The following is a 57,671-nucleotide window of genomic DNA, read 5'->3' on the forward strand; positions in this document are numbered from 1 at the left end:
CTCAGACCATGGATCCATCAGTACAACTGGCACCGACCTCATGCTAGCCTCAATCAAGCTCCACCCATCAGCAGATCCGGCCTCAAAGACAACAACCTGTTGAGACACCACATTTAGCCGCTGAGGTCGACTATCGGAAACTTAACCTCAGCGGCTAAAGCCGCCGTCTGTGTGGGTTCTCTTACGGGACGGCTGAAGCCGTCCCCTTAAGCAAAGCATCGCACCTGCGGTGCGAAACGGTTGCGCGCCGCGCAACGGCTGGAGCATAAGCGAAAGACCTGCTTTTTAGCTTTGGATGGCAACCGCTCTTCAATATTTATGGCGCGAACTTTAGATTCAGGACCATCGATGCCTCGGCCCCTTCCCCGATAATCTCTCAGTTGACCGGCCCGTCCGCAGGAAAGTTCTCGAAGGTCTCTTCGGCAAAGGCATCCGTTCCTGATTGAAGGAGTATGTGCCATATCCGGCTGTATTGCTCCTTCATCTTCCCCCGCATTACCGGATCGGCAAGAGCGCTCTCCTTGGCCTGATGAATCTCCCGTGAGGTCGCGCCTTTTGAGATTGCCAGCTTTTCACAAGCGCCCGACTCGATTGCCAGCTTCTCGATCTCGCCGGCCAGCCGTTGCAGCAGCTCCTGAAACAGCAGGAATTTGGCATTGGTGTCGTTTCCCATGATTGCCCCGCCTCCTCAACTGGCTGTTACACAAAATACAGGCGATACCGATTCGTGGATGGAATAAAGGACACCCGCAGCCAGATCCATTCCCACCCTGGGACTGGCGGTCTTTGATCGCAGATCTCAGGCCCTAAAATAGAAACCATGTTCACAGGCCTGATTGAGACATTGGGGACGATCCAGTCCGTCACCCCCACCGAAGGCGCTACCCGTATCACGCTGCAGGCTCCGGTCTCGCTGACCTCGCGCTTAAAGGAAGGTGACAGCGTCGCCGTCTCCGGCGTTTGTTTGACAGCCCTCGATATCGCCGAAGGCGTCTTCTCCGCCGACCTGGCAACAGAGACCATCGCGCGCACCTCGCTGTCACGTCTTGCGCCGGGCCATATCGTGAACCTCGAGCTGCCGACACCGGCAGGAACTCCACTTGGCGGACACATCGTGCAAGGCCATGTCGATGCCACCGGCACGCTGCTGGAGCTTACGCCCCTGCATCCTGCCACACCGGAGCACTCCGACTGGCGGCTGCGCATCCGTGTACCAGTCGCGCTGACACGCTTCATCGTGGAGAAAGGCTCCATCACCGTCGAAGGCATCTCTCTTACGGTCGCTGCCATTGAGGTGGATGTCGTTACCGTCGCCATCATTCCCCACACCTACGGTGCGACCAATCTGCATGCGCTCAAGCCAGGCTCCGAGGTGAACCTCGAAACCGATGTCCTGGCTCGCTACGCCGAACAGATGCGATTACAGTCCCTGGCCGCGACGGGAACGCTGACAGAGGCCGGGCTGATTGCTCGGGGCTATTAATCAGCTAATCAGCTTTCAGCTTCCCTCTTAGCTGCTGTACCATTCGCGTATCCCATTTTTGTCGCACTTTGATTCCCATCTGCCATGCGTACCTGCATTGTTTGTACCGCTGAGTTGCCGGATACACCTGGACCTTGCCCTGTCTGCAAGTCCGAGCCGGTCTATCGAACAGCAATTGCCTTAGCAGAATCGGGCCCCGGCACCAATGGAGCGACTGCTCACGGAGCAACTCCTTATGGCGTAACGCCTAGTGGCGCAACGCCTAATGGCGCAACGCCGACGCCTTCTTCCGGCACATCGAGCTCTTCAGCAGACGAAGCGACGTTGCTTTCTGTTCCCAGCCAATACCTGACACCCGCAGACGAAATGGATACGGGCATCTGGGCAGAAGAGACCCTGGTCACGGACGACGCGACACCTACGCCTCCACTGCCGACACCGACCCCTCTCAGCAGCCTCCCGGGTGTAGTCGCACCGCCTTCTCCTACGCCCGTGCCCGCATCCATGGGTGAGGTATCTACGGGTGGAACGCCGACCCCGAGCGACCTGCCCATCAGCCATAGCCATAACAGCGGCACGCCGATCACCGCCAGGTCTTCAAGCGCCACAGGCGGCTCGACCCCCTCCAGCAGCCAGACATCCCTTGAAGAGCAGGAACTGGTTCCAGGTACTTTGCTGGTCGGACGCTATCGCGTCGTATCTCCTCTTGGCCGGGGCGGCATGGGCCGCGTCTATCGTGCTGAGGACCTGAAGCTCGGGCAGACAGTCGCGTTGAAGTTTCTGCCCCCGGCGATGTCGAACGATCCAGCCTGGCTGGCCCGCTTCTTTGCCGAGGTTCGCACCGCGCGCGAGGTAACCCACTCCAACGTCTGCCGCGTGCACGATATCGTCGAGATTCCGAATCCCCACGGACACTCGGTTCACTTCCTGACGATGGAATACGTGGACGGCGAGAACCTTTCCGCTCTCCTCAAACGCTTCGGCCGCCTGCCAACGCAAAAGGCCATCGAGATGGCCGCGCAGATCACGGCGGGGCTGGCGGCAGCGCACTCCAAGGGAGTGCTGCATCGCGACCTGAAGCCGGCCAACATCATGGTCGACGGACGCGGCCACGCCAAGATCACCGACTTCGGCCTCGCCATAGTTGCCGGAGAGGGCCGTCTGAACGAAGTCGCGGGCACTCCCGGCTACATGGCTCCGGAGCTCTTCACAGGGGGACAAGCTTCGGGACGGTCGGATCTGTTCGCTCTCGGCATCGTTCTCTACGAACTCTTTGCGGGACGCCAGCCGTGGAGTACCAAAAACTACAAGGAGCGCCAGCAGGCCGCACCCTCGCCGCTGCGGCGTTATGCTCCAAAGGTTCCCACCGACATCGAGCGGGTGATCATGCAGTGCCTCTCCACTGCAGTCACTGACCGGCCCATCTCCGCCGCGTACATGATGCAGGAGTTCCCTGCCGTGGATCTGGTCGCTTCCGCCATGGCACAGGGTGAGACGATCTCGATCGACGCACTCACCTCAGCCGCGAATGAGTCAGAGCTGCCGCTGTTGCGTGCCTGGACACTGGTTGGAATTACGCTGCTCGGCTTTGTGAGCTGCTTTCTGTTCGCTCCGAAAGCTACAACGCTCGGCGTCGCGCCGCCCGCTCTGTCGTACGACGAGATGCTGCACCGCTCTCAGGAGCTGTTGCGCGAGCTGCATATCCCCGACCGGGCCAGAAATACCGCAGCCTGGCTGCAGACCAATGGAAGCATCGCCGAGTACTGGCAGACCGATCCAAAGAAGATGGCCTCAGCCAGTGAAGGTCCACTCATTCTTACCTATAGGACCTACCGCGACTCCCTGCTTCCAATACAGCTGAGCCCAAGAAACCTGCCGACGCAGACCGATCCGGCGGCGAACCGTCCGGGGATGGTCTCGATTGACGTCGACTCCAACGGCCGCCTGATCCGGTTGGTCAACATGCCCGCTCAGGAAGAGCTGAACGCGCAACACGAAGCCAGGCCCACGGACTGGAATGCTGCCTTCGCCGCCGCCGGGCTCGATCCGAAGCTGATGCATGAGGTCACGCCCACCATTACGCCGCCCGTCGCCATGCACGAGCAGCGGGAGTGGGTCGGTACCTACCCCGGCCATCCGGAGACAGAGGTAAGTTTCACCGCGAGCTCCTGGTACGGCAAGTTCACCTATCTCCGCGTGATGCCGCCCTGGAACAAGCCGCTCTCGGTCGCAAAGGGTCTTATCGCCGCGACGTGGAGCCAGATCTTCCTCTATCTCGCCTTCTTCGCCACCGCTATTCCGCTGGTGCGTCGCAACCTCGCTATGCGTCGTGGCGATACACGGGGCGCTTACACGCTGGCCTCCGGAGTCTTCCTGCTCTTTGTCGCCGCTGCCTTCTGCGGATTCAAACCGACCGGCAGTCCGGATGCAACGTTCTCGTGGCTGCTTACCAAGCTGTCCTATGGACTGCTCACGGCCAGCATCGCATGGCTGGGCTATGTCGCCATGGAACCGTTCGCCCGCCGCCGGGTTCCACGTTTGCTGATCAGCATGGCTCTGCTGCTCAAGCGCCAGTTCACCTCCCTGACGGTGACACGCGACATCCTGCTGGGCACCAGTCTTGGCGTTGCCTGCGCCGGCGTCGAGTTCGCTCTCACCGCATTGCTCAAGCCCTGGATCCATTCCATCGAACTGTGGGAGGCTGAGCCACTGCTTCTTGGCGGTCCGATTCCCTGGCTCAATACGGTCCTGATCCTTGCCGGCACAGTGATGGTGAACACCGTGCTCGCCATTCCGGTCTTCGTCGCATTACGAGCCGTTCTGAAAAAGACCTACGTCGCCGCGGCGATACTTGCCGTCATCATGCTGCTGGCTCACGTGTCGGCCCACGGAGACTGGTGGAGCCTGCTGGTGGAAGCAGTATGGGCCGCCATGCTGGCTTATCTCATCTCGCATGTGGGAGCGCTCGCGGCCGCAGTCTTTGTCTTTACTTCCAAGCTGCTGGAACAGCTTCCGTGGACCGTCGATCCGGAGCACTGGCTGGCTCCGCCGATGTATACCGGGGTTGTCGTGATCACTGTGTTGATGATCTGGAGCTTCTATCACGCCATCGGCGACCAGAAGGCCTTCGGCTTTATCAAGCTCGACGACTAGGATTTTTTTGTCATTTCGCAGCGAAGCAGAGAAATCTGCTTCTCTACCGATACTCTTCTGAGTTGCTAGGGCGTATCGAGAAATTCGGTTTATCTGGCACAGCATGACCGAAACTGGTGGGAGCAGCGAGGTCCCCAACCAGCTTTGCTGGATGGGGTGTTCAGCGGGCTGAAGCCCGCTGATAAAGGCTTTTAAATAGACGCGCTTTAGCCCTGGGCCTCCTCTGTCCATAAGGAAAGAGCCCAGGGCTGAAGCCCATCTCTATATCGAGCCGATAGACCGTGGGCTGAAGGCCCACGGCTCCCACCGATTCGAGCTTCGCTCGAACATCCCATCCATTGCGATGCAATAGAGCCGGTGCATGGGTATCTCGATCTGTCGATACCCTCTACGACTCAAACCGATAGAGGATTGCCTCGCCTACCGCTTTGTATCCGATCTTGCGGTAGATCGAATTTGACGTAGGATTGCCCAGGTCCGTGTAAAGGATGCAGCGGTAACCGGCGTCGGTGAGAAGCGAGGTGACTGCATGGACACAAGCGCCGGCATATCCGCAGCCTCGATGCGTCTTGGGCGTGTACACCGCCGAGAGACGAACGACTCCTGCAATCGGCTTACTACTGACGGCCATCGACACTATGCCTCCGATGTCCCACAGCCAGAGCCTCTCTGCTGCGATAGCAGCGTCGATAAAGCTCTCAGCATCCACGGAGTGCATATGCGTCTCGGTATAGAACTTCTGCAGCCAGCTCACTGCCAGCTCCCGGTCGCCGTGATCGCCCTTTCGGAGCTGCCCATCCACTGGAGTCATTTCCTTGAGCCCGTCCAGCTCGTAGATGCGGAACCCTTGTATAGGGACCGCTCCTGACCGGCGCCGCTCCGTCCACCTGCCTGCGAAGCTTGCGGCTGTTGCGACTTCACCGTTCACTCCCGGCAGAACGATTCCTCCGTCGGTGATCGCGTCGACAAGAGCACCGGCTACCTCCGCTTCCATCGGCACGACGAGAGCCGGAAATGTCAGAGGAGACTGAAGCGCGAGACCAACAACGTGAGAATCGCGAAACGCTACCCAGTAGCGGCCCGGCTCAGGCTGAGCCAACCTGGTATCCACAATCGTCAGGACCAGATTATGAAGCACAGCACGCGACAAGAGAAACTCTTCGGCAACGGCAAGGAATGACCGTGGATCTTCATAGAAGCGAACGCTGATACCCATGCCATCCAGCTTATCGTCCGCCAGTGTGAGTCCTTCTCCCGGAATCGCATGACGCGTCCGCCACGCGTGAGCTACGCGTGCGTGACGTCGGCCAAGGCTTCCCTGTGCATGCACTAGAGGAAAGGAAGGGAACGGAATGGAAGAGAACCACGCGTCATTCACGAGTGAATCGTCAGGCACGCGTGAACGACGCCCGATTGACGCGTAAGCGACGCGTGGTGTTCTTGCTCACCGAACCTCAGCAACGAAAAGGCGCAGCCCGAAGGCTGCGCCTTTGTCTCGCTCTCACCACCTGGACCACGCACCGCGTAAGCGATCTGCGCCAGAAGAGCGATACCTGATTACAGTGAGTTCATGTTGTGCAGGAACTCGCTATTGTTGCGGGTCTTGCCGAGTTTGTCGGTGAGCAGTTCCATCGCTTCCACCGGGCTGAGCGGATTGAGGACCTTGCGCAGGATCCAGATACGCTGCAGATCTTCCTTCGCGATGAGCAGCTCTTCCTTACGCGTACCGGAGCGCTGGATGTCGATCGCCGGGAAGACGCGCTTGTCGACCAGCTTGCGCTCCAGAATCACTTCGGAGTTGCCGGTTCCCTTGAACTCTTCGAAGATCACTTCATCCATACGCGAGCCGGTATCGACCAGAGCCGTGGCGATGATAGTCAGGCTGCCGCCCTCTTCGATGTTGCGGGCCGCGCCGAAGAAGCGCTTCGGGCGCTGCAGGGCGTTGGAGTCCACACCGCCGGAGAGTACCTTGCCGCTGGGCGGAACGATGGTGTTATAGGCGCGTGCCAGACGGGTGATGGAATCGAGCAGGATCACGACGTCGCGCTTGTGCTCTACCAGGCGCTTCGCCTTCTCGATCACCATCTCGGCGACCTGGACGTGGCGGGCAGCGGGCTCATCGAAGGTCGAGGAGATCACCTCACCTTTGACCGAACGCTGCATGTCGGTGACTTCTTCCGGGCGCTCGTCGATCAGCAGAACGATCAGCACGATCTCTGGGTGGTTGGCAGTGATCGAGTTCGCGATCGACTGCAGCAGCATGGTCTTACCGGTACGCGGAGGAGCGACAATCAGGCCACGCTGGCCCTTGCCCATCGGCGTCAGCAGATCCATCACACGGCCGGAGATGTTGTCGCGCACCGTCTCCATCTTCACGCGTTCCTGCGGATAGAGCGGGGTCAAATTGTCGAACAGTATCTTCGAGCGGGTCTCTTCCGGAGACTCGAAGTTGATGGCCTCAATCTTGACCAGGGCAAAGTACTTTTCGCCCTCATGCGGAGGGCGGACGTTACCACTGATGGTGTCGCCGGTCTTGAGGTCAAACTTCCGGATCTGTGAAGGAGAGACGTAAATGTCATCCGGGCCGGGCAGGTAGTTGTAATCGGGAGAACGGAGAAATCCATAGCCGTCAGGCAGAATTTCAAGCACGCCTTCGGCGAAGATATGGCCTTCCTTCTCGCTTTGAGCCTGAAGAATCTTGAAGATAAGATCCTGCTTACGCAGTCCGCTGGTCCCAGGAATCTCAAGGCTGCGCGCAAGCTTGCCCAGCTCCTGGATATTCATTTCTTTGAGTTCTGAAATCGTCATTGTTGCCTTTGTACGTAAATTGGGGAATGTCTTGCTGCGGGCGGGGATGTCCACTGCGGAACTACTGACTGCGATTTGCTGAAGGGGATGTTGCAGAAGAGGTATTACGGTGGCACTACGAACCAAATGCAAGGAAGCGGCAAATGCCGCGGGGCCGATTAGGCCGCGCGGCGATTGTGCACGCGATCAGAGTGAGCCAGGCTGGCGGAGCCATGGACCGGCGACTCTGAGCGAAAACGACCGAGAACTTCGTTCGTGGTGTCCTGAACACGGGTGTTGGGCTTATGGAGCTTACGCGTTGCCTTGGAAGCGAGCTGGCAAAGCTGGTAACGGTTCTTGACGTGCGTAAGTGCCCCAAAGATAAGATCTGAGCGCATACCTATTCCTCTCTATACCGGGGTGCAGTCCTCACCCGGCGCTGCTATCGACCGCAGGCTTCATTAGCTGCAAATCGTGTTTCTGTTCAATAGACGATGCGCCAGTACTTCAGGATGCACCTATCTTTTGTCCATTCAGGCGCGCGCAAATCTGCGCTCTGTCTACATCCACATCTGCCTTTGTGGAGATGGCGCCGTGACAGATCCCCAGAGGAACCTCCAAACGGAACTGACGCCATGAGTCGGGGTTCTATCGCCCCGTGCTTACATTTGAACTCGACTGGGTCACGCCTGGCCTGACGGGAAACCCTTGACCACCGTAGCGAACCGGAAATCCAGCCCGTCAACCGCGACCTTCCAGAAGGTAACGCCTAATGACCGGCGAGGTCAATACTTTTTTCGGGATTCGAGAGAATTCTCTCCTTCCAAAAATGGGAGATCTTTAATCCCATAAAATACAATAATTTACAAAGCGAGTGCCCCGAAAACAGGGCAACCTCAAGACCAGTATTGCCGGTCGAGTGTGCGATATTGGATCGCCTCGGCGATGTGTGGCACACCGATCTGTGCTTCACCAGACAGATCGGCAATTGTCCGGGCGACCTTGAGAATGCGGTCATGCGCACGCGCGCTAAGTCCCTGCTGCTGCATGGCGCGCTCCAGAAGACGTTCAGCGTCCGAGGCAAGCTCGCAGTGCAGGCGAATCTGCTGCGTTGACATCTGGGCATTCGCGAAAATCCTGCGGCCGCGTTTGGCACCTTCGGGCGCCAGAGCAAAGCGTTCATGTTGCCGCCGGCGCGCCTCGAGCACCCGAGCCCGGATCTCCTTTGAACCTTCCGCCGCCGCTCCCGACCGCAGCTCCTTATATTGCACCGCCGGAACCTCGATGTGGATGTCGATGCGGTCCAGTAGCGGGCCGGAGACCTTGGAGACATACCGCTGGATCATCGGAGGCGTGCACATACATTCGCGGCTCTTGTCATTGAAGTAGCCGCAGGGGCATGGATTCATCGCAGCAATCAACATGAACCGTGCCGGAAAGCTCAAACTCATGGAAGCCCGCGAGATGGTCACCGTGCCATCCTCGAGCGGTTGGCGCATCACCTCCAGCACATTCCGCGGGAACTCCGGCAGTTCGTCCAGGAAGAGAACGCCGTTATGCGCCAGTGATACCTCTCCCGGACGTGGCACAGCTCCACCGCCGATCAGACCGGCATCACTGACGGTGTGGTGAGGAGAACGGAAGGGGCGATGTGTCACCAGACCCGTCTCGGCATTCAACACGCCTGCAACCGAATGGATCTTGGTTGTCTCCAGTGCTTCTTCAAACATCAACGGAGCCAGGACCGACGGGAATCGCTTTGCCAGCATCGTCTTGCCGCTGCCCGGAGGCCCGATCATCAGCACGTTGTGGCCACCGGCGGCGGCAACTTCCAAAGCGCGCTTAGCCGTATGCTGACCGCGAACGTCGGAGAAGTCCGGCACCGCCTCCTGAATCTCATCCAGCAGCGTGCTCCTATCCAGTTGTATCGGAGCGATGGTCTCCTGACCGGTGGCAATGCCGTTGATCAGTTCCCTTACCTCAATCAGGCTCCGCACCGGATACACCATGAGACCATCAACGACGGCAGCCTCGCGCGCATTCACGGTTGGCACCACCAGCCGCTTCACGCCTTTTTGTCGTGCAGCAACAGCTACGGGAAGAATGCCCTGCACGGCACGGACCGTACCATCTAGTCCAAGCTCTCCTAGAAAGAGAAACTCCGTAAGATCCAGCGGCTGCAATGCGCCATACGCGCCGAGGATACCGAGAGCGATCGGTAGATCAAAACCCGAACCTTCCTTGCGAATATCTGCGGGAGCGAGGTTGATGGTGATGCGCACGGGAGGCATGTCGAAGCCGGAGTTGCGGATAGCGCTGCGTACACGATCACGACTTTCTTTCACGGCTGCATCGGGCAGGCCGACGGTCGAGAAGCTCTCCGCATCTCGGACCACTGTGGAAAAGTCAACCTCGACATCAATCAAATGAGCGTCGATACCGTAAACGGCAGCACTACGAGTCTTAAAGAGCATGTAAACCTGTGTTTCGCCAAGGCAGTAAATTCTTCCGACTATAGCATCCAACCAAATAGTAAAACGCTGCAGGACTCTCCCCGCTGCAAGCGCCGGAAAGACAAACATGAAGGCATACACTTCTCCTTTGCGTCGGTCGCTGCATCTTCTTGCCTGGGTCGGCGGACTGATCGTCTTATTTCTCTGTATTCACGCGGTTGCGCCTGCGGAGATGCGACGTTCCGCAGAGGATGCAACTCCCGAACCGCCGAAGGCAACGCCCTCCCAGATCAATACGGATGCATGGAACATTCTGAACAGAGAGGCCTCCGAAAAGAAGACCGATACGCTCGTGATCGTCGTCGCTGCGCTTGGCGATCTTGGCGGAGAACCGAAGGCACAGAAGATGCTGCTGGAGGCGATCGGCAGCTCCGACCAGGACATACGCATGGCTGCGATCGCCGCCATGGGACAGACCAAGAATCCCATGTTCGTACCAACGTTGCGTAAACTGCTGGACGATCCCAAACCACAGATCGCGTTTGCCGCCGCGACCACGCTGTGGAGCATGGGAGACCACTCTGGACAAGATCTTCTTGTCGCTGTCGTTGAAGGCGATCGCAAAGGAAATGCGGGCGTACTAGGCGGAGCGATCCATCAGGCCAATAAAGACTTGCACTCCCCTACTGAACTCGCAAAGATGACGGCCCCCTTCGTCCTTGGGCCTTTCGGTATCGGCATCGCGGCTTACAACTACCTGCACAAGGCAGGCGGAGACAGCCCGCGTGTGATTGCGACTGAACTGATCGCACAGGACAAGACTCTGGAGGTCCGCAAAGAACTGGTTGATGCACTTGAAGATAAAGATCAGGAAGTACGGTTGACTGCGGCGCGCATGCTTGGCGACTTTCAGGATCCGGATCTCGCGGAGAATCTCATCCCTATGTTTCTCGACAGCAAACCGGCGGTACGGATCACGGCTGCGGCAGCAGCCATTCGCCTGACGTCAGTACGTACTTCCGCGCCGATTGCTCCGAAGCACAAGAGCAAGACGGTAAAGCGCTAGGGCGTGTCATCGATGTACTCTGAAAGGCAGAGCCGGCGGCTCTGCCTTTCTGCATTGGAACGGCCGGCCAGTGAACGACCGTGAATACTTCTCTCTTTGAGCTCTTCAAGATCGGCATCGGCCCCTCGTCATCACACACAGTCGGTCCCATGCGTGCGGCGCTGCAATTCACGCAACATCTGCGGCAGGCCGGTCTGCTCTCGCAAACCAGCCGGGTCTCTGTGGAGCTCTTCGGTTCCCTGGCGCTTACTGGACATGGACACGGCAGCGATAAAGCGATCGTGCTCGGCCTCTCGGGCGAAGCTCCAGATCAGGTAACACCCGAGACCATCGAGCGGGTCCTTACTGACTGGCAGACAGATGGCCGCATCCAACTGGCGGCGGACCATGCCGTGACGCTGCGTGAAGGAGAGGAGCTTCTTTTTCGTCGCGACCAGATGTATCCCGATCCAGCAGTTCCCTCTCATCCGAATGGCATGCGGTTCACGGCATTTGGTGAGGACGGCAATACGCTGCATCAGGAGACGATCTTTTCGATCGGCGGTGGCTTCGTGGTGCAGGCAGAGGATTTCGGACGGCAAAGTGCTGTCGCAGCGCGTAATGTACCGTATCCGTTTCACTCGGCGGCTGAACTGCTGCAGATTACCGCGCAACATAGTCTGACGATTGCCCAAGCCGTGATGGCAAACGAGGTTGCACTCGCCGGCAGTGAAGCGGTGGTGCGGGAAGGTATTCTCGCCATCTGGAAGGTGATGCAGGAGTGCACGGAGAAAGGCATCACGACGGAAGGCATTCTTCCTGGCGGTCTTAATGTGCGGCGGCGCGCTCCCAGACTCGCGACCCGTCTGCGCGCTGAGGGCAGTAAAGATCCGCTGGCTCCAATGGACTGGGTCACGGTCTATGCCATGGCGGTCAATGAAGAAAATGCCGCGGGCGGGCGCGTGGTCACCGCACCGACAAACGGAGCGGCGGGTATTATCCCTGCGGTCGCACACTACTACCTGAACTTCATTCCGGATGCGGACGTCGAAGGTATTCTGCGTTACTTCCTCACATCAGCCGCTATCGGTGTGTTGTACAAGGAGAACGCATCCATCTCCGGCGCCGAAGTGGGATGCCAGGGCGAAGTAGGTGTTGCCTGCAGCATGGCGGCAGGCGGACTCGTCGCCGCCTTGCATGGCAGCAACGACCAGGTGGAACACGCCGCGGAGATCGCCATGGAGCACAATCTCGGCATGACATGCGATCCCATTGGCGGCCTCGTACAGATTCCATGCATTGAACGCAATGCGATGGGAGCCGTAAAGGCAGTGAATGCTTCACGCATGGCAATGCATGAAACAGAGGGCCACAAAGTATCACTCGATCAGGTGATCAAGACGATGTATCAGACAGGTCTCGACATGCAATCGCGCTATAAAGAGACCTCTCTCGCAGGTCTTGCATTGAATGTCATCGAATGTTGAGACACCTTCTCGTTCCCGTCGTGACAAACTTCATTGCAACTTTCTTCACTTTTCTCTTGACACAGTTTTTTCAGACTTCTATACATTCCCTAGTTGCAACTCAGCACCGCTGACTGCAGCAGGGAGAATAGAGAGGCGACAAGAACGGCGAAAAAGAAGACCGCCGGGAGTCAGCTTCCCAACCTAAGGCAACAAACAAGGCAACACATGTGGGGAGCGCGACAGCGCTCCCCACAGTGTTTAAGCTGGATGTGATGACACGACGCCGCTGGATTGCCGATCGATGGAATGACGAACGAACCTCTGCTTCCCTGCTTGGAGACCAAGCGCAACACCTCGCACGAGTGTTGCGCGCCGAGGTCGGTCAGACCTTTGACGTCGTTGCAGGTGGCTTTCTGCATCGCGCTACTGTAACGATTGTCGGCGAAGACGAGGTTCGTTTCGATCTGCACGAAGAGCAGGAGATCGACCACGCGCTTCCGGTACATCTGCTGCTGGCGGTCTTCAAGTTCGACCGCATGGAGTGGGCGATCGAAAAAGCGACGGAGCTCGGTGTCGAACGCATGACTCCCATCCTGGCTCGACGCACAGAGAAACACCTGGCGCAAGCTGCGGCCAAGCGCGTCGAGCGCTGGCGCCGTATCGCGCTTGAAGCGAGTAAGCAGTCGCGCCGCGCATCCGTGCCGGAGATCAGCGATCCCGTAACGTTGAAGTCCGCTCTGGGTAAGGAAACCTCCGCGGTCAGAATCCTGCTCTCGGAGACTGAACAGCAAACCACTATCGCGTCCGCACTTCTGAAAGACGAGGTGACCGCGCTCGCTATCGGTCCCGAAGGTGGATGGACGCCTGAGGAGATGGCGCTCTTCCAGCAACATACCTGGACGCCGGTGACCATCGGCCCCAGAATTCTGCGGGCAGAGACAGCTGCAATTGCGGCGCTGGCGATCGCCGGAGCTTTCCTATAGGGCAAAGATGAAGGCGCGACCTCTGGTCGCGCCTGAAAGCTGATCGAAAGATTCCCGATCGCTAGCTGAACATATCCTTCATCTTGTCGAAGATGCCCCGTCCATGTGGTTCATTTTCAATCGACATGCTCTCGCTGAGCTGCTCCAGAAGTTCACGCTGCTGTTTGCTGAGCTTGGTCGGTGTCTGCACCCGGATCTCCACCAGCAGATCGCCTTTGCCGCCGGCATTGAGATGAGGCACACCCTTGCCCTTGAGTTTGATAACCTTGCCACTCTGCGTGCCCTCAGGAATCTTGATGGTTGCCGGACCTTCGAGCGTCGGAACTTCCAGCTCCGCGCCGAGAGCCGCCTGTGGGAACGAGACGGGCATGGAGCAGTGCAGGTCATCGCCATCACGCTCGAAGAACGCATGTGCCTTCACCGTAAGTACAACGTACAGATCGCCTGATGGTCCGCCGAAACGTCCCGCCTCACCTTCACCGCCATACCGGATGCGCGTGCCGTCCTCGACGCCTGCAGGGACCTTCACCAGGATGACGTGATCGCGCTGCACACGGCTTTCGCCGCGGCAGGTCGGACACGGATCCACAATCAGTGTTCCGGTGCCCTGGCACGAGGTGCAGGTACGCGCGATGGAGAAGAACCCCTGCTGCATCCGCACCTGTCCACGACCGCCGCAGTGCGGGCACGTGATGGGCTGCTTGCCTTTCGCCGCGCCGCTGCCGTGGCAGTCTTCGCAGACTTCCATGCGGCGGATCTTGATCTCCTGCTCTTTGCCGAAGGCGGCATCCTCGAACTCGATCTTGAGGTCGTAGCGAAGATCGCGTCCACGCTGCTCTCGCGTTGGGCGGCTGCCGCCACGCCCTCCACCGAACATCTCGCCAAAGAGGTCTCCAAAGATATCGCCGAGATCCTGCGCATCGCCGAACGGGCTGCCGGTGAATCCGCCGCCAGCACCCGCACCGCTGACACCGGCATGACCGAAGCGGTCATAGGCAGCACGCTTATTCGGGTCGCTGAGCACCTGGTATGCCTCGCTGCAGGCCTTGAAGCGTTCTTCCGCATCCGCATTGTCTGGGTTGCGGTCGGGGTGATATTTCAGCGCCATCTTGCGATAGGCCGCTTTCAGTTCTGCATCTGTTGCTGTCCGCGATACTTCCAGGACTTCGTAGTAATCAATCTTCACGTTGGCCGTCGCACTCATCCGTACTGCATCCCTGCAAGATTGTTAGAGCAATTCTCCTAATACTGTAGCTCTGGATAAATCTGCGAATGCCGTTTTCTTTACCGGAAAACGGCGCAAACAGCCCAGACTCCGCTCCACGCCTTTAGGAGACTTGCTCTAGTCGTTTACCTGCGCATGGTTAACGGCGATCTTTACCATCGCCGGGCGCAGCAGTTTATCTTTGATGCGGTATCCGCGCCGCACTTCCTCAAGTACCTGATGATCGGGATACTCGGAAGTTTCAATCGATCCCAAAGCCTCATGGAAGCGAGGGTCAAACTGCGCTCCGACGGTCTCAACCGGGGTAACGCCCAGCGCCTTCAACGCCTCTTCCATCTGCTTCAGAATCAACTCGACACCGGAACGAAGCTGCTCCGCGCTTCCCTGCGACTTCAGCGCAAGCTGGAAGTTATCCAGCACCGGCAGAAAATGTTCCACGGCGTTCGAGACGGCATAGTCGCGGAACTCCGAACGCTCTTTGGCTTCACGCTTGCGGAAATTATCGAACTCCGCCTGCAGCCGCGCAAGGCGATCTACGAGGCTGTCACGCTCAGCCTTCAATGTCTCCAGCTCGGCCGCCATAGCGGCTTCGGTTCCTTCCACCGGAGCAGCAACTGCCTGCTCCTGCATCTCAGTTTCTTGACTCATATTCCTGAAAATCCTTCTCATCTATTCTCTCGCATCAGGGCAACTCTGTGGTGCCGCCGGTGTGGAGCATCCGGTTGAAGAGATGTGCGACGTAGCTGACGGCACCCATCGTCTGGTCGTAACGCATTCGTTGGGGTCCGATGACAGCCAGCGCTCCCCGGGTTTCCCCGGCTACCGATGCAGGAGCGGCTACCAGGACCAGCCCCTCCATTCCGGGAGCATGCTCTTCGAGATCGAAGACGACGCGAACGCTCTTCTGCTGCGCGTCGATATAGGCATTCAACAGATCGATCAACCGTTGTTTGGTCTCGAGCGCCTGCATCATGGCGCGCAGGCGATCTCTGTCCGCATGGCTGGCCACCAGATTGGCGACGCCGTCCACGTATACGGTCTGTATCACCGCCTCTCCGGAAGGCAGTGCCTGCCCCCAGAGTTCTTTCACGCGCTCGAGAAGCTGGTGGTATTCGCTGCGCTCGCTTTCAATGCGCAGTGCCAGCTCTTCTCGAATGGCATCGAGCGTCCATCCGCGAAAGTTTTCATTCAGATAGCTCGCCGCGATCTCCAGGTCGGTGACGGCAAGATCGTGACTTAAGGTCAGCATACGATCGCGCACGACGCCCGGCCGGGTTACGACGACCGCCATCACCCGGCCGGTTCCCAGCCGGGAGAAATAGATGTGTTCCAACTGGTCGCTGATGCGCGCGCTGGCAAATGCAATACCGACACCACTGGTGAGCGCTGCAAGAACCCGGCTGGTGCGTTCCAGAAAGTTCTGGGGATTGTCAGCTCCCTGCAACTGCTGATCGATCGCAAAACGCGACTGCTCCAGCAAGGTCGCTTGGTCAGAACGGATGCGCTCGACATAGACACGGAAACCAGAGGCAGTAGGAATGCGCCCAGCAGATGTATGCGGCTGCTCCAACAGGCCCTCATCCGAGAGGTCGGCCATCAGATTGCGGATGGTTGCGGAGCTCAGCCCTGCGATCTCGCCGATGGCATTTCGCACAACGGCCTGGGACGATACGGGTTCGCCCGATGAAACATACTCTTCCACGATGGCCGTAAGTACGGCCAGCTTGCGCAGAGAGAGGTTTGCAGTCACACCCTGCCCCATATCTCTATTGTGAACCATTCCGGAGAGATAGCTCCACCGGAAAAAACTGGTCCCGGTGATTCACTCTCTGTAAAGCCTTTACATGCTGTGGTTTGAAGCTCGTTCTTGATTGAGCCGATAAAACCGTGGGCTAACAGCCTGGCTTCAGCCCACGGTTTTAACCAGCCTGTAAGCTGGCCGGCCCCGATGCTTCCACCGGTTCGAGCTTCGCTCGAATGGTTCACCCCAGCGAACAAGTTCGCTGGGGACCCCGAATGTCCCACATAAGCTTCGCGTATGTGGGGCCCCAGAGCATGGGCTATTCCGTATTCGTCGATATGCCTTAGGTGATCTCCAGCACGTCGTCGGATTTGGCGCTGACCTCGGCGGCGCGTGCGATGACATTCCGGGCGATCTCATAGAAGCCCTTCGCACGTTCGGAAGTCTCGCCTCCGAGAGCCACGGGAAGACCACGGTCTCCGCCGGAGCGAATCTCGGGATCGAGGTCGACGCTGCCGAGGAACGGCAGACCGAACTGCCGTGCTGTCTGCTCCGTGCCACCGGCGCCGAAGATATCCAGCATGCTGCCATCGGGCATCCGCATCTGGCTCATGTTCTCTACCAAGCCGAGTACTTCCACGTTCACCTGGTGGAACATCTCCAATGCCTTACGCGCGTCCTGAAGCGCCACGCTGGAGCCGGTGGAAACCACGACAGCGCCGGTGAGAGGCACGGTCTGTACCAGTGAGATCACAACATCGCCGGTTCCCGGAGGCAGATCGACCACCAGGTAATCCAGCTCTCCCCACTCGACCTGCTGCAGGAACTGACGGATGATCTGGTGCAGCATCGGTCCGCGCATCACCATCGGCTTGTCGCCGGGTGAGATGAGACCGATGGAGATGAACTTGACGCCGTGCGCCTGGATAGGCTCAATGCGGTTCTCACCAACTACGTTTGGCTGACGCTGTGTCCCGAGCATGATAGGTACGTTCGGGCCATAGATATCGGCATCCACCAGGCCGACACGATACCCAAGCTTCGCAAGCGCGATGGCCAGGTTGACACTGGTTGTGGTTTTTCCTACTCCGCCCTTACCGCTGCCGATGGCAATGACGTTGGCAATTCCAGGTAATCTTTGCGGGCCCTGAGGCGCGCCATGTCCCATGTGTCCCATATGGTTGACTCCCAAATCTCTTTCGGTTGCGGCGGTTAGAGCAATTCTCCTAAAGGTGTAGAGCAGAGTCTTAGCAGTTCGCGCCGTTTTCCTTCGAAGAAAACGGCATTCACCGATTTGTCCAACACTACAGTATTAGGAGAATTGCTCTAGAGATACCAGCCGGTTTCAAGACTTTTGCGGACGCGCTTCTTTCGCTCGGTTTCGCCACTGCGCGCCTCGCGCCGCTTCAGTGCATCCTCATAGCGGCGTTTCTGATGCTCCGTCTCAGGAAGGATGCAGTCCACCGCGACCGGATTGCCCTTCTCATCCACGGCCACATAGGTGAGATACGCCGAGGAGACATGGCGCAGCTCGCCACTCTTCGGATCTTCCACCATCGCCTTCACCCCAACCTCCATGGAGGTGCGGAAGGCACGATTAACGCTCGCCTTCAGAATCAGCACCTCGCCCACGTGAACCGGTGCGACGAAATCGAGCGAGTCCATACTGGCGGTAACAACCGTTGTCGCTCGCGCGTGCCGGTAGGCGGCAACTGCGCCTACCAGATCGATAAACTGCATCAAACGTCCGCCGAAGAGGTTGCCGAGCCCATTTGCGTCGGCGGGAAAGATTACTTCGCTGCGCTCGGCCTGACTCTCGACGACCGTACGCTGTCGCTTCTCTTGCATACCAATAGTTTACCGCCGTAGCCGTTTCGTTTGTCTTTGACCCAGTGCGCCAGGAACCTGTCATCAAATTGCTGACGGGCAGGAGCTTGATGACACGCTCTAGCTCGCTAAACTATCGGTATGGACAAGATTGCCGCACTGACCGAGATTCTCACCCAGGACCCCGCTAACCCCTTTGCCCGCTATGGACTCGCCATGGAGCACCTGGGCAAGGGTGATACGGAGACTGCCCTCCGTGAATTTCAGACATTGCGCGAGCATCAGCCGGACTATGTTCCCGGACATCAGATGGCGGCACAGACATTGATCAAGCTGGGCCGCTACAGCGAAGCGCGTGAGCGGTTGGAAGCCGGCCTGGCGGCAGCGGAGAAGACCGGCAATGGACATGCGCTTTCAGAGCTCTCCGGTTTGTTGGCCGATCTTCCCTAAGACATAGTTACTACGGCGCTTTCGTCTATCGCGAACAGCAAAACCTCCGGTAGCATGGTGGCCATGCTTGCTGCCCAACTGCCTGTAATGTCTCCTGTGGTGACGTGGACGGATGTCGCGTTGCGCCTGGGACTGGCTGCTCTGGCTTCCGCTGGAATCGGTTTCAATCGCGATGAGCGCTCGCACCCCGCAGGCCTTCGCACCATCATGCTGGTCTGCCTTGCGGCCACTCTCGCCGCGATGCAGGCGAATCTGGTACTGCCGACGGTGGGCAAGGCGCTCAACTCCTTTGTCCAGATTGATCCGATGCGATTGCCGCTGGGCGTGTTGACCGGCATCGGCTTCATCGGCGCTGGCGCAATTGTCCGCCGCGATAACTTCATCACCGGTCTCACGACTGCAGCCACCATCTGGATCGTCACGATCCTTGGCATCCTGTTCGGCCTCGGTCAGCTCGTCCTGGCGAGCATCGGTTCTGTCCTGGCGCTCATCATCCTTTGGCTGCTGCGGTACATCGATGACGTACTTCCACGAAAGCGCCGCGGGACCTTAGCGGTATCGATGACGTACACGCCCACCATCGAGACCGAAGTGATGTTCCTGCTGGCCTCAACAGGATTCGTCGCTGACCGCTGGCATGTGACGCACGATGAGGTCAACGGAATCACAACGTTGCAATGCGACGTCACCTGGAAGACCAGGGGAGGACACCAGCCGCATACGCCACGGCCGTTCACGGAACTGCGTGCTCTTCCGGGGATTCGAACCTTCTCCTGGGAAGAGTAAGACTGCTCCGATGCAGGAAGCCTATACTTAAGGCATGCCGGTACCGACGAATCTGCCCCTGACCCTTGGAGCTTTGAAGAAGAGCGAATGGACTGCGGAACGCGTAAACCGCTCCGTCAAGGACGAGCTGCGCGAAAATCTGATCGCGCGTCTGCGCTCCCGGGAGACCATCTTTCCCGGCATCGTCGGGTATGAGGACACCGTCGTTCCGCAGATTGTGAATGCCGTGTTGTCGCGGCATAACTTTATCCTTCTCGGTCTGCGCGGCCAGGCCAAGAGCCGTATCCTGCGCGCGCTGACCGGCCTGCTGGATCCAGTCATCCCCTATGTCGCCGGCTCAGAGCTGCGCGACAATCCGTATAAGCCGCTGAGCAAGTTCTCGCGCGACCTGATCGCGGAACAGGGTGACGAGACGGCCATCGCCTGGCTCACACCCGACGAACGCTATGTTGAGAAGCTGGCGACTCCTGATGTCACCGTAGCCGATCTGGTTGGCGACCTCGATCCCATCAAAGCAGCACGCGGCGGGCAGGAGCTCTCTTCCGAACTGACCATGCACTACGGTCTTCTTCCTCGCGCCAATCGCGGCCTGTTCATCATCAATGAGCTACCTGACCTTGCCGGAAAGATCCAGGTGGCGCTTTTCAACATCATGCAGGAGGGCGACGTGCAGATTAAGGGCTATCCTGTCCGTCTGCAGTTGGATGTCGCCATTGCCTTCTCCGCCAATCCCGAGGACTATACCGCGCGCGGCAAAATTGTGACGCCGCTCAAGGACCGCATCGGCTCAGAGATCCGTACGCACTATCCCGAGTCGCTGGAAGAGGCCATCACGATCACCACACAGGAGGCTTGGGCTGCCCGCCCCAACGCCGAGATCGAGATTCCGCAGTACGTCCGCGAAGTCGTTGAGCTGATCGCCTTCCTTGCCCGTGAGGACAAGAAGGTGGACAAGCGCTCCGGCGTTTCACAGCGCCTGCCAATCTCGACGATGGAGCTTGTTCTGTCGAACGCCGAGCGACGTGCGCTGATGCATGATGAGACTCTGGCTGTGCCTCGGATCGGCGATATCTACACGGCGATGCCGGGCATCACCGGCAAGATCGAGCTGGAGTACGAAGGCGAGATGCGCGGCGCTGACGTGATTGTCCACGACATCATTCGCCAGGCGGTACAGCGCAGCTTCGATAAGTACTTCGCCGGCATCAACACGCAGCAGATTGAGGAGTGGTTCAACCTCGGCGGCACTGTTCAGTTGAACGATCAGCAGCCCGCATCCGCATCGCTGAAAGAACTGAAGCAGATTCAAGGGCTGATGGACAAGCTGGAGCCACTGGGTATCACCTCGAAGTCTTCTCCGGAGCTCGCTGTCTCGGCGGCGGAGTTTCTGCTGGAAGGTATGACGGCACACCGCCGCATCAGCCGGAGCGAAGAACGCAGCTTCTCTGCCGGAGAGAAGGCGCGTCGCACTGAGCAGGCTGCCAACTTCCATGAGACCGTACGCGAACGTGAGAAAGAACGCGCCGAGTGGGAAGCTAAGAACCGGACGCGGCGCGGCTTCAACTAGTTAGATGGAATTCAACGGGAAAGACGATTATCTCGCACGTTGGATTCACGGGATCTCAGCTATCGTTCTGGGGCTTGCCGGTGTGATTCTGCTCCGTTTCTTCGGGAATGAAGATCGTTTTAGTTCACGCCTCAATGTGGCCGGCTTTTTCGCTCTTCTCCTTGCGATGCGGTGTGCGTGGTACGCCATCTCTGGAAGAGGCAACCCTAATAACGATTAGGGCCTGGTGCGCGGGGGAAAAGTAATTTCGAATTTCAAAATTACTCTTTCTTATAGGACCTTTCACTCCACTACATTCGCGCTTATGGTTCAGGTCATGAACATCAGTGCCACGCAGCTTGTCTTCGATACGACCGCCGCCACCTACGACCAGGACCGTGCAAAGCTGATTCCTCCGCACGATGACTTCTACGGCTGGGCCATCCGCCTGATTCCGCCGGCAGCGAAAACCATCATCGATCTCGGAGCCGGTACAGGAATCCTGACCGCACTCATCCGGCAGCACTTTCCTGACGCACAGATTCATCTCGTCGATCTCTCGCCATCGATGCTCGATATCGCCCGCGTACGTCTCGCGCACGACAGCCGCATCCACTTCCATCAGCTCGACTACACCAGCGATTCCCTCCCCGGTGATGCCTGCGCCGTCGTCTCTGCTCTTTCGATCCATCACTCAACCGATGAAGCCAAACAGCAGGTCTTCCGCGCCGCCTTCAACGCATTGAAACCGCGTGGTGTCTTCATCAACGCCGATCAGGTGGCCGGGCCGACGCCTTCTGTCACCGATCGCTACCATGAGCTCTGGTTGCGCCAGGTACGGATGATCGGAGCTACCGAAGAGCAGATCAAAGCGAGTCTCTACCGTATGACTGACGACAAGTGTTCTCCGGTTGAAGAGCAGCTCCGCTGGATGCGCGAGGCAGGTTTTGCTGACGCCGACTGCTGGTACAAGGAAGCCCGCTTTGCGGTGATGGCAGGTACGCGTTTTTAGGGCATTGGATTGATCTGAGCGGTCAAAGGATGACTGAAATTTGGTGGGAGCAGCGGGCTTCAGCCCGCTGATAAAGGCGTAAAAGTAAATGGGCTTTTAGCCGTGGGCCTTTTTTCTATTAGACAGAGAAGGCCCAGGGCTAAAGCCCATTTCTATTGAAGCGATAGACCGAGGGCTGGAAGCCCTCGGCTCCCACCCGTTCGAGCTCCGCTGGAATAGTTCACCTCAGCAACCAGGTCTTTGTCGGGGACCCTGAGTTGCAATGGATGGAGCACGCAGAGTACGCGATCCAAGCTGTCAGCGCGCCCCAGAGGCGTATCATCGAAGCAGGCCGATGAAGACGACGCGCTACAAGAAGTACGAAGGCGACCTGGCCAGCGAGCTTGGCCTTGAAGAGCTGATGGAAGCGCTCGGCGATTTTCTGCTCGACTCCGGCTTCCAGAATCCTTACGCCGATTTCAGCGAGATGAACCTGGACCAGACGCTCGACGATCTGCGCGAGGCCATCCGCCAGGTGCTGGAGAATGGCGACTTCCTCGACGAGCAGACACAGCAGCAGTACGACGAGATGTCTGCCGAGCAGCAGGAGAGCCTGGTCGACCGCCTGGTCGAGCGCATGCAGAACGAGAATATGATCCGCACGGATGCGGAGACCTCGGACAGGACGCAGCAGTCCACCGCGCCAGGCGAAGTCGGACGCAACGAGTCGCAGGTCCGCTTCGAGGTCACCGACAAGTCGATGGACTTTCTCGGGTACAAAGCGCTGCGCGATCTGCTTGGCTCTATGGGGCGGGCTAACTTCGGGCGTCATGACACGATCCAGGAAGCATCCGGTGTCGAAGCCAGCGGATCGTCCAAGCCTTACGAATTTGGCGACACACTCAATCTCGATGTCACCGCCACGTTGAAGTCCGCGATTGAACGCGAAGGACTGAACATGCCACTGAACATTGAGTACAGCGATCTGTACGTGCATCAATCAGAGTTCCAGGCTTCCTGCGATACGGTAGTAATGCTCGACTGCTCGCACTCGATGATCCTCTATGGAGAAGACCGCTTTACACCGGCGAAGCGGGTAGCGATGGCGCTTTCGCATCTGACGCGTACGCAGTTTCCCGGTGACTCGCTGCATCTGGTGCTCTTTCACGATTCGGCTGAGGAGATTCCCATCTCGCAGCTTGGCCGCGTGAAGGTCGGCCCCTGGTATACGAACACGCGCGAGGGCTTCAAGGTCGCCCGCCGTATTCTTTCCCGCTCCAACAAGCAGATGAAGCAGATCGTGATGATCACGGACGGTAAGCCATCGGCACTGACCTTGCCCGACGGGCGTATCTATAAAAATGCCTTCGGCCTCGATCCGCTTGTGGTCTCTGAAACGCTGGAAGAGGTGGGGCGGTGTAAGAGGTCTGGCATTCAGATCAATACCTTCATGCTCACCAACGACTTTGCCCTGGTGCAGTTTGTGCAGAAGGTGACGGCCATGTGCCGTGGGAAGGCTTACTTCACTACACCGCAGACGCTGGGGAATTATCTGCTAATGGATTTTATGCAGCGGCGGATGAGGACTGTGCACTAGAAACAGGCCGACGTTTCATGGGTTCCTAGCCCACCCTCGCGTTGCGAGGGTGGGGCACCCAGGCAGGTAAAGATATAACCAAAGCCCCTCGTAACGAGGGGCTTTGGCTTTCTGCAATCTCTTCTGATTAGAAGTCGATGATGTCTTTCTTGTCGTCGATCTTTTTGGCGTCCACATCCGGAACTTTCTTTAGATCGTCGATTGTTTTGAAGTCGCCGTTCTTGGTGCGGTAGTCCACGATGGCGGCCGCTTCCTTGTCGGTCAGGCTGAGAGCCTTGGCCAGGTCGGCGGCAGTCGCCTTATTTGCATTGACGTGTGCCGTCGCTGCAGCTCCTCCGGTACCGGGAGCGGGGAAGTTCTTGGAAACGTAGTCGAGGATGGCGGCGAAATCCTCATCACTGGCAGTGGCTCCCATGTCCACCATCTTGGCGATGGTTGCTTCCCAACCTTCGCGGTTCTGCGGGCGGCTCAGAATGTTGTTGGGCGAGTGGCAACGGCTGCACACACGCAGCGTCACATCGCGTCCCGGACCAGCGGGGAACTCAGGATGCTCATCCTGCTGATAAGCGGACATGACGGCTGCCGGCGGATCGGCCGGCTTCGGCTCGGCGGTGACCGAAATGGCCACCAGACACAACGCAACCCCAATACCTGCAGCTGTGAACTTCAGATACACCGGATTCAGCTTGCTTGTGAGCCGATTCCATTTCGTGTGTAAAGCGCTCATTTCCCTCACCTTCCCATTGGTAGACCCTGCCGGGATTTTAACATTCTGACTTCTCCCCGGGCCACATGGTGAGCGGAGCGGGGAAGGTTCGGCCGGTATTCGCCCGTGACCTTGCGTCGACTCTCATATAGAGTCGCATGTAGAGTTGGTTGATGTATCTGGACGCATAGCCAACGATCTAAAGGAATTGTTTTCCGGCCCATGGCACCGAATCAGAAAGAACTCGCGAAGCTCGCCGGCGTCTCCGCCGGTACGGTTTCAAATGTTATTAGCGGATCTGCAAAGGTAAGCGAACGCTCGCGGCAGAAGGTGCTGGAAGCGATCCGCGTCCTAAACTATCGGCCCAACCTGATCGCACGGAGTCTGAAAACCAATCGCACCTACACGCTGGGCATCGTGATCCCCGACATTACGATTCCCTTCTTCCCTAAGATCGTGCGAGGCGCAGAGGCTGCGGCGCGTGAGCGTGGATACTTCCTCATCGTGCTTGACTCCGAAGGAAGCCCGGAGCGCGAGGCCGACATGCTGGCGCTGCTGCGCGCACAGCGAGCAGAAGGCATTCTGCTGGTCACCGCGCAATCGCGCGACGCCGCCGAGACCGAAGATCCGCAAAGCGTCGCCGGTTCACCGATCGTCTGCGTCGACCGCGTGCCGGTTGACCTGGAGGTCGACTCGGTCTGCGTCGATGACGCCGGCGCCTCTGAGATGGCCACGGCCCATTTGATCGAGAACGGCCATACCCGCATCGCCATTATCACCGGTCCGCTCTCACTGCAGAATGAGCGGGAACGTCTTCGCGGGTATCGCAATGCGTTGACCCGCGCGGGCCTGCCGGTGGATGACTCACTGATCTGGAATGGAGCGTTTGGCCAGGAGGTCGTCTCCGGTCTGTGTCAGCGTGGCTTTCGCACCGGCGACAACAAACCAACGGCACTGCTGGCTACCAATGGCGTTACCGGTATGGCCGCACTCCGCAGCCTTTACTCGCTCGGCCTGCGCACGCCGCGAGACTTCGCATTTGTGACCTTTGACCAGGTTAACGCTGAGGCCCTCTTCAAGCCCGGTATCTCTACCGTGGTACAACCCACCTACGAGATGGGTCACCGGGCAGTGGAAGTTTTGCTGCGGCGGATTGAAGGTGGCGAGCAGTCGCCGCCCCCCATCACCCGTGTACAGCTTCCGGCGGAGCTGGTTGTGCGCGAGTCCTCTTCAGGACGGCTGAAAGACGAACCCGTAAAGAGCGAGACAAAGAAGCACGCGAAGGAATAAGCTGGTGACCCAGTTTCCCGCATGCAAAACGTCTCATCGAACAGTGCTCCACCGCTCGCCATCGCGGCGAAGTCTCTGACGAAGTCCTATGCCGGTGTGCGGGCGCTTCGTTCCGGTTCGCTGGAACTGCTGCCTGGTGAAGTTCATGCTCTCATCGGAGAAAACGGCGCCGGCAAATCGACCCTGACCAAGATCATTACCGGAGCCATTCAGCCGGACTCCGGTGAGTTAGAGATCTTTGGTCAACGGATTTCGGAGAACGATCCCAATCGCTCCCGCGCTTTGGGCGTTGCTGCCATCTATCAGCAGCCGGCAATCTTTCCACATCTCACGGTCGCGGAAAACATCTGCATGCCGCTGGAGCGCGAACGGGGCGGCATCACGGTGGATTGGCGCAGCCGCAAACAGCGGGCGAAAGAGCTGATTCACTCCATCGGCGCAAACATCGATCCGGACCGCCTTGCCGGAACGCTCAGTATGGCGGAGCAGCAGGTGGTAGAGATCGCCAAGGCCATTGGGGCGAAGGCGCGCATTCTGCTGATGGATGAGCCTACCGCGCTGCTCTCCGAACGGGAGACAGAGAAGCTGTTCACGCTGGTAAAACGTCTCCGCTCCGAAGGCGTCGCCATCATCTACATCTCACACCGCCTGGAAGAGATTCTTTCCCTTGCCGATCGCATCACGGTGCTGCGCGATGGCGAGACCATCGCCTGCTGCAATGCCGGCGACGTTGACCGCGCAAAGCTGATCGAGCTGATGGTCGGCCGATCGATTGAATCGGTCTTTCCCAAGCGGACGGTTGTTCCGGGGGATGTCGCTATTGCGGTGAAGGATCTCAATAATCCCGAGGCCGGGCTGCACGATATCTCGTTCTCGGTACGCAAGGGAGAGATCTTCGGTCTGGCCGGCCTGGTAGGCTCGGGCCGTACCGAACTGGCGCGTACACTCTTCGGAATTACTCCCGTACATACATCGATCACATTGCACGGACGCGAGGTCACGATCGGCAGTCCTGCTGAGGCCATTGCAAAGGGTCTCGGCTATCTGCCAGAGGATCGCCGTCAGCATGGCGTGATCCTGGACATGAGTATTGCCAGCAACATCACGCTTGCCAGTCTGAACGATGTAGCAAAACGTGGTCTGCTGGACAGCAATCGGGAACAGTCGGTTGCCGAGGCATACCGCACCAGTCTTCGCATCAAAGCCCCTGCGACTGATACCGTAGCCGGAGCACTCTCCGGCGGAAATCAGCAGAAAGTCGCACTGGCGCGTTGGCTGGCCATCAAACCGGGGATCATGATCCTGGATGAACCGACGCAGGGCGTGGACGTGGGTTCCAAGTCAGAGATCCATGAACTCATCGTGGAGTTCGCGGAACGCGGCATGGCGGTCATCCTCATCTCCTCGGAACTGCCGGAGGTGTTGGGGATGAGTGATCGTATCGGAGTCTTTTATAACGGCACTATCGTCGCTACGCTCAGCCGGGAAGAAGCCACACAGCAAAAGGTGATGTCGCTGGCCTTTGGCCATGAGGTGCAGGCATGAAGGCGTACGCACGCGAACTTGCCGTAGCCGCAACCATTCTGCTGGTGCTGGCGCTGCTGGCTGCCACAACACACGGCTTCTTCACGGTGGACAATCTCTCGGACCTGTTTCTCGCGAATGTCCCGGTCCTGATCGTCTCTCTCGGAATGACCCTTATCATCCTGACGGGACAGATCGATATCTCGGTTGGATCTGTTTTTGCGGTCTGCAGCATTGTTACGGGAGTGGCCGCACGAGCGGGCCTGCCGGTATTGGTCGCCATGCTGATTGCCAGCGTTGTCGGCGCCCTTCTTGGCTCGTTTAATGGCGCACTGGTCGCCTGGATGCGCATGCCTTCCATCGTCGTGACGTTGGCATCGATGGTGGCCATTCGCGACGGCCTGCGCTGGCAGACTCAGGGTGCATGGGTGGGAGATCTTCCGGCCAGCTTCCAGAGATTCGGCCTCTCGCAGACGGCCTATACGATTCTCATGCTGGTGGTTGCGGTACTGCTGATTGTCTTTTTCGCCGTAGGGCTGCGCTACTTCCGAGGTGGGCGAAACATCTTCGCGACTGGCTCGAACGAAGCCGCGGCGCGCATCCTCGGTATCGACACCAACCGGGTGCTCTTCTCGGTCTTTGCCATCACAGGTCTGCTCACCGGCTTCTCGGCGGCGTTGAATGCGGTGCGTTTCAATCAGATCCCGAGCAACTCCGGCATTGGCCTGGAACTGAAGACGATTGCTGCTGTGGCCGTCGGTGGGGCCACTATCACCGGCGGCTCCGGCACGATTGCCGGGACAGTGCTTGGTGTCGTTCTGTTGGGCATCATCGGGCCTGCGCTTACTTTCCTTGGTGTCAGCGCTTACTGGGAGCACGCGATTCAGGGGCTCATCATCCTGGCGGCTGTTTCGGTCAATGTCCTGAGTCACTATCGGCGGCGGCAGGTGAGCCATGCTTAGGCGCCTGCATATCTCCGCTGCGGAAGTTGCGCTGGTTGCGGCTCTGGTGCTCGAGTGCATTTACTTCAGCATTGCCGCGCCAAGCTTTGCTACCTGGGGAAACTTCTTTGAGATCATCCGCTTCTCGGTCGAGCTCGGCTTGTTGGTGATTGCCCTTACGCCGATCCTGATTACCGGCGGCATCGATCTCTCCGTCGGTTCAGCCATCGGTATGACCGCCGTCCTCTTCGGCACGATGTGGCATGACGGGCATCTTCCGATTGCCGCCTGCGTTGCGCTGTCACTCCTATTGGGCCTTGTTGCCGGTGGCCTGAATGCTCTCCTAATCGCCGGGCTGCGGCTGCCGCCGCTGATCGTAACTCTGGGCACCTTCTCGCTCTATCGCGGCATCGCTGAGGGCATCACGCATGGCGCAGTGAGCTTTACCGGTTATCCCGCAGGCTTTCTCCATCTCGGACAGGGATACTTCTGGAAGCTCATCCCAGTACAGCTTCCGATCCTCATCGTCGTGCTGGCGGCCTACACCATCCTGCTGCACAAGTCGGTGATCGGCCGCTCCATCTATGCCATCGGCTTCAACGCCGAAGGCGCTCGCTATGCCGGAATTCCGGTACGCAAGCGGCTGGCGTTGCTGTATGTGCTCTCGGGCATCATCGCATCACTTGCCGCAGTGATCTATGTGGCCCACCTCGGTCTGGCAAAGTCCGATCTTGGGACCGGATATGAGCTGCAGGCCATCACTGCGGTAGTCGTCGGCGGAGTCTCGGTCTTTGGCGGCCGAGGCACGCTGCTGGGCTCTATGCTGGGGCTCTTCTTCCTCTCCGTACTGCAGAACGGCATGCATCTGATGGCGCTGCCGTCGGAGCTCACCGGAGTTCTGATCGGCGTGTTGCTGTTGGCCATCGTCGCCGTCGACCGGCTGCGTTCTACCGGTACGTTCAAGGTCACGGCCGGCGAAACTCCTTTGCGGAAGCGGCCGGCATTTGCTCTCGCTGCCGTTGTAGCACTCGGTGTCGTCTGCACGTTGCTCTTCCACGCTGCCGGTCATCGTAATGGTACGGTCGCCGCGGGACACCGCCTGACCATCGCGGTCATGCCGAAGGCCAAGGGAGATCCGTACTTCATCAGTGCGCGCGCCGGAGCGGAAGAGGCCGCGAAAGAACTCGGAGTCGATCTCATCTGGGATGGCCCCACCAGCCTCGACGCCTCGCAGCAGAACGAGCTGGTGGAGAACTGGATCACGCGCGGCGTTGACGCCATCGTCGTTGCGGTGGAGAACAAAGGCAGCATCTCCACCGTACTTCGCAAAGCTCGCGCTCACGGCATCCCGGTACTGACCTGGGACGCAGACGCCGAACTCAACGCACGCGACTACTTCCTGAACCAGGCCACGCCTGTCGGCATCGCCAACGCCCTGACCGATGAAGGCGCACGGTTGCTACCGAACGGCGGACAGTTCGCCATTGTGACCGGAGCGCTGAGCGCCGAGAACCAGAACGAGTGGATTGCCGATATCAAGAAGCGGGTCGCCTCAAACCATCCGAACCTGCAGCTCGCTACGATTCAGCCCAGCGACGACGACCGCGACAAGGCCTTCAATCAGACCCAGGTCATCCTCAAGGCGTATCCGCAGGTAAAGCTGATTATTGCTATCTCTGCTCCAGCGGTTCCGGGAGCGGCTGAGGCCGTTGCACAGTCGGGCCGCATAGACGTCAAAGTGATCGGGCTCTCCCTGCCGTCGATCTGCCGCACTTATCTGCACGATGGATCAGTACAGACGATCTTTCTCTGGAATACGCAGGATCTTGGATATCTGACCGTCTATGCGGGAGCGCTGAAGGCGGAGAAGAAGATTCAGGCTGGAGCCAACAGCGTGCATGTTGGCCGGTTGGGCAACCTGGAGATCAGTGGATCGGAGATTATTCTCGGCAAGCCGCTGCTTATCGATAAGAACAATGTCGACAGCCTGCATTTTTAGAACAGCCCATACACCGGGTGCATGGGTCACCTAGACTTCGGTGGCTTTGATGGCGGCGGCTACTGCTTCTGCGCCGTCGTGGACAGTCAGCTCCACCCGCAGCACGGTCTTTTCGCCTGGCTTCAGGCTCTTCAACGTTCCGCGCTCGCGCTCTTTTTTGCGACCGAGGCTGCGGCAGTTGGAGGGTTCCAGGCCCAGAACGTAGTGGTTTACCCCCGTCAGCTTCCATTGGACGAAATCAGGCAGCGTGCTGGCATCGTAGCGCACGCTTACGGCCCAGTCTTTCTTTTCCCGGTCGCTGACCAGCAGGGTGTTCACCCAGCCATCGGCTCCCGGCTTCATCTTGTGGAAGTAGACGCGCTCTTCGATGCCGCGTGTGGGCTCTTCAAAGACATTCCACTGTTTGAGGCTCTCCTGCGCATAAGGTGTAGCCGCGTCAGTCTTTGCCGGGCTGGCAAAAACCTCGCTCTTTCCTGTGAGCAGAGGGTATCCGAAGTTGAGGTGATACAGCGCCATCAGCGGAGACTCGCTATAGCCGAGGTTCTCAATGGTGTCCTCTATCGAGATCGTGCTGGACTTCAGCGAGGTCGTGATCTTGCGGCTGAGCACCAGGTTTGGGCCAAAGACCGAGGCCTCACGTACCTTTCCTGTGATGGTGAAGATGCAGTCGTCGCCCTTCCACTCTTCTGACCAGCTCACCTGCTCAGCAGGCGTATTGGAGATGGGGCCATGCAGGCCGAGGTGCTGGCCACAGTCATCGCAGGGGGCGCCGGCGTGGGAGAGGCCGCAGAAACACAGCAGGCCGCCATGGAAGCCGCTCAGCCACTCCAGGCCGCGGTTTGAGTAATAGGATGAGTTCGTCACACCGGTCGGCGACTGCCAGCTCAATGACTTGCCCAGGTAAGTAGCCTCTCCGATATCCATACCGCGGCCCGGCATCACCCAGAACTCGAGGCCCGTGGCGGTACGCACCCGTAGAGCCGAAACCCCCTTGGACTTGCCTTCGGCGTACTCAAATGCGGTGACACCACCCACCTGCGACAACCGGCCGATACGTTCTTCGATATAAGTGCGAGTTTCGGAACTCATGTGCGTCCATCTCCCTTGGCCCATTCTAAAAACAAGTTGCGCGGTGGTTAGAGCATTTTCACTATTGCTGGGTGTCCCGGAAGAGGAGTGCAGCGGCGTTTTCATTGCGGAAAACGCCCATAAATGCGGATCCTCTGGGTACACCCGCAGTGAAAATCCTCCAGGGCGTGTCATCGCCCTCACCCACCGCGCAAGCGTAAACCATCAGTCGGGGTTACGGAAGCTTCTTGATGTAAATGTTGCGATGAAGGATTCGCAGAGTTCCGGATATCCCCTACTCTTTCGGCGGAAGCGCCGACTCCCACTGCCTCGACTTCGCCGACTTCAGGACCGCGTCGGTGACATAGTCGCACCTCAGACCGTCCTCAAAGGTTGGCTCGGCACTTTTGCCCTCACCTGCGGCGATCAGGAAATCCGCAACCTGGTGGATGAAGGTGTGCTCGTAGCCGATCTGCAGACCCGGGACCCACCAGTTCTTCATGTACGGATGATCGCCATCGGTGATATGAATGCTCTTCCATCCACGCAGGCGGCCTTCGTCGCGATGATCGAAGAACTCCAGGCGATGCAGGTCGTGCAGATCCCAGCGAGCGGAAGCCTTCTCACCATTGATCTCCAGGGTGAAGAGCGCCTTGTGACCGCGGGCGTAGCGCGTCGACTCGAACAATGCCATCGATCCGTTCTCGAAGTGCCCAAGGAAGGCGGCAGCATCGTCAATGGTGACCGGCTGCTTCTTGCCGGTCTCATTGTGCATGCGCTCCTTGATGAAGGTCTCGGTCATGGCCGTCACATCGACGATCTGACCGTTGAGCCACATCGCCATATCGATGTTGTGCGCCAGCAGGTCGCCGGTAACACCGGAGCCTGAGACAGCGGAGTCGAGGCGCCACAGCGCTTGACCTCCCTGCGGGAGATCTTCCGAGATCGTCCAGTCCTGCAGGAACTGCGAACGATAGTGGAAGATGCGCCCGAAGCGGCCCTCGTCGAGCAACTGCTTCAGCAGAACAACGGCGGGAACGCGGCGGTAGTTGTACCAGACCATGTTGGGCACGCCGGCTTTCTTAACCGCGTCCCACATAGGCTTACCCTCTTCAGCCGTACGGGCCAGAGGCTTTTCGCACAGGACCCACTTGCCTGCCTCGGCGGCGGCGATGGCGATCTCGGCGTGGGTGTTGTTCGGGCTGGCGATATCGATGACATCGATATCTTTGCGTTCGATCAGTTTGCGCCAATCGGTCTCAACCGACTCATAACCCCAGGTGTCGGCAAAGCCTTTGGCTTTTTCCGCACTGCGGGCACAGACGGCCTTCAATACCGGCTGATAGGGCGTATCGAAGAAGCGCGGAGCCTGCAGGAAGGCGTTCGAGTGGGTCTTCCCCATGAAGCCATAGCCCACGAGGCCGACGTTCAATTTTTTCTTAGCCATGTCTTACTCCCACGTCCCTTCTTTCAGTCCCATCCGTGCGCATCGCGCACCTTGATCATGGTGGCAAGAATATCGTTCCAGGTCTGCGGATTCATCATCATCGCATTGGGGAACATGCAGCCGTCCCAGCAGATGTGCTGCATCGCTCTGGTTGGTTGACCGTCTGCGCCGCGAAGCCACAGGCCGGCAACCTCAACGACATCCATCTTGCCGTTCGGATCGTTCACCGGGCAGTGACGTCCAGTCTTATCGTGCGATCCGGCTCCATGGACCGTACCGTCATTCTGCGCAACGTGGAAGTCGACCGTCCACGGACGCAATGCATCGGTCAGCGTCTTGAATGCCGCCATCAGCGTGGCTTTGTCATTCCAGTCAAAGTTCTCGGGCAGGATGCGATCTTCCGGCGCGTTGTAGCCCAGCGTATAGAGCATGGAGTGCGCCATATCCGCCTGGTAGCCCAGCGTCTGCGGACAGTTCACAGCCTCCAGAAGCTCCACCACGCGGCGCCAGCTATGCATAGCGCCCCAGCAGATCTCGCCTTCGAGAGCCAGGCGCTCGCCATACTCCTCGGCGATCTTGCAGGCTTCGGCCAGTGTCGCTGCAGCCTTCTTCGTATTCTCAACGGGATTCTCGGCCCACTGAGAAGGGCTGGCGGCGGTATCCACGCGGATGATGCCGTACTTGCGGATGCCGATCTCCTTGAGCGTCTTGCCCATGATGCAAGCCTTCTTCACCTGCGTGAGATAGTGCTTGCGATCTTCCTCGGAACCAAAGCTCGATCCACCGCCTGTCGGCGGCCACACCGGCGCTACCAGCGAGCCCACAACCAGGTTGCGGCCGGCGATGGAGTCGGCGAGCTTCTTCAGATCGTCAGGGGTCGAATCGATGTCGGTATGCGGGGCTGAGGCGAACAGGTCCACGCCGTCGAACTTCACGCCGTTCACGTCGGCGGCGGCCGTCAGGTCGAGCATCTGTTCCAGAGAAATTGGCGGCTCCGAGTCTGGTCCTTTCCCGACCAGACCCGGCCACATTGCGTTATGCAGTGCAGGCTTCTTGTGTGTGCTCACAACACGCTCCGGTTACTTTTTCTTTTTCAGCGGCTCGGCATCGGGGTTGCCGGGACCAAAGTGCTTGAGGATCACCAGCGGATCGCTGATGCTCTTGTTCTCGACCACGACGCCCTGGTTGGCAGCTGTCTTGGTGATGAAGTATTCGTCTTCTGTCAGTTGGCCGAAACGGATCATCGTCGGAGCGGAGACCGGCTGCTTGCCGAGCGATCCATGGCCTTGAACGACGATGCAACCATACGCTTCCGCATCGGTGATAGTCACCTTTTGGCCTGGCAGCACAGTGAGTTCCTTGGCTGAGTAGAAGCCCGTACCGTAGGTGATCCATACTTCGCGGTAGCCCAGCTTTTCGGTCTCAGCGAATGGCTTCACAGGAGTTGGGAAGCACTTGTTCGACTTGCCGAACTCGGGGTTCACATTCGCATCCCAGTCGAGCATGGCAATCAGGTAATCCAGATCATGCTGCTTGTCTGCGGGAACATCCTTCACGAGCAGGCTCCAGTCGACGAGACGTCCGTCTACTTCCGATTGGAACATCGCGAAGACGTCAGAGTTTACCTGCGGCTCGTAGGTAACAAGCGAGCCCGGAGCATGCAGAATGCCCGGATCGATCTGCCAGCCGGTGCCAGGCTCCAGCAGATAGGCGCGAGCGAAGCCGAGGATGCCGTTGTCGCCCTTGTTCCAGTTCTCCAGGCACTTGCGCACATCATCCTTCGTCGTGCCAGGTTCAAGGCCCATAAAGGTGTACGGGAAGTTGTTCTTGATCTGGTTGTACTGCGGCGGGAAGTAGTACGCCTCTGGCTTGCCCTTGAAGCCGACACGCGCCGCGAACTCGTCGTCCTGGTGCATGTGGTGAGGAATAGGCCCCATATTGTCAAAGAACTTGCAGAGGATGTTCCAGCCCTTCTCGCGGGCCATGACATCGGCGCCCAGCAGCAGATCGCCGGCTTCGTCGACGGCATCCTTCAGAAGGAACTTCTCACCGGAGCTGGTCACGACGTAGCTCAGACCTTCGTCCTCAGTGGTCAGCGGGCCGTTCGAAGCCTTGGTCGTGGACGAAAACCAGCGTTCGTTGATGCCGCCACGATTCGCGCCAAAGGCATAAAGATCGTCCGGATGCAGCCGCAGACGGCGGCCGGGGATCATAAACGAACGGGGGACCCAGCAGGGAGCCAGCCGGAGGATGCCCTCACCGGCATTGACAGCGGCCTGAACGATAGAGCGATTCACCATGTGACGTCTTCCTTCTTCTGTTGCGGAGAACTGGCTGCCCCACCGATGACAGGCAGAAACCAGCGAATCCGGTTGTTTGAGGACGCCAACACTATAACGCCCACCCGGCCTTGCCCGGCACTGCGGGGAAACGCAGCGTATAAGGGCATTTGGGCAGAGTATTGAGCAGCATCGTGAGACGTCTCATTGTCGCGAGGATAGTATCGATGCGGAGAAGCCAATGTCAAGGACTTCCGAAAACGCTTCGGGTTTTCCCTCCGTTTCGATGATCGGCCACACTGGAACCCAAACGGAACCTCGTACGTCCCATAACCGTTAGCATTCGATATGCCGTCACCACGCACGCTTACCTGTTTCGCCGTCCTGCTCCTGCTGCTCGCCGGATGCCGCTCCAGGACCCAGGACAACCCGATCGGGAAACCCATCGCGATCAAGGCGCCGCTCGGGCTTCCACCGGTTCCCGTCCCTGCCGACAATCCGCTTACGGCAGACTCAGTCGAGCTGGGACGGCGGCTCTTCTATGACAAGCGCCTCTCCAGCGACAACTCCCTGGCGTGCGCACATTGTCACGATCCGAAGTTCTACTTCACCGATGGCCTGCGGCTCTCGAAGGGTGTGAACGATCAGCTTGGCGTTCGCAATGCCCCAACGCTTCTCAATTCGGCATATATGCCCTTCCAGTTCTGGGACGGGCGTGCTATTTCCCTCGAACAGCAGTCAGTCGGCCCCATCGCCAATCCGGTCGAGATGAATAACGTCAAGCACGAGATCTTTCTCGACAAACTGAAGGACGATGCAGAGTATCCCAGGATGTTTCGCAAGGTGTACGGCTCGAAGGAGATCAATCTCGTGCGCGTCGAGAAGGCTCTGGCCAGCTTCGAACGCACACTTTTGAGCGCGAACTCCGCATTTGATCGCTTTCAGTATGGCGGCGACAAGAATGCGCTAACACCGGCGCAGCTTCGCGGTCTGGCAGTTTTCCTGAATCCCGCAGGAGGCAACTGTGCCTCCTGCCATACCATCGGGCCGAAGGATGCGCTCTTCACCGATGGCAAGTTCCACAACATCGGCCAGGGCGTGAGCGGCGATGGAGACTTCACGGACGTTGGCCGGTATCACGAGACCAAGGTCGAGACGGACAAGGGCGCTTTCAAAACGCCGACGCTGCGCAATATCGCACAGACCGCGCCTTATATGCACGATGGCAGCATCAAGACTCTGCCGGAGGTTGTGGACTTTTACGCCGGGCAGGGTAACTCCAACCCCTATCTCGATCCTGAGATCAAGAAGATTCATCTCAGTACGCAGGACCGCCTCGATCTGGTCGAATTTCTGAATGCCCTTACCGGCGACCTGCCGCCAAACTCGGGTCCGCCTGCAAAGTAGCCGTCGCAGGTAGTAAAGTGACGGTGATATGCGACTGAAGCCATCCTTCGCCCTGGTCCTGCTTACCGCGTCTCTCGCCGGTTGTAAGTCGAAGCCCACCGAACCTGTCGCGACGACGGAGACATCGTCCGCTCCGGTCTTCTATCATGTCGACGCGGCAACGACCGGCTCCATCTCCGGCACCTTGAAGTACACTGGCAAACGCCCGGCGCCGAAGCTGATCGACATCAGCCAGGACCCTACCTGCGTTAAGGCTCATAAAGGAAAGGCGTACGACGAGTCACTCGTCGTTGATAGCAAGGGGAATCTGGCCAACGCCTTCGTCTATATCCGGAAGGGGCTGGAAGGAAAGGTCTTCGAAGTTCCCACCACGCCGGTGACGCTGGATCAGTCCGGCTGCTGGTTCCGGCCACATGTATTGGGCATCATGGTCGGCCAGCAACTCACCATCACCAACTCCGACCCTGTGACGCACAACATTCATCCGGTGGCACAGATCAACCGCGAATGGAACCACAGCATGGGTCCGGGGGATGCTCCGCTGCAACGTAAATTCACCAAACCGGAGATCATGGTGCCGGTGAAGTGCAATATCCATGACTGGATGCATGCGTTTATCGGAGTCACGGATAATCCATACTTCGCGGTTTCGAAGGATGATGGCACCTTCAAGATCGAAAACCTGCCGCCCGGAACCTACACACTGGGTGTATGGCACGAAAAACTTGGCGTCCAGGAGCAGACCATAAGCGTCTCTTCGAAGAGCGACACTCCTGCCAACTTCACCTTCAAGGGAGAATAGTCAGAATCATGCGGAAGCTTGCACTGCCTTTCGTTGCCACCACCTGCCTTGCTCTTGCAGCCCTGGGCTGCAAGTCGAGCGCACCTGCGCCTTCCGCCGAGAAGCCCGCACCGGAACCAACCGGACCGCGCGTGTATGCCACCAATGAAGTCTCGGGTGATCTGACGATCATTGACATTGGCACGGCTCAGACGATCGCGAACGTGCATCTAGGCAAGCGGCCACGCGGCATTCATGCCGCGGCCGACGGCAAGCAACTGTATATCGCGCTCAGCGGAACGCCAATCGCCGGCCCTGGTGTGGATGAGAGCACGCTGCCTCCGCCGGATCACTCTGCAGACGGCATCGCGGTCTTCGATCTCGCGACACGTAAAATCGTTCGCACCATTCCCGGAGGTTCTGACCCTGAGAACTTCGATCTGAGCAAAGATGGGAAGAAGCTCTTTATCTCGAATGAAGATATCTCGTCCGTCAGCATCATTGACGTCGATTCCGGCACGGTTGAGAAGTCGTTCAAGATTGGCAGTGAGCCTGAGGGCGTGCGTGTCAGCCCTGATGGTAAGGAGGTCTGGGTGACTTCAGAAGGAACGGGAGAGATCTCCGTTCTGGATCCGGAGAAGGGCAAGATCATAGCCACCATCAAGGTCGGCCATCGTCCCCGCAACATAGCCTTCATGCCCGATGGCAAGACCGCTTATATCAACGCCGAGAATGATGGCAACGTGGTCGTCGTGGACGTGAAGTCACACAAGATGACCAAGACCATCACGCTTGGCCAGGCCGGAGTCATCAAGCCGATGTATGTTCTGCTCTCGCCCGATGCATCGAAGCTTTACGTCAGCACAGGCCGCGGCAAGCAGGTCTTTGCGATTGACACCAAGGACAACAAGATCATCGGTTCGGTTGAGGTTGGCGCCCGTCCGTGGGGCATGACACTCTCGCCGGATGGCAAAACGCTGTTTACCGCCAACGGGCCGTCAAATGATGTCTCGTTTGTCGACCTGGCGAGCTTTACTGTTACGAAGAAGGCAAAGGCTAGCGGCGGCCCTTGGGGCCTGGTGGCGCTGCCATAGGCCTTTACGGTAGCAAAGGACGTTCAAGCCCCGCTTCCATACGAAGCGGGGCTTGCGTTTTAAACTCCTGCTTGTAGCTCTCGATCCAGTCGCCTGCAAGCTCATGCTGTGCTTGCTCCAGGGTCATGGAGCCACTGCAAACCATCCCATGTAGCCTGCGTTCCAGCATGTCCTTGGCATGTGCGTTCCACATGGTGCTGTAGGGCTGCGGCCACAGGTTCCGAATCTCTGCTGTTCCGCCGAGCTGTGGGCTGATCAGGTAGTCCACCTGGAACTCTTTGCCGCGCTGCTGTTGCGGTACGTGATACTCGGCGAAGACTACCTGCTGTGTCGTTGCCGGAACTGCGGGGTCAAAATCGTCGTCTTTCTCGCCACATACCTCACCCAAAGCCATGACGCGAACAGCTCCGGGAGTCAATTGCGGATTCGGCACGGGACGGTCTTCGAGGTAAGGCACGACCGCCTGATGAGTCCGATGCAGCGATATTCCGAGTCCGGCAGTTATCAATAGTCCCGCTGCAGCGGTGGCGAAGCCTATCGTCCAAGATCGCCGTCTTGCCAACATCATGCGATAGTGCAATGCGTCGCGCTGGGCCTCAGGCATCTTCGAGGTTTCGACAGCAATCGTCGCCGCAGCTGCAGCGAAAGTCCGTTCCGTTCTGAGCTTCAATGCGCGGCAAGCTTCACACTCACAGAGATGGAGCTCTGCGGCTGCTACCTCGCCGGCTGTCAGTTCTCCATCCTGCAATAACAGGAGGTCTTCGCGCGAAAGGTGTACATTATTGCCCACGGCTTACCTCCGATCGCTCCAGCCTCTCGATGGAACGCGCTACTGCCGCCGCAACTGAGCCAAGAGAGATTCCAATGACTTCGGCGATCTCGCGATATCGTAGCCCCTCAGCGCGAAGCTGCAGGCATGCACGGTCAATCGCGGGCATCGCCTGCAACACGCGTCTCAAATGGAGCCTTCGTTCGCAGAAAAGCAAGGTCTCTTCCGGCCCGGGAGCAGGATCGGTGCACTCCAAAGAAACGTTGTCAGCTTCGGGCACTTCGCGGCTATATGCTCCACGGCGTTTCAAGGCCAGATTGTGGGTTACGCGGAAGAGCCAGCTACGAAGGTTATCCCGTGGTTTCTCTTCAACCAGATGCCGGAAGAGGGCCAGGAAGCTCTCCTGCACGACATCTTCCCCATCCTGCACGGCGATGCCAAACGAAACCGCATAGCGCAACAACGCCGCGTGGTGCAGATCGAACATCGCAAGCACCTCAGTCTCGACGGCGCGTGCTCTTCCTTGACCTGCTATGGCAGGTACCAGAATCGCGAATCTCGACTGGCCGAAGCTGGAAGCCATAGGAATGCACTCATTATGAAGGACGACGGAGATAACAATCCATCTCCTCCTCATTGAAAAACTTTCCGAAAACACTGAACAAAGGGTCTTCGTCCGGAATATATCCATGCAGAAACATAAAAATTCAGAGTTATCGCCGGGTCACCCGCCCGGCCCAAGGTGTCATGCGTCGTCTCCCCGGTCTTGTTTGCGGTTTATTGCTTGTTCTTCTCCATGTCTTCGCGGCGGCACAGTCTCGTGACTCCGGACAACTCCACCTGGTGGTGAAAGATACGTCAGGCTCAGGCCTGGCGGTGACCGGCACCTTGAGCGGTCCTGGGTCCGTGCGGCAGTTCCAGACCGCCCGAAATGGCGAGCATATGTTCACGGGGCTTACCTTCGGCAGCTACAAACTTCAGCTCTACCGCAATGGATTCGCAACACAAACAGTCGCAATCGACGTGCGCTCTTCAGAGATGGTGGAACGCGTTGTCACGCTGACACTGTCCTCCCTCTCCACCTCAGTTACGGTCTTCTCAGAGACACCGATCGGTCAGGCCGATACGGACACCTCGACCGTTCCCGTGCCTGTGCAGAACCTTTCGGCGCAACAGCTCTCTGACGTCAACTCGCTGAACATCGGCGATGGACTTAACAAGCGAGTAAGCGGCATCTACATCAGCGAGAACCAGGGCAACCCGTATCAGATGGATGTGAACTACCGCGGTTATGCGGCTTCCCCACTCCTGGGCACGCCGCAGGGACTTTCGATTTATCTGGATGGAGTGCGGCAGAATCAGCCCTTCGGCGATGTGGTCTCCTGGGATCTCATTCCTCAGGTCGCAGTTCAGGACATCGAGCTGATTCCAGGCGCGAATCCGTTGTATGGCCTTAACTCTCTGGGTGGAGCGCTTGCGATGCGCACCAAGGACGGCATCTCCAACGCCGGCCTGACAGTAAAGTCCATGGGCGGCAGCTTCGGCCGCCGCGCTCTCGAAGGTGAATGGGGAGGCTTTACCTCACGCGGCTTCAACTGGTACGTCGCCGGCAATCTGTATCACGAAGACGGTTGGCGGAAGTTCTCTCCGTCTGACGTGAAGCAGTCGTTCGCCAAAGCTGGATGGATGTTCGGCAGGACGACGATGTCGCTCTCCGGCGTCTATGCCATCAACAACCTCAGCGGAAACGGCACACAGGACTTCCGGAATCTGAACAAAGACTACAGCAGCGTCTACACCATTCCCGACCAGACCAGAAATCATGCGCCATCGCTCACTTTCAATGTGACGCACGAGGTGAATAATGAGCTGACACTCTCGGCGAATGCCTACTATCGCTATATTCGCGCCAACACCTTCAATGGGGACTTGAATGATGATTCTTTCGATCAGGCACTCTACACGCTGAGCACCGCCGAGAAGAACATCCTTACCGCCAACGGCTATACCGACTTCCCCACCGGAACCAGCAACGCTCCGCAGCAGCCCTTCCCCTACTGGCGCTGTATTGCGCAGGGATTGCTGAGGGACGAACCATCAGAGAAGTGCACCGGCATTGAGACGTATACGCAGAACAAACAGAATGCCTATGGCCTCTCCGGCCTGCTGTCATATCGCACGACACGCAACCGCCTAGCCGCCGGTGTCTCCTGGGATCGCAGCGACATCAGCTACACGCAGATCTCTCAGTTCGCGTACCTGAATACGGACGGGATAAGCTTCACCACTATTCCCAGCTATACCGATGGCTCGACCTACTCCGACGGCCTGCCGGTCGATACCCGGGCCAATCTGCACGGCACGGTCAACGTTCCCAGTTTCTACGCTACGGATACGGTCCTGCTGTCGAAGTTCACCGTTACCGTTTCAGGACGCTACAACCACGCAACGGTGGACAACCTGGACCGGCTGCCGCCTTCCGCCGGTCGCGGAACATTGACCGGAAAATATACTTTCCAACGCTTCAATCCATCCGCCGGTCTGACGTATCGCGTCTCTCCGTTGGCGACGCTGTACTTCAACTACAGCGAAGGCAATCGCGCGCCGACCTCAACCGAATTAGGCTGCGCAGATCCGAACTTCCCGTGCCGCCTTCCCAACGCAATGGTCAGCGATCCGCCGTTGAAGCAGGTCGTTAGCCGCACCTTCGAAGTGGGTATTCGAGGCAAGAACGAAAACCGTCTGCAGTGGAATGCCGGTTTCTTCAGAGGGACCAATTACGACGATCTGCTCTTCGTCTCGTCGACTACCACAGGTTTTGGCTACTTCACCAACTTCGGACGCACCATCCGCCAGGGAGCAGAGACCGGGATCATCTACCAGTTCCATCCGTTTACGCTCTCAGCAAACTACACCTTCCTGCAGGCGACTTATGGCGGCCCGCAGGTAGTCGACGGCAGTGCGAACAGCTCGAACCAGGCGGCTGTTGATGGAGCTCGCGGCATTGAAGGCGAACAAGATATCCGGGCCGGCAACACGCTACCGCAGACGCCATCACACATTCTGAAATTCAACGCAGACCACCAGCCCACCCGCAAGCTGACGGTGAACTTCAATGTGGTCGCCACTTCGGGCTCCTATGCTCGCGGGAATGAGAACAACCTCCATCGCCCTGACGGGACCTACTATCTCGGCTCCGGCCATACGGATGCATACGGCATCGCTAACATTGGAGCGAGATACGCCTTCTCGCCGAAATTTGAGTTGTTTGCCCAAATCAACAATCTCTTCGACATGCGCTACGCTACGGCGGCACAGCTTGGTGGAACTCCGTTCGACAACAATGGAGCGTTCATAGGCCGCCCGTTTGCCTCCATCAGTTATGAAGGCGAGACACAATACCCAACCCGCCACTCAACCTTCCTGGCGCCTGGTGCTCCTATCAACATCTTCGGTGGTCTTCGCGTTACCCTCCAGAAGAAGGCGCCGAAGTCATAACTGTACTGTTGCTCTACTGCATTTCAAGCACCAGCAGGTTCCAGTCCATAAAACCTTTGTGGCTCAGCGCCTTACCTGTATCCGGATCGTAGTATTCATTCAGCGATCCGTTGACACGCAGGTCCTGCGCCAGCAGTTGCGTTGTTGCCGCCGCAAGCGTCTGCGCCTCATGTGTGAATCCATATCGTTGCAGGCCACTCCATGCGAAGTAGTTTGCGATGATCCAGACTGGACCGAGCCAGTTGCTCGGGTTACTGCTGGCAGCCAGCGAATACATGCTCTCCGCACGGGATAAGGTGCGCACGCCATACTTGCCGCCGAAGGTTGTTGGATTTAGAAAGTGTTGCCGGAGATCTTCAGCCTGTTCCCTGGTTGCGAGTTCACACCAGAGAGGCAGAAAACCAGTAAAGGTCTGGATGCGGATTGGAATCGCGTTCCACGACATATCCATCCCGCGCCTGATATTGGGAATCAGCTCAGCGCGGCGGTCCTGGCACTGGACATCGACGGTATAGAAGAATTTGTCGCGCGGATCCCAGCACTGCCGCTGCACTGCCTCACCAAGCTGTTTCGCACTCGACGCAAATCGCGAGGCGGCATCTTCCTTCCCCAGCCTGCGCGCCAGTTCGGCCGCTGCTTTCAGGTCCTGGTAATACAGGCAGTTCAACAACAGATTCGCGGAAGAGAAGAACGGCCGGCCGAAGGTCGTTGGATCGTTGTCATTGCCGATAGCAACATCGTCGCCCCAGACCAGCAGGCCTACCTTGCTCGTATTGTCCGCCGTCCAGGAATCGTAGAAGCGCTGCAGCCTATCCAGATACGGAGCGAACCACGCAGTATCACCACTTTCGTCGGCGGCCAGCAATGCCAGTTGTGCAAGGACGGGCTTGGCCTGGTTCTCCTTGTGAGGCCGGCTGCCGCTCAGACAGTGCAATGGATCGGGATCGTTCAGCTTGATCAGCATGGGAATGCGGCCTTCGCTCGATTGATGGTCGAAGAAGTTCGCGATGCTTCCCTGGGCATGGGCGATGATTGCCTGCCGCAATGAGGTATCCGAGGTTTGCTTCGCCATCGCGAACAGGCCGCGTGCTGTCCAAAGTGTGTCCCAATCCCATAGCTCCGAGGAATACGCAGCCTTGGGCAGGCTGGGAGAGATGCTCGGATACTTCAACAACCCAGCAGGTTCACGCAGCAACGCACGTGCATTCTTCGCAAAGTAGCCAAGCAGAAGCTCTTTGTCACCAGCAGCGCGGGACGCCGGCTGTGCGTATGCTGTGGCAACTTCAGAGAACAGAAGACTGTGAGCGGCAAGGCCCGCGAGGAAGCTGCGACGATCTGGGCGAAGGTTCATGGTCATCTCCGGATGACCGCATTCTACCTTCCGGTTCAGACGCGGGTCGCGATACGCGAGCGAACGAAGTAGACCATCAGTCCGCTAACGGCAACAATACCGGCAAGCTTGAGCTCTGCCGCGAAGTTTTGCCGTGAGAAGAGAATGAAGATGAATCCGCCGAGAGCGACCAAGGCGGGCAATGGATACAGCGGCATCCGGAAGCGGCCTTGCTTTTGCCGTTCTGCCCGATGCTTTGGCGTCATAACAGCAATTCCCTGCATCAGGAACTGGAAGACGATGCGGATGATGACCAGCGAGGCGATCACTTCCTGCAGCCGCAGCAGGCACAGCAGCATCGCAATGCCTCCCAGGGTAAAGAGCGAAATCGCTGGGATGTGGAAACGCGGGTGCACCCGACCGAAGACCCCAGGGAAGTTGCCATCCTGGGCGGCGGCAAAGGGGATGCGTGAGTATCCCAGCAGCAGTCCGAAGACCGAGGCCAGCGAAGCCGTCGCGATCAGCACCACCACAACCGATGCTGCCGCGTGCGCCCAAGGATGAGAGGCAAACGCCATTTGCACAAAGGCTGCCATCGTGTACTGCCGGGCTGCAGCATCGTGCGTCAGAGCCATCATTGACTGCCAGGGCAGCACGCCCAGCACCGAGATATTCATCAGCACATAGAGCGTTCCAACGATAACGATAGACCCCAGCACGGCCCGAGGGATGGTCTTCTCTGGCTTCTCAACCTCCGCTCCCAGGAAACAGGCGTTGTAATAGCCCCAGTAGTCATAGGCCGAGACCAGAAGGCCGGCGCCGAGGCCATAGAAGAAGGCTGCATCCAGGTGGAAAGCTCCGGCAGGAAACGAGAAAGCCAGGCGCGGAGAGAAGTGCGTAAAGCCGACCAGGATGACAGCGACCAGCGTTGCGACGACAACGATGCCGGTCACACGAGCAATGCGGCCTACATGTGCGACCGGCCGATACAACGCCACCAATGCAATGGCGCAAGCGCTCATCGCGATCAGAGTCTGGCCACTGAAGATGATCGGCGCATGGAAGAGGTGACTGCTGACGATCGGCTTTGAAGCGGATGGCACAAACCAAGAAACATACTGCGCAAAACCGATACATCCTGAAGCAATCGAGAGTGGCGCGGAAAGAAGAAGCTGCCAGGCATACAGGAAAGCAAAGACTTTGCCCGCGCCATTCTTCCCATAGATATGTTTCAGATAGGCATAGGAGCCACCGGCCTCAGGATAGGCAGTGCCAAGCTCGCTCCAGACACATCCATCGCAGAGAGAGAGGACGGCTCCCAGAATCCACCCAAGCATGGCCTGGGGGCCACCCATCGCGGTCACGATCAGCGGAAGCGTGATGAACGGGCCCACGCCCACCATATCGATGATGTTGGCGCTGGTAGCCGCTGCGGTGGAAAGACCGCGTACGAGCTGCGGGTTCTTCTCAGCCACGGCCAAAGGCATTCACCGCCGCGTGCAACCGTTGCGAAGAGGCGGCCAGGTGATCGACCTCGTTCCGGTGCCATGCTGAATCTGCGTGAAGCTGCGAAGTTGCGCGATCGAGCTGCGGATTCAAGGCCGACAGAGCAGGCCCTCCCGTTGTCGTCCGAACGGAGACGAAGTTCTCCGGATCGAGAGCGCGCAGTAGCGTCGCACGCGCCATCGGCTTCGCCTGTTTTTCTCGAAGGGCGCTCTCCACAAAATCGACCATCGCTTCTGGCTGGTACCTTCCCATCGACGCTTTGACTGCTGTCGAAACGATAGCATGCGCATCGTGGAAGGAGAGACCGGCCTCGCGGGCCAACGTATCCGCCAATTCGGTCACCGCGAGGAAATCGCCATGTGCGCGGGCGGAGAGCCGTTCAAGATCAAACGAGGTCTCCTCCAGCACGCCCGCCATCAGCCGCAACGCGCGAAGGCCGTCGGCAAAGGCAAGATCTACGAGCGGCTGCAATGAATCTTCACTGTCGTTCATATCGGCGAAGGGGGTGTTGTGCAGTGAGTTCAGCACCGCCTGAGACTCGCTCATGGCACGCGAAGCCAGAATACGAGTATGTTCCAGCGGAACGGGATTGCGCTTCTGCGGCATGATGCTGGAGACCTGCACATATCCTTCCGAAAGCCGCAGGAAGCCGAACTCGGCGGTTGACCAGAGCAGCATCTCCTGGGTAAACCGGCCAAGGCTGACCATCAGCGTAGCAAGCACCGAACATGGCTCAGTGATGTAATCCACTGCTGCGATCGCGCCGTAGGTATTGATCTGCAGCCCCTTGAAACCGAGCAGTTCCGCAGTGCGCTCGCGGTTAATCGGAAATCCTGTGCCTGTAATTGCACACGCGCCCAGCGGCGATTGATTGACGTGGGCATATGCGGCACGCAGACGTTCCGTGTCACGTTCCAGCACCTCGATAATCGCCATCAGATAGTGCCCCATGGTTGTAGGCTGGGCAGGCTGATTGTGCGTGTAGGCCGGGATGAGAGCAGCACGATACTCCCCTGCGAGGCGCAGCAGGACTGAGCGTAGAGAGAGACAGGCCTCTGCTACCTCCAACAGGCGTCCACGCAAGACCATACGGTACATGGTCATATCGAGATCGTTGCGGGAGCGGGCTGTATGCATACGGCCCGCATCCTCTTCTCCGCAAAGCTCGGCAAGCTTGCGTTCGACCAAAAAGAACAGGTCCTCTACGGACCCGTCGTACTTCGCCGCAGCAATCTCCTGCAATGGGAGCGCCTTCAGTCCCTGAAAACAATGTGCTGCCGTTTCTTTGGAGATGATCTGTTGCTCGGCGAGCATCAGCACGTGTGCGTAGTCAATCTCCAGCATGGCCGGCAGAAACAGGCGCTTTGCGTCCTGAAAGACATGGGAGAGCACCTGATCACGATAGATAACTGCCGGAAATGTCGAACTCTTTGAGAATGCCATGATGCCTTCTGCAAGTTGAAGGGCCGCAGGACAGTATGTACCCGCGGCCCTTGTGATGGATAGTTAGAAACGAATCGCAGCGCCCCACTGGACGATACGCTGTTCCAGAACGCTGGTGCGGGTCGTTGTGGTGGCGCCATTCGCAACACCGGTGGAGGTATTAACCGGCTGCGTGATAGCAAGCGTGCTTACGTTGTTCGTATTCAGGATGTTGTTCGCCTCCAGAAGGAAGGTCGGCGCGAAACGATCCTTGATCTTCGGGAAGGTGCGCGTGTAGCGGGCATCGATCTGGGTGATCGAAGGTCCGCGAGCCGAATTCCGGCCAACGAAGGCAGGACGGGCCACGCCGCTGGTTGCAGCATCGCCGTAGAAGGTCGTGTTGCTTGCCAGGATGTTCGCCTGATCTCCGGAGGAGATGTTGCCGAGAATTGCGAGCATGTTGTGGTTCGCAATCTCACGGCCCACACGGTTGCTGACGTTGAACTGTGGTTCGAGTACGGCGGACATATTGAACGCATTCGGCCGGTTTACCGAGGAATTGCCGCGATCAAACTTTCGGTTCAGCGTGTTCGAGACCCCAAGGTTCTGCTCAAAGGTGTTGACCTCCGGGGCATCGGAAATAACATGCGACCAGGTATAGCTGGCATTGAACTGCATACCGCGCATCGGCGACATCGTCACGTTGGTAAACATCGCATTAAAGCTCGAATTCGCTCCGGACTCGACGCGGTTTACCTGATCAAAGCGCGGATCGTATCGGGTCGACGAGTTTACCGCCGCGCTGAAGACCGGGCGGCCATCAGCCAGCGTTGCTCCCGTTGGGATGACGTTGATATTGTGCATCCACGGTAGATTGCGACCGTTCGACATAATGTAGCCAATCGTCGCCGAGATGTGATTTGTGAGCTGCTGGGTCACCTGTGCGTTGATGTTCCAGGTGTACTCATTCTTGATATTCGGATTGATGGTCGTCACATTCTGCGTGGCGCCTGCACCCGAAGCAGGAACAGTGGGAAAAGCGGGGCGTCCCGGAGTACCGCTGGCTCCTCCAATATAGGTAAAGGAAGAGGTACGGTTCGAGCCGTCCAGGTTCAAGGCATTGAACCACAGGTTAGTTGGGGTCTGTTGGTAAAAGATTCCGGCGGAAACCTTCACCGTCGTCGTGTCGGTTGCACGATAGCTGAAGCCCAGGCGCGGGGCGAAGTTGGTGCTGGGGACATTGAACTTACGCGAATTCGGATAGAGTGCATTGGCATTCGCCTGGGGTGAAGAGAAGCGATCGTAACGAATGCCATATACCGCCGTCAGGCGAGGCGAAAGCTGCCACGTGTCCTGCGCGTATCCGCCATAGAAGAGCGAGGTATAGCCGATACCATTCACATCCGTCTGGGAGGCATAGTTAGCGTAGCCGTAGGGATCGGTGCCATTCTTTGCATTCAGGTAGGCCTGGACGGTAGCGAAAGTGTAGCGGTTAAACGAGACCAAACGCTGGCGGTTCTGCAACTGCGAGAGCACAAAGCCGGCCTTGATCGTATGCGGTCCACGAACATAACTGATGTTCTCAGAGCCGGAGGGCTGTTTGTCGTTGTACTGATCTCCGCCGCTGCTGGTTCCATTGAAGGCGGCGACGTTAGTGATCACGATCGCCGGTCCTTTCCCTGTGCTGGGTCCTGCGAAATGGGTATTGGAACGGAACGGCACCGAGAAGCGGAACTCATTCACCAGGCTGTTCGAGATCGTGGAGATCCACTGAAGCCCGAAGACATGCGCACGGTCTTTGAAGTCCACGTTGGCGCTGGTCGCGTTAATACCGCCGACCTGCGTATTGAACGGAAACGAGTTCCGGAAATAGTTGTAGCGCAGGAAGATGGAGTTCTTCGCGTCGATGTTGTAATCCGCACGAACATCTGTAAAGGTGCCATGCAACAGACCAGGAGCGGGTACAAGCTCTGATGCCGCCAGACCAATCGCCGCGGCATTTGCAGCCGTGATGGTAACCGGGGCAGGGCTGCCCCGCAGGACATGCTCGTACGATCCAAAGAAGAAGAGCTTATCTTTCTTGACTGGCCCGCCGACGTTAAAGGAGTGGTCCTCAAGAATCAGATTCGGCTTCGTCGGGCTCGTTACCTTGTTCTGCAGCAGCGGATAGGCCGTAGCATCCACCCAACGTTTGATAAATTGATAGGTCCCGTGAAAGTCGTTTGTTCCGGAGTTTGAGATGACGTTGTAGACGTCGCCAGTCGTCCATCCATACTCGGGCGCGAAGGAGTTCGATACCGTCTGCACTTCCTTCACGAAGATATTGCCGATGGGGAAGAGGCGAAGACCAGTACGATCCGCCTCGGTGTTCACCATGCCGTCCATCTGGTAGTTGATACGGTCCATCAAGCCATTGGTGTTCAGCGTACGAGGAATACCAAGCTCCGGATTCGGATGACCTGATACGCCAGGCTGGAAGACGATGAAGTTATACGGATTGCGCGAGGTCAGCGGAACATTCTCAATCTCGGTCTGGGTGAGAGTACGCTGCACATTCAGATTGGTCGGATCGATCGAAGCAATGGAAGCCTCGACAGTAATGGCTGTATCGGCCGTGCCGACCTTCAGATCGCCGTCAATGACGGCTTCCGTACCGGCATTCAGGTTCACGCCCGATACTTTCAGAGGGGAGAACCCCGTTGATGTGATATTGACGGTGTATTCACCCAGTGGCAAATTGACCAGCACATAATAGCCATCGTTGCCAGTAGTAACGGTGCGCGTAAATCCTACGGAAGCATTCGTTACGGTGACTGCCGCCCCCGCGACAGCTGCACCGCTCGGATCCGCGACACGGCCGCGGATCGTTCCATTGATGGATTGCGATTGTCCATATGCCGCGGGTCCTGTGAGAGCAACAGGCCCAAGCATGGCAAACGCTAGTAGAACTGATCGAACACGATGAGTTCTCATAGTTTTGACCTCCCCATTCAGCAACTGACCTTGAAATTTGAATCACGTCCCCGGATGGCCTGCCGCGACTACTCCAGCGCGACCTCCGTTACTGCTACCCCATCGTTCAACCCAGCAGCTTGCTGTCCATAGCCTGAAGCGACAGGGCCACGGAACCATAGAGCTGGGCCTCGGGCCCAAGCACGCTACATCGAACCCGCGGATGCGGGAAGTCGCTCTCCGCGAGAACACCACCCACGGCTTCACATAACGCCAGGTGCGATCCAATGCCCCCGCCCATGACTACCAGCGATGGGTTGAAGAGCAATGTGATGGTCGCAATGGCGTCAGCCAGAATGCGCGCCGTGTTCTTCAGGACGGCCTTCGCCTGTACATCGCCGGAGGCCACTCGATCAAAGATTTGCGAAGCACGCAAGGCACGAAGCTCGGCGTTATCGCGGGTTGCACGGTCCAGTTCCTCTCGCCATTGGGCTTCAATACCGGCGCCACCGATCACGCGCTCCAGTTGGCCAGTACGGTGCATCTCCAGAGGTTCGCGCGGCATTCCAGGAACACCGAGATAACCGATTTCGCCGGCGCTCCACGCGGAACCATGATGGATTTGCCCTCCAAGAAAAATACCCGCGCCGACACCAGTCCCCATGGCGATAAACACAAAATCATCAACGTTCTCGGCTGCGCCGTGCCAGTGCTCCCCCACCGCAGCGAGATTCGTGTCATTCTCTGCAATCACCTCAAACCCAAGCTGGTCTTCCAGCAGCGCACGCAACTGAACCTCGTCCCATCCGGTCAGGTTCGGGGCGGACAGAACCACGCCGCGCGCTACATCGGTCACGCCAGGCGCACCCACCGTTAGATGCTGCACCTTTTTGACAGAGACCTTTGCGTCTGCACACATCTGCGTCAGCCCGCCACGAAGCAGATGGCAGATCGAGACCGGATCCTTCTCCCTTGTACCCAGCTTGCATGCCCACTGCGCCACCGGCCTGCCATCCAGGTCGGCGAGCATCATGCGCAAGCGTGTTCCTCCAATATCGGCGCCGGCGACATAGGCATGTTCCGGACGGAAGCGCAGCAACTCCGCCGGGCGCCCACCGGAAGAGATTCCCTCTCCCAGATACTCGATCAGCTCCAACGCTTCCAGATCTGCAATCGCGGCAGTGACGGTCGGAGCAGATAGCCCTGACATTCGTACGAGATCCGCACGCGAGCAGGGGGAGTTTTCCCGCACCAGTTGAAGAAGGGCCCGATTGTTCGCACGGCGCAGATTTGCCGGACGAGAGATACGCGGCTCACGCGAATTGGCTAGCGTAGAGGACATAGTCAGGTGTAGGCAGATTATAAACAAACTTTACAAAGTAGCAAGTAGGGTGATATCTACAAGGACAATCCAACATCACTCATCGGCGGGCGCGGCCTCCTGTGTTCGTTCGCCGAGGAATGGCTCACACATGACGACGTGGAAGCACTGCATATCGTACTCCCTGGCCGTATGGCTTGCGTTCTCTCCAATGGCGGCTACGGCGCAGGCAGGTCCTCAGCCCCGCTATCTCTCTCCGGAGGCCTATCCACTTCCCCTGGACCGCGGCGCCTCCGGTTTGTGGCAATCGCTGCAAAAGCTGAAGACCCGCGCCAGCCTGATGATGGTTGTCGCCCATCCCGATGATGAAGACGGCGGCATGCTGGCTTATGAAAGCCGTGGGCAGGGCGCCGATACTACGCTGCTGACGCTCAATCGTGGTGAAGGCGGCCAGAATGTCATGACCGGCGATTACTGGGACCAGCTCGGCATTATGCGTACGCATGAGCTGCTCGCCGCAGGATCCTATTATGGGGTACACCAGAACTGGACTCGCGTCGCCGACTATGGCTTTTCCAAAACGCTCGACGAAGCGCTGAAGAACTGGGGCCATGACCGTGTGCTCTACGATGTCGTCCGGCAGGTGCGTATTAGCCGGCCGCTCGTCATCACCAGCGTCTTTGCCGGCAACGTCTCCGACGGACACGGACATCACCAGACCGCCGGCGTTATGGCGCAAGAGGCCTACAAGCTCGCAGGGGACCCAAATATTTTTCCAGACCAGATCGCTGCCGGTCTGAAGCCATGGTCTCCCCTGAAGGTCTATGCCCGCGTTCCCTTCGCCCGCGTCACCAAGCAGGGTATCTTCGACTACGCTACCGGCAAGTGGGAGCCTGTGCGCTTCAAGAATTACGTCACCGGTTCGTGGATTGAAGGAGTCCCCTCAAAGACCCTCGAAATCCCGGAAGGGGAGTACAACGCCCTCTTTGGGCGCAGCTATCTCGCGGTCGCTCGTGAGGGCCTGGCCAACCAGAAGTCGCAGAACGACGGCGTCGGCATTCCGCTGCCCGCGCAGTTCAACTCGCCCTACCATCTCTATGCCTCGCGTGTGAACGGCGATACGTTGCCCGCTACGGAAAAGACCTTCTTCGACGGCATCGACATCTCGCTCGCCGGCATTGCCGACTACGCTCCCGCCACTGAGCGCGCACCCTGGCGCAAAGGTCTCGAAGAACTGCAGCAGATCGTCGGCGAAGCGACCGCGCAGTACAGCGCCGCAAATCCATCTCAATCTGCCGCTGCACTCGCTCGCGGCCTGGAGAAGACACGTTCTCTCCAGAACGAGATCAAACGCAGCAGCCTTCCTGCCGCGGCAAAGTATGACATGCTGCACGAGCTCTCCATCAAGGAAGATCAGTTCAACGATGCCCTGTCTCAGTCCCTCGGCGTCATGCTGGTCGCCAGCGTCAATCCGGTGGGCGAGAAACCGCGCATGGGCCCCTTCGGAGAACTACGCGGCAACACGCCGACGTATCAGTTCGCCATCCCCGGGCAACCGGTCTCGATCAATGTCCATATTGCCAACCAGGGAACACAGAATGTCGCGATCGACGATCTTTCAGTCCTGGGTGACTCCGGTGACTGGAAGTGGTCTGCGCAAAGCAAACCCGCTGCGTCGATGAATGCCGGGCAGGCAGATGATCTAACAGTGGAGGGTGTCGTTCCAGACAACGAGCCTATCACCAAGCCTTATTTCAGCCGGCCGACGCTGGAACAGTCCTACTACAACCTGGATAATCCGGCATATCTCGGACTGCCCACGATGCCCTACCCCGTGACCGCGCGCCTGCAGTACAGCTTTCAAGGTGTGCAGGCAAGCGTGACCGGAACGGTACAGACAACACATCGTATCAATGGCATCGGTCCGGTTCCTGAGCCCTTGATGATCGCGCCGGCCATTTCGGTGCTGGTCTCTCCGGAGGCGGGCGTAATCCCTTCCAACAACGCAAAGCTTACCCTCAAGGTAACGTTGCGCAGCAACGTCAAAGGACCTGCCGAAGGAGAAGTTTCGCTGAAACTGCCCGAGGGCTGGACCTCATCGCCACGCTCCGCATCTTTTTCCACCGCGCGTGATGGCGATGAGAAGAATCTGTCCTTCGATGTCACCCCCAGGAACGTACAACTTAAGCCCTACACCATTACCACTGTCGCGAAGTATGCCGGCAAGGAGTACAAAGAAGGCTTCACCACGGTCACCTGGCCTGGTCTGCGGCCTTATCCTTCATACCGTCCGGCGACCTATCGTACGACGGGCGTGGATCTAAAGACGCCCGCCGACCTGAAGGTTGGCTACATCATGGGCACTGGCGAAGATGTACCTGCCTCGCTGAGCGATGCAGGTGTGCAGGTGACCCAGCTCTCCGCCGGTGATCTCGCCTCTGCGAATCTGGACAAGTTCGATGCTGTGATCATCGGCATCCGAGCGTACGCCAACCGCCCTGACTTGCGAGCCAACAACAATCGCCTGCTGGAGTACGTCAAGAACGGCGGCACCGTGGTGGTGGAGTACCAGACCAACGAGTATGACCATAACTACGGCCCATACGCCATCTCTGTACCGGCTGACGCCGAGAAGGTTGTGGACGAAACCTCTACAGCAACCATCCTCGACTCGGCCGATCCGCTACTGAACTGGCCCAACAAGATCACCAGCGCAGACTTCAATAACTGGGTCGAAGAGCGCGGCCATGGCTTCGCACGCACCTGGGATCCGAAGTTCACGCCTCTGACTGAGATGCACGATGACGGACAGGACGCGCAAAAGGGTGGTCTGCTTTACGCCAAATACGGAAAGGGCCAGTACATCTACACCTCATTCGCCTTCTTCCGGCAGATTCCGGAGGGAGTCCCCGGCTCCTTCCGCATCTACATGAACCTGATCAGCGCCTCCCGCAACCCGGCGTGGAACGCTTCTTTGACCGCTACGAAGTAGAGCATTTCCCCGGTTGCTAGGTATCCCGGAAGTGGAGTGCGACGGCGTTTTCATTGCGCAAAACGCCCATAGATGCGGAATCCCTACGCTACACCTACAGGGAAAATGCTTTAATCGCATTTTCCCTGTTGCTAGGTATCCCGGAAGTGGAGTGCGACGGCGTTTTCATTGCGGAAAACGCCCATTAGATGCGGAATCCCTACGCTACATCTACAGGGAAAATGCTCTAGCTCGCCCACGCTTCGCATCGTGGCCCTTATCCCTTTCGTGGATAAGGGCCTTTTTGTGGATTGCTATTTGTGGCGGGAGAGTAGTGATTCTGTCTTTGGATTCCAGGTTAGCGTGACCCAGGCACTTCCATTCCGTTGCGGACCTGGCTGCAGCACTGGGATCAGCCAGCGCTCATACTGGGCAAATGCCGTCACAGTCCACTCTTTTGATAAAGCGTAGGTTCCAGTGAACGAAATATCCGTGATGGATTGACTTCCGGGGAGCATACGCCCCCCCTGTACATGGCGGAAGAGCGCCGTATATGTCGTCCGGCCCGATTGCCAGTACGTCGTGGAAACCTCGTAGCCACGAGCGTTGCGACCGATGGCGTTCCCCAGGAGGAAGCCCTTATTGGTATTGGAATCCAGGTATTGGTTGTTGAGAAAGAAACGGGTGCCACCTTCATCCTGGGCCATCTCCATCGTGCTGGGGACTTCAAAACGCAGGTCCATCTGGTGGAGAAACGGCAACTGAGAGAGGTAAAACCCAGGATTCCAGGCAGCACGACGGGGATTATCCATAGGATTCAAATCATCATCAGCATACCCATCTGCATAGACCGTCAGATATCGCTCAAGTCCTGGGACATGGAGGCGGAAATCGAATCCGCTCTTGCGATCTCCGGGATCTGTACGCTCGCCATAATTAAAGCTCGCCCCCGTCGAATTCGAACTAAAGATATTTCTCTTGAGAGAACCTAACGTCATGGGATGTCCCACTCCCCACAACAACGACCAGCGGGTTGCACTCATCTCAAGATGGCTTCCAAATGTGAGCTCGATCTTCTGGCCGTTGAAGTATGGGCGAGCTGGAAACTTATGCCCTGAAAGTTTTCCAAAGACAAAGTCATAGCGATAAGTCACGGCGCCTCCCAGAAATGGGACATTCCGTGGCCTGGTGGAAACTAACCGCAGGTTGTATGTCGGCTCCGCATTGCTGGAAAACGAAAATGGACCGCTTTTGTTGGGTCCCCAGTAAATCTGCTGTTTCCCGAAAGAGAGTTGCGTCCCCATGAATGAGATGCCGGCATACAATTCAATCGGCCGCTGACGCACTACGGCTCCGGTTGCGGGCGTAATGGGATAGGGATTTGCTGGCGTCCCGCTAAACGGGGCCATGTCGATCTCATTAAAGAGATTCGACAGTGCAGGAGTAATTGCCGTCTTGCCGGGTCCGTATTGCAACTCCTGCCGGTCATAGAAGAAAAAACGGCCGCGATTGGCGCGAACAGAGAAACCAGCAAGCGCGCTGTTTCCCCGCCCTAACGGACGGCCATAATCGTTCCACCATGTCTGGCCGAAGTGAAATCCGTCGGAGAGGGCCGGCCCAGCGATCGTACCTGCGCGCACATAGATCGATTCGACTTCTGCAGCCGGTGTATCCGCGTCAACAGGATCAAACTCCCGTTTCAGGTCATGGATCAACGGCGCCACCTCGTCAATGAGAGGATCTCCCTGTGATGCGGCCAGATAGACGTAATTCGACTCCGCTTCCGCCAATTGCCGGCGGCACTCATTGCGGCTCCATGGTCGAATCGAGATACTTTGCGAAGGAATCAGGCCGACATTCGCCAACCGCTCGAGTGCGGGGTAAACCCAACTGTCCATCGGCACGTTCGTTGAGCCGTACGCATCCCGCTGTGTCAGTTCCTTCTCGTCATCGTGGAGCTGAATCGGAGATTCTTTTGCCTGGGCTATTGCATCCGCCGTATAAATAGCGAAAAGCATCGCCACGCTCGAGACGACAGGTAACCAGAGATACCTGCGTCCCCTCCAAGAATGAATTCCGATCATCCAACCTCCGTCCTTATATATTTCTACAATCGAAACACGTTCAGCGCTAATATCCCCAGACTCCCGCTGGAGGCGTATTCTCGCCAGCACCCCCGTCTTTCTAGATAAACAATGGATCAGCCAGCGAGAAGGACGTCCCGGCCCCATCGACGCACAAAAAAACTGGCCAGACGGGGCGGTGTCTGGCCAGATAGAGTGAAACGGCGATGAATTAGAAGGTGTACTTCACCGCCAACAGCATTGTGCGCTGCGTGTACTTCGCATCGGTGACGCCGCGTCCCACATTGGAGACCTGCGAAGTAAACGTTCTGTTATCTGTAGTCACCAACTTGGGCTGTACCAGGCTGCTGGAGCTGTAACCCGGCAGTGGATGGTTGAGGAAGTTGAATGCCGTTGCACGGAACTCCACTCCCCGGTGCTCCGTGATCTGGAACTTCTTGTAGATACCCAAATCTGAATTGACGTAGGAAGGCAGGCTCAGATACGGAAGCTGCCGCAATCCTACCTGTCCTAGCTGGGGAGCGGTAATGCAGTTCAGATTGATGTGCTGATAGGTTCCCAGGTTCGAGTTCGGATTGCATGTCGTCACCGGAAGCACCGTCTGTGATGGTGTGCCGTAGTAGGTGTTCGAGGTGATGTAGTGCCCGAGTGCGCTGTTATAGACCGTCATTCCCAGGTTCTGCCCCAGGTTGGCCTGCATATTGCCGCCTGCCTGCCAGGTGGTCGTACCGGACAGCGTCCAACCATTCACCGCGCCGCCAAGCAAGGGATTCCCGTGCACCCACCGGCCGAGATCGAAGGCATAGGACGTATTGATCACATGGGGACGGTCAATATTCAAAACGCCATAGTTATTGCGGACATTGAACGCATCGAGCGTGCTGCTGACGATGCCCAGCGCCTTTGAGAAAGTGTAGTTGATATTGAATGTCGCTCGGCCGGTCATCCGAACCAGGCTGAACTGTGCTGCGTTGTAATTGGAGTACCCAAGATGGGAAGACATGGCAATGGCATTGCTTCCATAGCCCTTGTAGTAGGGAAAGTAGTTCACAAGATTGGGAACATTCTCTGGATCGCCGGGAGCCGCCGCACCGGTCACCGGATCTGGCTTGAACAGACCGCCAAGAGGGATCTTGTTCTGGTTGACGAAGTTCGATCCGCCGACGCCCGATCCGCTGCTCTGGCCTCCCATCAGGATGTTCTGCGTGTTATTACCGACATACGCTGCTTCCAGCAGCATCGCCTTCGGCAACCGTTGTGAGACGGTGAAGTTGTATGCGCTGGTTACGCCGACCTTATCGTCATTGGGATCGGTGACGTAGACGCTGGATGGCAACGATCCCAGCGAAGAGCCGGAAGACGAGAGCGCACTGATCTCTTTCAGAGTGATCGCCTGTCCCCCCGTCGAGTTGTAGGTCTTTACGCCGAGCGCTGTCTGCAGCGGGCCGCCGTAGTCATTGAACTGATCGTTCCAGCGATATTGTGCCCACCCACCGCGGAAGACGGTCTTGCCGTTCCGATGGAGATCGTAGGCCAGACCGAACCTTGGCTCCAGGAAGAGCATCTGTACCGGCGATCCGCCATTCGGCAAGCTGGAATCCAGTGCATGCCAGGAGACACCGGGATAGGCCTTCCCTGCACCGAGTTCCGACGCATACTTATCGGCACGCCATACCGCCATGCCTGTTCCTGAAGCATCCTGCCAGCGGCCCATGTGTTCGACACGCAGCCCCAGGTTGAGGGTAA

Annotated in this window: 43 protein-coding genes and 1 pseudogene (1 of these 44 running past the window's edge); 20 read left to right on the top strand and 24 right to left on the bottom strand. The window is 58.1% G+C overall.

The window, feature by feature from the left end:
- Positions 1 to 117, top strand: a pseudogene (locus OHL21_RS13890) (IS481 family transposase); the annotation flags it as partial.
- Between the two features lie 259 nt (positions 118 to 376).
- On the opposite strand, the gene OHL21_RS13895 reads toward OHL21_RS13890, so the two are convergent.
- A complete protein-coding gene (locus tag OHL21_RS13895; RefSeq protein WP_263417883.1) occupies positions 377 to 673 on the bottom strand; it encodes a hypothetical protein in 297 nt (98 codons plus the stop codon).
- A 147-nt stretch (positions 674 to 820) separates the two neighbouring features.
- Here OHL21_RS13895 and OHL21_RS13900 point away from each other — a divergent pair, with 147 nt between their 5' ends.
- Positions 821 to 1,483, top strand: a complete 663-nt coding sequence (locus tag OHL21_RS13900; protein ID WP_263417884.1) for a riboflavin synthase — start codon at positions 821 to 823, stop codon at positions 1,481 to 1,483.
- Between the two features lie 84 nt (positions 1,484 to 1,567).
- The gene (locus tag OHL21_RS13905; protein WP_263417885.1) at positions 1,568 to 4,636 is read left to right on the top strand and encodes a serine/threonine-protein kinase; all 3,069 of its coding nucleotides are present in this window, start codon (positions 1,568 to 1,570) and stop codon (positions 4,634 to 4,636) included.
- A 388-nt stretch (positions 4,637 to 5,024) separates the two neighbouring features.
- On the opposite strand, the gene OHL21_RS13910 is transcribed toward OHL21_RS13905, so the two are convergent.
- The 4 genes from OHL21_RS13910 to OHL21_RS13925 form a co-directional block, all read right to left on the bottom strand.
- Positions 5,025 to 6,032 (bottom strand): GNAT family N-acetyltransferase, encoded by a 1,008-nt coding sequence (locus tag OHL21_RS13910; RefSeq protein ID WP_263417886.1) that lies wholly within the window; start codon positions 6,030 to 6,032, stop codon positions 5,025 to 5,027.
- Between the two features lie 161 nt (positions 6,033 to 6,193).
- On the bottom strand, positions 6,194 to 7,444 hold the full coding sequence (gene rho, locus OHL21_RS13915) for a transcription termination factor Rho (RefSeq protein WP_263417887.1): 1,251 nt from the start codon (positions 7,442 to 7,444) through the stop codon (positions 6,194 to 6,196).
- 158 nt (positions 7,445 to 7,602) lie between these two features.
- On the bottom strand, positions 7,603 to 7,821 hold the full coding sequence (locus tag OHL21_RS13920) for a DNA-directed RNA polymerase subunit omega (protein ID WP_263417888.1): 219 nt from the start codon (positions 7,819 to 7,821) through the stop codon (positions 7,603 to 7,605).
- Between the two features lie 498 nt (positions 7,822 to 8,319).
- Positions 8,320 to 9,897 carry a YifB family Mg chelatase-like AAA ATPase gene (locus tag OHL21_RS13925; protein WP_263417889.1) on the bottom strand — a complete coding sequence of 526 codons (1,578 nt, stop codon included), beginning with the start codon at positions 9,895 to 9,897 and terminating at the stop codon, positions 8,320 to 8,322.
- A 106-nt stretch (positions 9,898 to 10,003) separates the two neighbouring features.
- On the opposite strand from OHL21_RS13925, the gene OHL21_RS13930 reads away from it, so the two are divergent.
- The 3 genes from OHL21_RS13930 to OHL21_RS13940 all read left to right on the top strand — a co-directional run bounded on the left by OHL21_RS13930 (position 10,004) and on the right by OHL21_RS13940 (position 13,373).
- Positions 10,004 to 10,942 carry a HEAT repeat domain-containing protein gene (locus OHL21_RS13930; RefSeq protein WP_263417890.1) on the top strand — a complete coding sequence of 313 codons (939 nt, stop codon included), beginning with the start codon at positions 10,004 to 10,006 and terminating at the stop codon, positions 10,940 to 10,942.
- An 80-nt stretch (positions 10,943 to 11,022) separates the two neighbouring features.
- Entirely contained in the window at positions 11,023 to 12,408 is a 1,386-nt protein-coding gene (locus tag OHL21_RS13935) for an L-serine ammonia-lyase (RefSeq protein ID WP_263417891.1), read from the top strand.
- A 254-nt stretch (positions 12,409 to 12,662) separates the two neighbouring features.
- Positions 12,663 to 13,373 carry an RsmE family RNA methyltransferase gene (locus OHL21_RS13940; protein ID WP_263417892.1) on the top strand — a complete coding sequence of 237 codons (711 nt, stop codon included), beginning with the start codon at positions 12,663 to 12,665 and terminating at the stop codon, positions 13,371 to 13,373.
- 61 nt (positions 13,374 to 13,434) lie between these two features.
- On the opposite strand, the gene dnaJ is transcribed toward OHL21_RS13940, so the two are convergent.
- The 5 genes from dnaJ to OHL21_RS13965 form a co-directional block, all read right to left on the bottom strand.
- Positions 13,435 to 14,577, bottom strand: coding sequence for a molecular chaperone DnaJ (gene dnaJ / locus OHL21_RS13945; protein ID WP_263417893.1), 1,143 nt, complete (start codon positions 14,575 to 14,577; stop codon positions 13,435 to 13,437).
- A 138-nt stretch (positions 14,578 to 14,715) separates the two neighbouring features.
- Positions 14,716 to 15,246 carry a nucleotide exchange factor GrpE gene (gene grpE, locus OHL21_RS13950; RefSeq protein WP_399258463.1) on the bottom strand — a complete coding sequence of 177 codons (531 nt, stop codon included), beginning with the start codon at positions 15,244 to 15,246 and terminating at the stop codon, positions 14,716 to 14,718.
- A 34-nt stretch (positions 15,247 to 15,280) separates the two neighbouring features.
- The gene (gene hrcA, locus OHL21_RS13955) at positions 15,281 to 16,378 is read right to left on the bottom strand and encodes a heat-inducible transcriptional repressor HrcA (protein WP_263417894.1); all 1,098 of its coding nucleotides are present in this window, start codon (positions 16,376 to 16,378) and stop codon (positions 15,281 to 15,283) included.
- A 304-nt stretch (positions 16,379 to 16,682) separates the two neighbouring features.
- Positions 16,683 to 17,516 (bottom strand): Mrp/NBP35 family ATP-binding protein, encoded by an 834-nt coding sequence (locus OHL21_RS13960; protein WP_263417895.1) that lies wholly within the window; start codon positions 17,514 to 17,516, stop codon positions 16,683 to 16,685.
- Positions 17,517 to 17,665: 149 nt separating this feature from the next.
- Positions 17,666 to 18,187: an acyl-CoA thioesterase gene (locus tag OHL21_RS13965; protein WP_263417896.1), complete on the bottom strand. Its 522-nt coding sequence runs from the start codon at positions 18,185 to 18,187 to the stop codon at positions 17,666 to 17,668.
- Between the two features lie 120 nt (positions 18,188 to 18,307).
- Between OHL21_RS13965 and OHL21_RS13970 the strand changes: the two genes are divergently transcribed.
- The 5 genes from OHL21_RS13970 (at position 18,308) to OHL21_RS13990 (ending at position 23,536) form a co-directional block, all read left to right on the top strand.
- Complete coding sequence (locus tag OHL21_RS13970) at positions 18,308 to 18,616, top strand: tetratricopeptide repeat protein (RefSeq protein WP_263417897.1); 309 nt, start codon at positions 18,308 to 18,310, stop codon at positions 18,614 to 18,616.
- Positions 18,617 to 18,679: 63 nt separating this feature from the next.
- The gene (locus OHL21_RS13975) at positions 18,680 to 19,402 is read left to right on the top strand and encodes an MgtC/SapB family protein (RefSeq protein WP_263417898.1); all 723 of its coding nucleotides are present in this window, start codon (positions 18,680 to 18,682) and stop codon (positions 19,400 to 19,402) included.
- A 34-nt stretch (positions 19,403 to 19,436) separates the two neighbouring features.
- Entirely contained in the window at positions 19,437 to 20,969 is a 1,533-nt protein-coding gene (locus tag OHL21_RS13980) for a magnesium chelatase (RefSeq protein ID WP_263417899.1), read from the top strand.
- Between the two features lie 316 nt (positions 20,970 to 21,285).
- Positions 21,286 to 21,960 carry a class I SAM-dependent methyltransferase gene (locus OHL21_RS13985; RefSeq protein WP_263417900.1) on the top strand — a complete coding sequence of 225 codons (675 nt, stop codon included), beginning with the start codon at positions 21,286 to 21,288 and terminating at the stop codon, positions 21,958 to 21,960.
- A 334-nt stretch (positions 21,961 to 22,294) separates the two neighbouring features.
- Positions 22,295 to 23,536: a vWA domain-containing protein gene (locus OHL21_RS13990; RefSeq protein ID WP_263417901.1), complete on the top strand. Its 1,242-nt coding sequence runs from the start codon at positions 22,295 to 22,297 to the stop codon at positions 23,534 to 23,536.
- Positions 23,537 to 23,663: 127 nt separating this feature from the next.
- Here OHL21_RS13990 and OHL21_RS13995 read toward each other — a convergent pair whose 3' ends face one another.
- Positions 23,664 to 24,263 carry a ComEA family DNA-binding protein gene (locus OHL21_RS13995; protein ID WP_263417902.1) on the bottom strand — a complete coding sequence of 200 codons (600 nt, stop codon included), beginning with the start codon at positions 24,261 to 24,263 and terminating at the stop codon, positions 23,664 to 23,666.
- A gap of 201 nt (positions 24,264 to 24,464) precedes the next feature.
- On the opposite strand from OHL21_RS13995, the gene OHL21_RS14000 reads away from it, so the two are divergent.
- Genes OHL21_RS14000 through OHL21_RS14015 form a run of 4 tightly spaced genes read left to right on the top strand, consistent with a single transcriptional unit; the run spans position 24,465 to position 29,996 of the window.
- Positions 24,465 to 25,532, top strand: coding sequence for a LacI family DNA-binding transcriptional regulator (locus OHL21_RS14000; protein ID WP_263417903.1), 1,068 nt, complete (start codon positions 24,465 to 24,467; stop codon positions 25,530 to 25,532).
- A gap of 21 nt (positions 25,533 to 25,553) precedes the next feature.
- On the top strand, positions 25,554 to 27,077 hold the full coding sequence (locus OHL21_RS14005; RefSeq protein ID WP_263417904.1) for a sugar ABC transporter ATP-binding protein: 1,524 nt from the start codon (positions 25,554 to 25,556) through the stop codon (positions 27,075 to 27,077).
- Positions 27,074 to 28,018 carry an ABC transporter permease gene (locus OHL21_RS14010; RefSeq protein WP_263417905.1) on the top strand — a complete coding sequence of 315 codons (945 nt, stop codon included), beginning with the start codon at positions 27,074 to 27,076 and terminating at the stop codon, positions 28,016 to 28,018. Before OHL21_RS14005 ends, OHL21_RS14010 begins: the two co-directional genes overlap by 4 nt.
- Positions 28,011 to 29,996, top strand: coding sequence for an ABC transporter permease/substrate-binding protein (locus OHL21_RS14015; RefSeq protein ID WP_263417906.1), 1,986 nt, complete (start codon positions 28,011 to 28,013; stop codon positions 29,994 to 29,996). The genes OHL21_RS14010 and OHL21_RS14015 overlap by 8 nt, the downstream gene beginning before the upstream one ends.
- Before the next feature lie 30 nt (positions 29,997 to 30,026).
- Here OHL21_RS14015 and OHL21_RS14020 read toward each other — a convergent pair whose 3' ends face one another.
- The 4 genes from OHL21_RS14020 to OHL21_RS14035 form a co-directional block, all read right to left on the bottom strand.
- Positions 30,027 to 31,085, bottom strand: coding sequence for an aldose 1-epimerase family protein (locus OHL21_RS14020; RefSeq protein ID WP_263417907.1), 1,059 nt, complete (start codon positions 31,083 to 31,085; stop codon positions 30,027 to 30,029).
- Positions 31,086 to 31,359: 274 nt separating this feature from the next.
- On the bottom strand, positions 31,360 to 32,511 hold the full coding sequence (locus tag OHL21_RS14025) for a Gfo/Idh/MocA family protein (protein WP_263417908.1): 1,152 nt from the start codon (positions 32,509 to 32,511) through the stop codon (positions 31,360 to 31,362).
- A gap of 23 nt (positions 32,512 to 32,534) precedes the next feature.
- A complete protein-coding gene (locus OHL21_RS14030; protein ID WP_263417909.1) occupies positions 32,535 to 33,578 on the bottom strand; it encodes a sugar phosphate isomerase/epimerase family protein in 1,044 nt (347 codons plus the stop codon).
- A gap of 12 nt (positions 33,579 to 33,590) precedes the next feature.
- A complete protein-coding gene (locus OHL21_RS14035) occupies positions 33,591 to 34,811 on the bottom strand; it encodes a cupin domain-containing protein (protein ID WP_263417910.1) in 1,221 nt (406 codons plus the stop codon).
- Positions 34,812 to 35,138: 327 nt separating this feature from the next.
- Between OHL21_RS14035 and OHL21_RS14040 the strand changes: the two genes are divergently transcribed.
- Genes OHL21_RS14040 through OHL21_RS14050 form a run of 3 tightly spaced genes read left to right on the top strand, consistent with a single transcriptional unit; the run spans position 35,139 to position 38,072 of the window.
- Positions 35,139 to 36,197, top strand: coding sequence for a cytochrome-c peroxidase (locus tag OHL21_RS14040; protein ID WP_263417911.1), 1,059 nt, complete (start codon positions 35,139 to 35,141; stop codon positions 36,195 to 36,197).
- 28 nt (positions 36,198 to 36,225) lie between these two features.
- Entirely contained in the window at positions 36,226 to 36,999 is a 774-nt protein-coding gene (locus OHL21_RS14045) for a hypothetical protein (protein WP_263417912.1), read from the top strand.
- Positions 37,000 to 37,007: 8 nt separating this feature from the next.
- Complete coding sequence (locus tag OHL21_RS14050) at positions 37,008 to 38,072, top strand: beta-propeller fold lactonase family protein (protein WP_263417913.1); 1,065 nt, start codon at positions 37,008 to 37,010, stop codon at positions 38,070 to 38,072.
- Between the two features lie 4 nt (positions 38,073 to 38,076).
- Here OHL21_RS14050 and OHL21_RS14055 read toward each other — a convergent pair whose 3' ends face one another.
- Both OHL21_RS14055 and OHL21_RS14060 read right to left on the bottom strand, forming a co-directional pair.
- The gene (locus OHL21_RS14055; protein WP_263417914.1) at positions 38,077 to 38,862 is read right to left on the bottom strand and encodes an anti-sigma factor family protein; all 786 of its coding nucleotides are present in this window, start codon (positions 38,860 to 38,862) and stop codon (positions 38,077 to 38,079) included.
- Positions 38,852 to 39,478, bottom strand: a complete 627-nt coding sequence (locus OHL21_RS14060; protein ID WP_263417915.1) for an RNA polymerase sigma factor — start codon at positions 39,476 to 39,478, stop codon at positions 38,852 to 38,854. The genes OHL21_RS14055 and OHL21_RS14060 overlap by 11 nt, the downstream gene beginning before the upstream one ends.
- 110 nt (positions 39,479 to 39,588) lie before the next feature.
- On the opposite strand from OHL21_RS14060, the gene OHL21_RS14065 reads away from it, so the two are divergent.
- Positions 39,589 to 42,339 (top strand): TonB-dependent receptor, encoded by a 2,751-nt coding sequence (locus tag OHL21_RS14065; protein ID WP_263417916.1) that lies wholly within the window; start codon positions 39,589 to 39,591, stop codon positions 42,337 to 42,339.
- A gap of 13 nt (positions 42,340 to 42,352) precedes the next feature.
- Here OHL21_RS14065 and OHL21_RS14070 read toward each other — a convergent pair whose 3' ends face one another.
- From OHL21_RS14070 to OHL21_RS14090, 5 genes are all read right to left on the bottom strand, one after another.
- Positions 42,353 to 43,690, bottom strand: a complete 1,338-nt coding sequence (locus OHL21_RS14070; RefSeq protein WP_263417917.1) for an MGH1-like glycoside hydrolase domain-containing protein — start codon at positions 43,688 to 43,690, stop codon at positions 42,353 to 42,355.
- A 35-nt stretch (positions 43,691 to 43,725) separates the two neighbouring features.
- Complete coding sequence (locus tag OHL21_RS14075) at positions 43,726 to 45,144, bottom strand: APC family permease (RefSeq protein ID WP_263417918.1); 1,419 nt, start codon at positions 45,142 to 45,144, stop codon at positions 43,726 to 43,728.
- Positions 45,137 to 46,618 (bottom strand): argininosuccinate lyase, encoded by a 1,482-nt coding sequence (gene argH / locus OHL21_RS14080; RefSeq protein WP_263417919.1) that lies wholly within the window; start codon positions 46,616 to 46,618, stop codon positions 45,137 to 45,139. The genes OHL21_RS14075 and argH overlap by 8 nt, the downstream gene beginning before the upstream one ends.
- A 63-nt stretch (positions 46,619 to 46,681) precedes the next feature.
- Complete coding sequence (locus tag OHL21_RS14085) at positions 46,682 to 49,570, bottom strand: TonB-dependent receptor (protein ID WP_263417920.1); 2,889 nt, start codon at positions 49,568 to 49,570, stop codon at positions 46,682 to 46,684.
- A 106-nt stretch (positions 49,571 to 49,676) separates the two neighbouring features.
- Positions 49,677 to 50,891 (bottom strand): ROK family transcriptional regulator, encoded by a 1,215-nt coding sequence (locus OHL21_RS14090; protein ID WP_263417921.1) that lies wholly within the window; start codon positions 50,889 to 50,891, stop codon positions 49,677 to 49,679.
- A gap of 130 nt (positions 50,892 to 51,021) precedes the next feature.
- Here OHL21_RS14090 and OHL21_RS14095 point away from each other — a divergent pair, with 130 nt between their 5' ends.
- Positions 51,022 to 53,862, top strand: coding sequence for a PIG-L family deacetylase (locus tag OHL21_RS14095; protein WP_263417922.1), 2,841 nt, complete (start codon positions 51,022 to 51,024; stop codon positions 53,860 to 53,862).
- Between the two features lie 293 nt (positions 53,863 to 54,155).
- Here the strand turns inward: OHL21_RS14095 and OHL21_RS14100 are convergent, their stop codons facing one another.
- Both OHL21_RS14100 and OHL21_RS14105 read right to left on the bottom strand, forming a co-directional pair.
- Positions 54,156 to 55,859 (bottom strand): capsule assembly Wzi family protein, encoded by a 1,704-nt coding sequence (locus OHL21_RS14100; RefSeq protein WP_263417923.1) that lies wholly within the window; start codon positions 55,857 to 55,859, stop codon positions 54,156 to 54,158.
- A gap of 277 nt (positions 55,860 to 56,136) precedes the next feature.
- Positions 56,137 to 57,671, bottom strand: the final stretch of a protein-coding gene (locus OHL21_RS14105) for a TonB-dependent receptor (protein WP_263417924.1). The gene runs 2,080 nt beyond the window's last position; the window shows 1,535 of its 3,615 coding nt (coding positions 2,081–3,615); its start codon lies off the right edge, out of view — the gene reads right to left on this strand; the stop codon is at positions 56,137 to 56,139.

This window comes from Terriglobus albidus (assembly GCF_025685425.1).
GTDB classification, from domain to species: Bacteria; Acidobacteriota; Terriglobia; order Terriglobales; family Acidobacteriaceae; genus Terriglobus; species Terriglobus albidus.

Bases quoted from the DNA above. Each gene is read 5' to 3' on its own strand.
- OHL21_RS13895 (WP_263417883.1), bottom strand. From the start codon at position 673: ATGGGAAACGACACCAATGCCAAATTCCTGCTGTTTCAGGAGCTGCTG.
- OHL21_RS13900 (WP_263417884.1), top strand. From the start codon at position 821: ATGTTCACAGGCCTGATTGAGACATTGGGGACGATCCAGTCCGTCACC.
- OHL21_RS13905 (WP_263417885.1), top strand. From the start codon at position 1,568: ATGCGTACCTGCATTGTTTGTACCGCTGAGTTGCCGGATACACCTGGA.
- rho (WP_263417887.1), bottom strand. From the start codon at position 7,444: ATGACGATTTCAGAACTCAAAGAAATGAATATCCAGGAGCTGGGCAAG.
- OHL21_RS13920 (WP_263417888.1), bottom strand. From the start codon at position 7,821: ATGCGCTCAGATCTTATCTTTGGGGCACTTACGCACGTCAAGAACCGT.
- OHL21_RS13925 (WP_263417889.1), bottom strand. From the start codon at position 9,897: ATGCTCTTTAAGACTCGTAGTGCTGCCGTTTACGGTATCGACGCTCAT.
- OHL21_RS13930 (WP_263417890.1), top strand. From the start codon at position 10,004: ATGAAGGCATACACTTCTCCTTTGCGTCGGTCGCTGCATCTTCTTGCC.
- OHL21_RS13940 (WP_263417892.1), top strand. From the start codon at position 12,663: ATGACACGACGCCGCTGGATTGCCGATCGATGGAATGACGAACGAACC.
- dnaJ (WP_263417893.1), bottom strand. From the start codon at position 14,577: ATGAGTGCGACGGCCAACGTGAAGATTGATTACTACGAAGTCCTGGAA.
- grpE (WP_399258463.1), bottom strand. From the start codon at position 15,246: ATGAGTCAAGAAACTGAGATGCAGGAGCAGGCAGTTGCTGCTCCGGTG.
- hrcA (WP_263417894.1), bottom strand. From the start codon at position 16,378: ATGGTTCACAATAGAGATATGGGGCAGGGTGTGACTGCAAACCTCTCT.
- OHL21_RS13960 (WP_263417895.1), bottom strand. From the start codon at position 17,516: ATGGGACACATGGGACATGGCGCGCCTCAGGGCCCGCAAAGATTACCT.
- OHL21_RS13965 (WP_263417896.1), bottom strand. From the start codon at position 18,187: ATGCAAGAGAAGCGACAGCGTACGGTCGTCGAGAGTCAGGCCGAGCGC.
- OHL21_RS13970 (WP_263417897.1), top strand. From the start codon at position 18,308: ATGGACAAGATTGCCGCACTGACCGAGATTCTCACCCAGGACCCCGCT.
- OHL21_RS13975 (WP_263417898.1), top strand. From the start codon at position 18,680: ATGCTTGCTGCCCAACTGCCTGTAATGTCTCCTGTGGTGACGTGGACG.
- OHL21_RS13980 (WP_263417899.1), top strand. From the start codon at position 19,437: ATGCCGGTACCGACGAATCTGCCCCTGACCCTTGGAGCTTTGAAGAAG.
- OHL21_RS13985 (WP_263417900.1), top strand. From the start codon at position 21,286: ATGAACATCAGTGCCACGCAGCTTGTCTTCGATACGACCGCCGCCACC.
- OHL21_RS13990 (WP_263417901.1), top strand. From the start codon at position 22,295: ATGAAGACGACGCGCTACAAGAAGTACGAAGGCGACCTGGCCAGCGAG.
- OHL21_RS13995 (WP_263417902.1), bottom strand. From the start codon at position 24,263: ATGAGCGCTTTACACACGAAATGGAATCGGCTCACAAGCAAGCTGAAT.
- OHL21_RS14000 (WP_263417903.1), top strand. From the start codon at position 24,465: ATGGCACCGAATCAGAAAGAACTCGCGAAGCTCGCCGGCGTCTCCGCC.
- OHL21_RS14005 (WP_263417904.1), top strand. From the start codon at position 25,554: ATGCAAAACGTCTCATCGAACAGTGCTCCACCGCTCGCCATCGCGGCG.
- OHL21_RS14010 (WP_263417905.1), top strand. From the start codon at position 27,074: ATGAAGGCGTACGCACGCGAACTTGCCGTAGCCGCAACCATTCTGCTG.
- OHL21_RS14015 (WP_263417906.1), top strand. From the start codon at position 28,011: ATGCTTAGGCGCCTGCATATCTCCGCTGCGGAAGTTGCGCTGGTTGCG.
- OHL21_RS14020 (WP_263417907.1), bottom strand. From the start codon at position 31,085: ATGAGTTCCGAAACTCGCACTTATATCGAAGAACGTATCGGCCGGTTG.
- OHL21_RS14025 (WP_263417908.1), bottom strand. From the start codon at position 32,511: ATGGCTAAGAAAAAATTGAACGTCGGCCTCGTGGGCTATGGCTTCATG.
- OHL21_RS14035 (WP_263417910.1), bottom strand. From the start codon at position 34,811: ATGGTGAATCGCTCTATCGTTCAGGCCGCTGTCAATGCCGGTGAGGGC.
- OHL21_RS14040 (WP_263417911.1), top strand. From the start codon at position 35,139: ATGCCGTCACCACGCACGCTTACCTGTTTCGCCGTCCTGCTCCTGCTG.
- OHL21_RS14045 (WP_263417912.1), top strand. From the start codon at position 36,226: ATGCGACTGAAGCCATCCTTCGCCCTGGTCCTGCTTACCGCGTCTCTC.
- OHL21_RS14050 (WP_263417913.1), top strand. From the start codon at position 37,008: ATGCGGAAGCTTGCACTGCCTTTCGTTGCCACCACCTGCCTTGCTCTT.
- OHL21_RS14060 (WP_263417915.1), bottom strand. From the start codon at position 39,478: ATGAGGAGGAGATGGATTGTTATCTCCGTCGTCCTTCATAATGAGTGC.
- OHL21_RS14065 (WP_263417916.1), top strand. From the start codon at position 39,589: ATGCGTCGTCTCCCCGGTCTTGTTTGCGGTTTATTGCTTGTTCTTCTC.
- OHL21_RS14070 (WP_263417917.1), bottom strand. From the start codon at position 43,690: ATGAACCTTCGCCCAGATCGTCGCAGCTTCCTCGCGGGCCTTGCCGCT.
- argH (WP_263417919.1), bottom strand. From the start codon at position 46,618: ATGGCATTCTCAAAGAGTTCGACATTTCCGGCAGTTATCTATCGTGAT.
- OHL21_RS14085 (WP_263417920.1), bottom strand. From the start codon at position 49,570: ATGAGAACTCATCGTGTTCGATCAGTTCTACTAGCGTTTGCCATGCTT.
- OHL21_RS14090 (WP_263417921.1), bottom strand. From the start codon at position 50,891: ATGTCCTCTACGCTAGCCAATTCGCGTGAGCCGCGTATCTCTCGTCCG.
- OHL21_RS14095 (WP_263417922.1), top strand. From the start codon at position 51,022: ATGACGACGTGGAAGCACTGCATATCGTACTCCCTGGCCGTATGGCTT.
- OHL21_RS14100 (WP_263417923.1), bottom strand. From the start codon at position 55,859: ATGCTTTTCGCTATTTATACGGCGGATGCAATAGCCCAGGCAAAAGAA.